Source organism: Candidatus Zixiibacteriota bacterium, from assembly GCA_018820315.1.
Lineage (GTDB): Bacteria > Zixibacteria > MSB-5A5 > JAABVY01 > JAHJOQ01 > JAHJOQ01.
The window spans coordinates 1-57,671 of sequence record JAHJOQ010000110.1 but is presented as its reverse complement, the minus strand read 5'-3'; the positions used below and the strand labels follow the sequence as shown (position 1 = coordinate 57,671).

General features: G+C 50.0%; 50 protein-coding genes (1 of these 50 running past the window's edge). 19 read left to right on the top strand and 31 right to left on the bottom strand.

What is annotated here, in order from left to right; all coding sequences use genetic code 11:
- From KKH67_11020 to KKH67_10995, 6 genes are all read left to right on the top strand, one after another.
- Positions 1–188, top strand: the final stretch of a protein-coding gene (locus tag KKH67_11020; GenBank protein ID MBU1319709.1) for an RNA methyltransferase. Its footprint begins 634 nt before the window's first position; only the last 188 of its 822 coding nucleotides appear in the window; its start codon lies beyond the left edge, outside the window; its stop codon occupies positions 186–188.
- A 14-nt stretch (positions 189–202) separates the two neighbouring features.
- Entirely contained in the window at positions 203–1,282 is a 1,080-nt protein-coding gene (locus KKH67_11015; protein MBU1319708.1) for a hypothetical protein, read from the top strand.
- Positions 1,283–1,500: 218 nt separating this feature from the next.
- Positions 1,501–3,930: a signal peptide peptidase SppA gene (gene sppA, locus KKH67_11010; GenBank protein ID MBU1319707.1), complete on the top strand. Its 2,430-nt coding sequence runs from the start codon at positions 1,501–1,503 to the stop codon at positions 3,928–3,930.
- A gap of 183 nt (positions 3,931–4,113) precedes the next feature.
- Complete coding sequence (locus KKH67_11005) at positions 4,114–5,460, top strand: insulinase family protein (protein ID MBU1319706.1); 1,347 nt, start codon at positions 4,114–4,116, stop codon at positions 5,458–5,460.
- A gap of 18 nt (positions 5,461–5,478) precedes the next feature.
- Positions 5,479–6,870: an insulinase family protein gene (locus KKH67_11000; protein ID MBU1319705.1), complete on the top strand. Its 1,392-nt coding sequence runs from the start codon at positions 5,479–5,481 to the stop codon at positions 6,868–6,870.
- A gap of 171 nt (positions 6,871–7,041) precedes the next feature.
- A complete protein-coding gene (locus KKH67_10995; GenBank protein MBU1319704.1) occupies positions 7,042–7,455 on the top strand; it encodes a hypothetical protein in 414 nt (137 codons plus the stop codon).
- A 15-nt stretch (positions 7,456–7,470) separates the two neighbouring features.
- On the opposite strand, the gene KKH67_10990 is transcribed toward KKH67_10995, so the two are convergent.
- Together KKH67_10990 and KKH67_10985 are read right to left on the bottom strand one after the other, a co-directional pair.
- Entirely contained in the window at positions 7,471–7,938 is a 468-nt protein-coding gene (locus KKH67_10990; GenBank protein ID MBU1319703.1) for a small multi-drug export protein, read from the bottom strand.
- A gap of 22 nt (positions 7,939–7,960) precedes the next feature.
- Entirely contained in the window at positions 7,961–9,259 is a 1,299-nt protein-coding gene (locus tag KKH67_10985; GenBank protein MBU1319702.1) for a hemolysin family protein, read from the bottom strand.
- Positions 9,260–9,430: 171 nt separating this feature from the next.
- On the opposite strand from KKH67_10985, the gene KKH67_10980 reads away from it, so the two are divergent.
- Together KKH67_10980 and KKH67_10975 are read left to right on the top strand one after the other, a co-directional pair.
- A complete protein-coding gene (locus KKH67_10980) occupies positions 9,431–10,525 on the top strand; it encodes a Na/Pi symporter (GenBank protein ID MBU1319701.1) in 1,095 nt (364 codons plus the stop codon).
- 4 nt (positions 10,526–10,529) lie between these two features.
- A complete protein-coding gene (locus tag KKH67_10975) occupies positions 10,530–11,204 on the top strand; it encodes a hypothetical protein (protein ID MBU1319700.1) in 675 nt (224 codons plus the stop codon).
- Positions 11,205–11,227: 23 nt separating this feature from the next.
- Here KKH67_10975 and KKH67_10970 read toward each other — a convergent pair whose 3' ends face one another.
- From KKH67_10970 to KKH67_10855, 24 genes are all read right to left on the bottom strand, one after another.
- A complete protein-coding gene (locus KKH67_10970; protein MBU1319699.1) occupies positions 11,228–12,196 on the bottom strand; it encodes a TerC family protein in 969 nt (322 codons plus the stop codon).
- Between the two features lie 76 nt (positions 12,197–12,272).
- Positions 12,273–13,370, bottom strand: a complete 1,098-nt coding sequence (locus KKH67_10965) for a hypothetical protein (GenBank protein MBU1319698.1) — start codon at positions 13,368–13,370, stop codon at positions 12,273–12,275.
- Positions 13,364–14,860 (bottom strand): hypothetical protein, encoded by a 1,497-nt coding sequence (locus KKH67_10960; protein MBU1319697.1) that lies wholly within the window; start codon positions 14,858–14,860, stop codon positions 13,364–13,366. Before KKH67_10960 ends, KKH67_10965 begins: the two co-directional genes overlap by 7 nt.
- A 200-nt stretch (positions 14,861–15,060) precedes the next feature.
- A complete protein-coding gene (locus tag KKH67_10955) occupies positions 15,061–15,966 on the bottom strand; it encodes a PTS sugar transporter subunit IIA (protein ID MBU1319696.1) in 906 nt (301 codons plus the stop codon).
- Positions 15,966–16,610 carry a DUF502 domain-containing protein gene (locus tag KKH67_10950; protein ID MBU1319695.1) on the bottom strand — a complete coding sequence of 215 codons (645 nt, stop codon included), beginning with the start codon at positions 16,608–16,610 and terminating at the stop codon, positions 15,966–15,968. Before KKH67_10950 ends, KKH67_10955 begins: the two co-directional genes overlap by 1 nt.
- Positions 16,611–16,663: 53 nt before the next feature.
- Positions 16,664–18,154: an NADH-quinone oxidoreductase subunit N gene (locus KKH67_10945; protein MBU1319694.1), complete on the bottom strand. Its 1,491-nt coding sequence runs from the start codon at positions 18,152–18,154 to the stop codon at positions 16,664–16,666.
- Positions 18,155–19,648 carry an NADH-quinone oxidoreductase subunit M gene (locus KKH67_10940; GenBank protein MBU1319693.1) on the bottom strand — a complete coding sequence of 498 codons (1,494 nt, stop codon included), beginning with the start codon at positions 19,646–19,648 and terminating at the stop codon, positions 18,155–18,157.
- A 22-nt stretch (positions 19,649–19,670) separates the two neighbouring features.
- Entirely contained in the window at positions 19,671–21,596 is a 1,926-nt protein-coding gene (nuoL, locus tag KKH67_10935; GenBank protein MBU1319692.1) for an NADH-quinone oxidoreductase subunit L, read from the bottom strand.
- Between the two features lie 4 nt (positions 21,597–21,600).
- Entirely contained in the window at positions 21,601–21,912 is a 312-nt protein-coding gene (nuoK, locus tag KKH67_10930) for an NADH-quinone oxidoreductase subunit NuoK (protein ID MBU1319691.1), read from the bottom strand.
- Complete coding sequence (locus tag KKH67_10925; protein ID MBU1319690.1) at positions 21,913–22,434, bottom strand: NADH-quinone oxidoreductase subunit J; 522 nt, start codon at positions 22,432–22,434, stop codon at positions 21,913–21,915.
- Positions 22,435–22,436: 2 nt separating this feature from the next.
- Positions 22,437–22,973, bottom strand: a complete 537-nt coding sequence (locus KKH67_10920; GenBank protein MBU1319689.1) for an NADH-quinone oxidoreductase subunit I — start codon at positions 22,971–22,973, stop codon at positions 22,437–22,439.
- Between the two features lie 4 nt (positions 22,974–22,977).
- Entirely contained in the window at positions 22,978–24,015 is a 1,038-nt protein-coding gene (gene nuoH / locus KKH67_10915) for an NADH-quinone oxidoreductase subunit NuoH (GenBank protein ID MBU1319688.1), read from the bottom strand.
- On the bottom strand, positions 24,015–25,163 hold the full coding sequence (locus KKH67_10910; protein ID MBU1319687.1) for an NADH-quinone oxidoreductase subunit D: 1,149 nt from the start codon (positions 25,161–25,163) through the stop codon (positions 24,015–24,017). Before KKH67_10910 ends, nuoH begins: the two co-directional genes overlap by 1 nt.
- Before the next feature lie 28 nt (positions 25,164–25,191).
- On the bottom strand, positions 25,192–25,662 hold the full coding sequence (locus tag KKH67_10905; GenBank protein ID MBU1319686.1) for an NADH-quinone oxidoreductase subunit C: 471 nt from the start codon (positions 25,660–25,662) through the stop codon (positions 25,192–25,194).
- Positions 25,646–26,170, bottom strand: a complete 525-nt coding sequence (locus KKH67_10900) for an NADH-quinone oxidoreductase subunit B (GenBank protein ID MBU1319685.1) — start codon at positions 26,168–26,170, stop codon at positions 25,646–25,648. Before KKH67_10900 ends, KKH67_10905 begins: the two co-directional genes overlap by 17 nt.
- Entirely contained in the window at positions 26,161–26,520 is a 360-nt protein-coding gene (locus KKH67_10895; GenBank protein ID MBU1319684.1) for an NADH-quinone oxidoreductase subunit A, read from the bottom strand. Before KKH67_10895 ends, KKH67_10900 begins: the two co-directional genes overlap by 10 nt.
- A 454-nt stretch (positions 26,521–26,974) precedes the next feature.
- Positions 26,975–27,628: a hypothetical protein gene (locus KKH67_10890; protein MBU1319683.1), complete on the bottom strand. Its 654-nt coding sequence runs from the start codon at positions 27,626–27,628 to the stop codon at positions 26,975–26,977.
- A gap of 138 nt (positions 27,629–27,766) precedes the next feature.
- Entirely contained in the window at positions 27,767–29,008 is a 1,242-nt protein-coding gene (locus tag KKH67_10885) for an asparagine synthetase B (protein MBU1319682.1), read from the bottom strand.
- Positions 29,009–29,283: 275 nt separating this feature from the next.
- On the bottom strand, positions 29,284–30,285 hold the full coding sequence (gene tsaD / locus KKH67_10880; GenBank protein MBU1319681.1) for a tRNA (adenosine(37)-N6)-threonylcarbamoyltransferase complex transferase subunit TsaD: 1,002 nt from the start codon (positions 30,283–30,285) through the stop codon (positions 29,284–29,286).
- Complete coding sequence (locus tag KKH67_10875) at positions 30,282–31,205, bottom strand: hypothetical protein (protein ID MBU1319680.1); 924 nt, start codon at positions 31,203–31,205, stop codon at positions 30,282–30,284. Before KKH67_10875 ends, tsaD begins: the two co-directional genes overlap by 4 nt.
- A 122-nt stretch (positions 31,206–31,327) precedes the next feature.
- Positions 31,328–32,839, bottom strand: coding sequence for a hypothetical protein (locus KKH67_10870; GenBank protein ID MBU1319679.1), 1,512 nt, complete (start codon positions 32,837–32,839; stop codon positions 31,328–31,330).
- Positions 32,840–32,842: 3 nt separating this feature from the next.
- Positions 32,843–34,027, bottom strand: coding sequence for an amidohydrolase (locus KKH67_10865; protein ID MBU1319678.1), 1,185 nt, complete (start codon positions 34,025–34,027; stop codon positions 32,843–32,845).
- Positions 34,028–34,135: 108 nt separating this feature from the next.
- On the bottom strand, positions 34,136–34,858 hold the full coding sequence (locus KKH67_10860) for an endonuclease V (GenBank protein ID MBU1319677.1): 723 nt from the start codon (positions 34,856–34,858) through the stop codon (positions 34,136–34,138).
- A gap of 743 nt (positions 34,859–35,601) precedes the next feature.
- Positions 35,602–36,273 carry a class I SAM-dependent methyltransferase gene (locus tag KKH67_10855; GenBank protein ID MBU1319676.1) on the bottom strand — a complete coding sequence of 224 codons (672 nt, stop codon included), beginning with the start codon at positions 36,271–36,273 and terminating at the stop codon, positions 35,602–35,604.
- A 352-nt stretch (positions 36,274–36,625) separates the two neighbouring features.
- On the opposite strand from KKH67_10855, the gene KKH67_10850 reads away from it, so the two are divergent.
- From KKH67_10850 to KKH67_10825, 6 genes are all read left to right on the top strand, one after another.
- Entirely contained in the window at positions 36,626–37,057 is a 432-nt protein-coding gene (locus KKH67_10850) for a peptidylprolyl isomerase (GenBank protein ID MBU1319675.1), read from the top strand.
- A 57-nt stretch (positions 37,058–37,114) separates the two neighbouring features.
- Positions 37,115–37,408 (top strand): hypothetical protein, encoded by a 294-nt coding sequence (locus KKH67_10845; protein ID MBU1319674.1) that lies wholly within the window; start codon positions 37,115–37,117, stop codon positions 37,406–37,408.
- A 76-nt stretch (positions 37,409–37,484) separates the two neighbouring features.
- On the top strand, positions 37,485–38,039 hold the full coding sequence (locus KKH67_10840) for a GNAT family N-acetyltransferase (protein ID MBU1319673.1): 555 nt from the start codon (positions 37,485–37,487) through the stop codon (positions 38,037–38,039).
- 93 nt (positions 38,040–38,132) lie between these two features.
- Entirely contained in the window at positions 38,133–38,342 is a 210-nt protein-coding gene (locus KKH67_10835) for a zinc ribbon domain-containing protein (GenBank protein ID MBU1319672.1), read from the top strand.
- Positions 38,343–38,352: 10 nt separating this feature from the next.
- Complete coding sequence (locus tag KKH67_10830) at positions 38,353–39,021, top strand: class I SAM-dependent methyltransferase (protein MBU1319671.1); 669 nt, start codon at positions 38,353–38,355, stop codon at positions 39,019–39,021.
- A 119-nt stretch (positions 39,022–39,140) separates the two neighbouring features.
- A complete protein-coding gene (locus KKH67_10825) occupies positions 39,141–40,085 on the top strand; it encodes a ribose-phosphate diphosphokinase (GenBank protein MBU1319670.1) in 945 nt (314 codons plus the stop codon).
- A 48-nt stretch (positions 40,086–40,133) separates the two neighbouring features.
- Here the strand turns inward: KKH67_10825 and KKH67_10820 are convergent, their stop codons facing one another.
- The 4 genes from KKH67_10820 to KKH67_10805 all read right to left on the bottom strand — a co-directional run bounded on the left by KKH67_10820 (position 40,134) and on the right by KKH67_10805 (position 43,751).
- Positions 40,134–40,904: a hypothetical protein gene (locus KKH67_10820; protein MBU1319669.1), complete on the bottom strand. Its 771-nt coding sequence runs from the start codon at positions 40,902–40,904 to the stop codon at positions 40,134–40,136.
- A gap of 21 nt (positions 40,905–40,925) precedes the next feature.
- The gene (locus KKH67_10815) at positions 40,926–41,792 is read right to left on the bottom strand and encodes a DUF488 domain-containing protein (protein MBU1319668.1); all 867 of its coding nucleotides are present in this window, start codon (positions 41,790–41,792) and stop codon (positions 40,926–40,928) included.
- A gap of 247 nt (positions 41,793–42,039) precedes the next feature.
- A complete protein-coding gene (locus KKH67_10810) occupies positions 42,040–42,825 on the bottom strand; it encodes an ABC transporter permease (protein MBU1319667.1) in 786 nt (261 codons plus the stop codon).
- Positions 42,822–43,751 carry an ABC transporter ATP-binding protein gene (locus KKH67_10805; GenBank protein ID MBU1319666.1) on the bottom strand — a complete coding sequence of 310 codons (930 nt, stop codon included), beginning with the start codon at positions 43,749–43,751 and terminating at the stop codon, positions 42,822–42,824. Before KKH67_10805 ends, KKH67_10810 begins: the two co-directional genes overlap by 4 nt.
- Before the next feature lie 310 nt (positions 43,752–44,061).
- Here KKH67_10805 and KKH67_10800 point away from each other — a divergent pair, with 310 nt between their 5' ends.
- Positions 44,062–44,811 carry an HAD family hydrolase gene (locus KKH67_10800; protein MBU1319665.1) on the top strand — a complete coding sequence of 250 codons (750 nt, stop codon included), beginning with the start codon at positions 44,062–44,064 and terminating at the stop codon, positions 44,809–44,811.
- A 41-nt stretch (positions 44,812–44,852) separates the two neighbouring features.
- Here the strand turns inward: KKH67_10800 and KKH67_10795 are convergent, their stop codons facing one another.
- Entirely contained in the window at positions 44,853–45,392 is a 540-nt protein-coding gene (locus tag KKH67_10795) for a YbhB/YbcL family Raf kinase inhibitor-like protein (GenBank protein ID MBU1319664.1), read from the bottom strand.
- A 510-nt stretch (positions 45,393–45,902) separates the two neighbouring features.
- Between KKH67_10795 and KKH67_10790 the strand changes: the two genes are divergently transcribed.
- The 4 genes from KKH67_10790 (at position 45,903) to KKH67_10775 (ending at position 57,536) form a co-directional block, all read left to right on the top strand.
- Complete coding sequence (locus KKH67_10790; protein ID MBU1319663.1) at positions 45,903–51,356, top strand: hypothetical protein; 5,454 nt, start codon at positions 45,903–45,905, stop codon at positions 51,354–51,356.
- A 29-nt stretch (positions 51,357–51,385) separates the two neighbouring features.
- A complete protein-coding gene (gene pbpC / locus KKH67_10785; GenBank protein MBU1319662.1) occupies positions 51,386–53,695 on the top strand; it encodes a penicillin-binding protein 1C in 2,310 nt (769 codons plus the stop codon).
- 225 nt (positions 53,696–53,920) lie between these two features.
- Positions 53,921–56,065 (top strand): agmatine deiminase family protein, encoded by a 2,145-nt coding sequence (locus KKH67_10780; protein ID MBU1319661.1) that lies wholly within the window; start codon positions 53,921–53,923, stop codon positions 56,063–56,065.
- A 304-nt stretch (positions 56,066–56,369) separates the two neighbouring features.
- Complete coding sequence (locus KKH67_10775; protein ID MBU1319660.1) at positions 56,370–57,536, top strand: Fic family protein; 1,167 nt, start codon at positions 56,370–56,372, stop codon at positions 57,534–57,536.
- Positions 57,537–57,671: the final 135 nt, after the last annotated feature.

Sequence of the window (57,671 nt, the reverse complement as noted above, 5' to 3'; positions counted from 1 at the left end):
AGGCTCACGGTATCTCGGCTGGCGTTATTTCATTGTGCGACAAGGTGATCCGAATTCCGATCGGAGATGGCTGCGAATCGCTCAGTGCCCCTGTTGCAGCGGGAATTGCCATGTATGAAATCTCACAGGCTTTTCAATCTGCAAAACAGACGAAACCTGGGGCTGGGGAAACCGTAGTCAGGAAGTGAGCGAGAGGGATATTATGCCAATTCAGACCTGTAAACATGCGACATACTTGCCAATCTTGATTCTCCTGTTGTCGTTTTCAGGCACCTCGGCTCAGACTGTCAAGATTACGAATGTGACCGGCAATATTTATGAGTCAGAAACGATTACTGAACAATTGGATTTTGACGGAATCACCAGATTGGCGTTCACAGCCTCGTCGGGATTTACGGGCACAATCTCTATGAAGACTTCAGCTACCGAAACAAGGCTTGTCTACTCAGAACATTTCAAGGCGAGATCACTCGATGAGGCGGAGAACTTCGCAAAGTACATAAAGCTGGTGTCCGACAAGTCTAATGGAGTTCTCGTGCTTCGTGCCGACGCTGAGCGGGGAGCGCCCTGGCAGGGCACCGACCAGAGCGCCAGGCTCGAAATCGAGCTTGTGCTTCCAGAGAGTCTTGGAATCGACTTGCAGGCGGAGTATTTTGACATAAATATCCAGGGTCCATTCACGATTGTTGAAGTTTTGAATGACTACGGGAGAATCAGGGTATCAAACGTTACACAGATGCTCAAGATTCTTACTGAAAACAGCCGTGTAAACCTCGACAATATTCAGGGCGCCATCGACGTAACCACGTCTAACAACATGATCCGTGCTCAGAAAATAGACACAAAGGATGGAATGGCGCTTTTCAGGAATGAATACGGGGTGATAGAGATTTCTCGCCTGACTGGTGTTGTGGAATGTGTGACGTCCTATTCGGCAATTGACCTTCGAGGTATCAAGCTCACGAGCGGCAGATCTCGCTTTGTTACGACTTACGGATCTATTGACGCTGAGATTATCGAGCTTAAGGACGCCGAGCTATATGTTACCGATGATTTCTCAAATGTGGAGCTGATATTGCCGGAAGATGTCGAGGCGGAATTCGATTTGAATGTCGAACGGGGGGGAAGGATACACATGACAGGCATAACAGTCACATCGGAGGAGATGGGGCGGCACCGCCTTGTAGCTCACACAGACAATCCTGAATCTAAAGTAAATGTCGATATTAGTGGGATCGGTACGGTCAGCATTCAGGGCAAGAAATTCTATGGAGTGCCGTAGACAGATCGCCGAGCGACACAGGATATATCACACCTGCCTATTCGGTTGTAGCTTCCTACACTCAGACCCCGTCCTTTAGTCTTCACAAAGACTTGTTGCCGGATTCCATTTGAACGATTATGATAGCAATCGTAACGGGACTCGCGATGCCGGGTTGGCTCGATCCGATCAGCGCGAATGCCCTCTGATATAAGTGAATAGTCAGCCAGGGAGTGGCCATGTACGTGAAGAGAGTTGTCGCAGGAATACTGATCATACTGACTGCAATTGCAGCTAATGCGAATGCGGTGCGGTATCCATCCATTAGTTACCCGCACGGTGCAAGATCAGTCGCATCTGTCGATGGTACCGATGCAGTCTTTTATAATCCTGCTGTCATGAAATCGAACCCCTATCTCGAGATGCAGTTTTATCACTCGTTTGATGATTCGACATTCGACGGTGACAATGGACTCGTTTTTTCTCGCGGCGGATTAGGGCTGGGTTACTACAGCCTCAAGCGCAGTGGCGAGCCCTCGGTCAGTTCCTGGACGATTGCGCTGGCCTCGCGCTATAACAAACGGCTGCTGGTCGGATCGAGCTACACATTTTACAAGACCGATCGACAGGGATTCCACAACGACCATTTCTGGAAAATCGGCATGGTTTATCGCCCAAACAGGAAGCTCTCGTTGGCCGCTGTTGCTAACAATCTGAACCGTATGGAGTTCGAGGGTGATAAGACGAGCGTGGAGTACACCGTAGGTGGCGGACTGAGGCCTTTCGGCGAGAAGATCACGCTATCGGGTGATTACCTGTTCTATGGCGGCGAGAAATTCAAACATGGCAGGTTTACGGCATTCGCCGACATCAAGCTCAAAGATGGCATGTGGGTAAGTGGGCATGCCGACGAGAATAAGTTCTTTGGAATCGGATTGTCTCTTGCTTTCGGTCGATCCGTCGTAGAGTCTTATGCATACTTCGACGATGAACCGGAATTTGGATCAGGCGTGGTCTCGTACGGTTACAGTTATAACACCCGTGGCTATGCTCTGCTACACCCAAATCGTTACACGGTTCTCAAACTTTCCGGATCTTATCCTGAGGAACGTCAGACAAGCTTTCTCTGGAAAAAGGAGCGGCGGACATTCTCCGATCTGATCCTTGGACTGGATCGCATCCGCGATGATGCACACATCACAGGCATCGCATTGTATTTAGACCATCCGAAGTTCGGCTTTGCCCAACTTGAGGAACTACGGGTGAAGATCATGCAGATTAAGGCGCGGGGAAAAGAGGTCGTCTGTTTTCTTGCACCATTATCCGGGACAGGATCATACTATCTTGCATCAGCGTGCGATAAGATCGCCATGCAGAGGCTCGATCAGCTCGAAATGATGGGCCTGCGGGCTGAAGTAACATTCTACAAGGGCACTTTGGACAAGCTCGGTATCGATGCACAGCTTGAGCATATCGGTGATTATAAGACAGCCTCCGACTTGGTGACCCGCGACAGCATGTCGGTTTGTCACCGGGAGGCAGTTGATGCTCTCCTCGATGATATCTGGGATCAGGTGATGTGCGGAATCGCAGAATCGCGAGCGATTTCGTCTGACAGCCTAATGTTGCTGATCGATAATGCGCCGATTACATCTGTCGATGCTCTTGAGGCTGGGCTCGTCGATACTCTCATCTATCCGGACGAATTCGAGGACTGGGCCGGAGCTCAGTTGAGTGGTGCATCGCCGGTAACGTTCAAGCAGTACATTGATATCGGGACTTATGATGCTCGATGGGGTGAGCTTCCATGCGTTGCAATCATTCCAGCCGAGGGATCAATCACAGACGGAGTCAGCGGTAACAGCTTGTTCACCGGCAAGTCTCTTGGATCTGAGACGCTGAATCAGGCAATTCGCAGGGCACGTACGAATGAGTCTGTCAAAGCGGTTGTCCTCAGGGTGAATAGTCCCGGGGGGCAGGTGCTTGGTTCAGAGTCTATTTGGCGTGAACTGAAACTGACTCAGGAACAGAAACCGGTCATTGTCTCGATGAGCAATGTTGCGGCATCCGGGGGGTATCATATCTCATCCGCCTCGGACTACATACTGGCGCAGAATTCGACAGTCACCGGATCGATCGGCGTGATTTACGGAAAACTCGACCTGTCGAGGCTTCGCGAGAATCTTGGTTTCTCGACCTATATCGTCAAGAGGGGAGATAACGCCGATTTTTTTTCGATGGCGCACGGTTTCACCGATGAGCAGCGCCTGAAGCTCCACAAGCAGATCAGGCTTGTTTACGATGATTTCGTCAATACCGTGGCGGAAAATCGGGGTATGACGTACGACGAAGTTGACGAGGTTGCTCAGGGACGTATATGGAGCGGAAATCGCGCGTTTGATCGCAATCTCATTGACGGCATTGGCGGGATTTCCGATGCGATAGACACAGCCTGCCAGCTGGCACGTATCAAGCGCCGGGATGTTGTTGTGGAGATTGTCCCGACCAGGCAGCACTCAGCGATTCCGAGCTTGCAGCCCCTGGCGACTGTGGCAGGTCTTATCAGATTAGTCACACATCCGGAAGTCGCAGAAATACCTGATGACTTCGCTGCCGGATTGGGAAACGGGTATTATTTCAGGAGTCCCTACGAGATAAGAATCAAATAACCTTGCAACATGTGCGGTTTCCGGCAGGGGAAGTTTGTCCAGCAGGAACGCGATAATCTGCAAAGCTTGCGAAACCAGCGCACTTTCAATTCTGTTGTTAAACCGGTTGCCAAAATCGATCTGGAAAGAGTATATTAGCCCGATTGGAATGAGAGTATCTGTCAATATGGAAGGAGGAAGGAAGTGAAACTAACACTTATTGCGCTGTTGACAGCGTTCTGTCTGATGTCGGTACCGGCCATCGCTGCAGGTCCAGCCGAGTGGCCGATTACTGAAGCGGAGTTGGATAACGGCCTGAAGGTGATCATTCTCGAAGATCATTCGACGCCGGCTGTAACCAGTCAGATCTGGTATCATGTCGGCTCGAAGAACGAACGGCCGGGAATCACCGGAATCTCGCACCTGTTTGAACACATGATGTTTAAAGGTTCGAAGAACATACCGCCAGAGGAACACGCCAGAATAGTCCAGAAGAACGGTGGTACATCGAACGCATACACCTATTTCGATCAGACCGTCTATCACGAGACACTCGGTAATGAAAAGCTTGATCTGGCGCTATCTCTGGAAGCCGAACGGATGCAGAATCTCACCATCGATGACAAGAATCTTGCTTCGGAGAGGCAGGTCATCATAGAAGAGCGGGGCTGGCGCATCGACAACAATCCATTCATGCCGATTGTCGAGCAGTTGTTTGCGACTTCATACAATGCGCATCCTTATGGCTGGCACGTAATCGGCTGGATGAGTGACCTCGAATCGATAACGCTGGATGATTGCCGGAATTATTTCGATACGTACTATGTTCCCAATAACGCAACCCTTGTGATTGCAGGCGATGTCAATCCGAAGGATGCCATGCAGCTTGTCGAGAAGCATTTCGGTGCAATTCCGCGCGGTGCTGAGCCCCCCCGTCCTCATACGGTGGAGCCGGTGCAGATGGGCGAGAGGAGAGTGGAATTCCACAAGCAGGCACAGCTTCCGGTCTTCATAGCCGGATACCACACTCCGGAGATGCTTAACGAAGATACTTACGCGCTTGACGTGCTCTCCAGAGTATTCTCTGGCGGGCAGAGTTCACGCGCTTATAAACGTCTTGTCTATGACGAACAAATCTGCCTCTTCGCAGGTGGTCAGTTCGAGACAAGAGAAGACCCTGCATTATTCTACGTGTTCGCATTCATGAATCCGGGAGCGACGACTGAGACTGCGGAGGCTGCTCTCTATGATGAATTGGAGAAGATCAAGAATGAACCGCTTACCGATCACGAATTGCAGAAAGCGAAAAACCAGATCGAAGCGGAATTGGTCGGGCAGATGGAGTCCATCGATGACAAAGCTCAGATGCTCGGGCAGTATCAGACCCTCACCGGCGACTATCGCAATATGTTTGGAGAAATGGACAAGTACATGGCTGTGACCGCCGATGACGTGATGCGAGTTGCCAAGAAGTACTTCGATTCCAGGAATCGTACCGTAGTTACGCTGGTGCCGGAGCAGTCTGACGCCGGCATGGGCTTTGGATTGTAAGGCAGGGAGTGAAACGTAATGAGAAATCGATCAATCACAGTTGTTGCATTGATAGCGACGGCAGCCTTTATTCTTGCCACGTCAGCCGTGGCAAGCGATGTGAAACTGCCGAAGATGAACCGGAAAACACTTGATAACGGTCTCGAGGTTATCGCACTGGAGCATCACGAGCAGCCGGTTGTCTCGATACGGCTCGTCATACGAGGCGGTCAGAGTTTTGATACCGCCGACAAAGCGGGACTCGCGAACTTCACGGCGTCTCTCCTGAGACAGGGAACGACAACACGCGATGCCAACCAGATATCGGAAGAGATAGACTTCGTAGGCGGATCGCTGGCTGCGGGTGCCGGACTTGATGAAACCAACGCCAATTGCGAAGTGCTCTCGAAGCATCTTGCGGTCGGATTCGACCTTCTTTCCGATATGGTCATCAATCCGACATTCGCCGACGATGAAGTCGAGCGCATTCGCAACCAGACGATTTCTGCGATCATGCGCTCCAAAGATGATCCCAACAGCATTGCAGCTGAGATGTTCAACAAACAAATCTTTGGGGATCATCCGTATGCTCTTCCCGCTATGGGCACCGAAGAAAGCATGTCGATGCTGACCAGAGACGATGTGGTCGCATTTCATCAGAAATACTACGTACCGAACAACTCATTTCTGATCGTTGTCGGAGACATCAAGCCGGATGAAGTTTTCGAGATGGCTTCAGTTAAGTTTGGCCCGTGGCAGAAGGGCACAGTGCCGGAGATGAATTTCCCGGCCCCTCCGACGATCAGCGGATACAAGATTGTCTTGATAGACAAGCCGGATGCCACTCAGTCGAACATCATGTTCGGCCATCTTGGGATCAATCGATCCAACCCGGACATATTCGCTGTCAGAGTGATGAATTACATAGTCGGCGGTGGCGGTTTTGTTTCGCGCCTGATGAAGGACATTCGAGCGGAACAGGGGCTGACTTACGATATCAATTCGCAGTTTTCGTATCAGCGCGATATCGGCGATTTTGCAGTGACGACATTCACCGGCAATGAGAACACCGCCAGCGCGATCAATTCGACTATTGAACTGTTGAAGAAAGTAGGGGCGGAGGGACTGACCGACGAGGAAATCGACGACTGCCATTCGTTCTACTCCGGATACTTCCCGCTGGTATTCGAGACTCCGGCACAGATCGCTCAACAGATTCAGACCGCTGAGCTTTATGGGCTCGGTGTTGAATACCTGACATCATACGTGTCAAAGATTAACGGTGTCGATGTCGCTGCAGCGAATAAGGCGGCGAAGGACTATATCGATCACGACAACATGATATTCGTAGTTGTCGGCAAGGCAGCGGATATCAAGGCTGGTCTCGAGGAGCTCGGCCCGGTGACGATGTACAAGATATCTGAATTGTAAACACTCTTCGAAGATATAGATGGTGAGAAAGGCCCTTGCGGGCCTTTCTCTTTTGTTGTTCGCTTAGATATTTCTGGTGCTCTCAAGGGCTGCGACTCGGTGCGGACATTGGGATATCCCACCTGTACCAGACTCTTGCGCGATTCGTTTTAGGACGCTATTATCGGAAGCATGGAACGGATTCTGACAGCGACGCGGATTCTGCATTGCGGAATTCGATATGGGAGAGCCGGAATCGAGGCATTCGCCGGGCATGAAATTGAGCCGCTTATTGCAGAGGTGTTCGGAGAACTTCACAAAAATAACTTGCCGGAAGAGGAGTTTCTACTCGCAGTCAAGAAGATGTTCGACCGCAAGGACTGCACGTTGCCTTCTGAATTCGAGATACCTGTCAATCCTCGAATCGAACATATTCTCTCAGAGATAAGGGCTGATGAATTCTACAGAGCCGATCCGAGGATCGAGCAGATCAGCGATTTCAGACAAGAGTCTGTACTGAGTGATTTCGTGTACTGCCTGACGCAGCTATTTCACGCGGATTCTGAACGGTACCGCAGGATAGCAGCTACGATCGAATCCGGATGAATTCAAAGAGGCGTACTATTTTGTGAAGATGCGCAGGATGCCGACTCCGGTCAATGTAGCGACACTGACTATAACTCCCGCAATCACTACCCCGAGCGCTAAATACCAGAAGGCTTTGCGTTTGTTCAGTTCGAGCAACCAGGCTGCGAGCGTGCCGGTATAGGCTCCTGTCACAGGCAGTGGTATCGCGACGAAGAGCATTACTCCCCAGTAGCCGTACTTGCCGACCTTCGTCTCGGCTTTGCGAAGTGTCCTGATGACCATTTTGTCGAAGAGCCACTTGTATGGACCGATCTTATATAATTGATGGTGCAGAGTATCGAGGAAGATGAAAAGAGCTGGGATTACCAGAATATTCGAGGCGACACAGACCAGGTAGGCGACCGGCAGGCTGATGTCGTTTGCGACGGCATAAGGAATGCCGCCTCTCAGCTCGGCAATCGGCAGCAACGAAAGCACAACGGAGTAAAGCAAAGGGTTCATATCTGCTCTTTGATGCTGCTAATCATGATTCGATTATCTCGATTCTGAGCTTGTCTATTTGGTGGCCGGTTTTTTCTGTAACAGTGATCCGAATATTGCCATATTCGATTTTCTGATTCAGGGCAGGGATATCGCCAAGGTGATTGTAGATGAATCCACCCATAGTGTCCGCGCCATCTTCCGGCAGCCTGGTGTCGAGAAGTTTGTTGAGGTCTCCGACACTCATTCGTGACGATATGATGACTGATCCATCGGCCTGAAACTTGTAATCCGGTTCCTCGGCATCGTATTCATCCCATATCTCGCCTACGATCTCTTCCATGATATCTTCGAGAGTGACAACACCCGCTGTTCCACCGAACTCGTCGAGGACAATAGCCATGTGCATCTGCTTGCGCTGGAAGTCCTTGAGCAGCTCTGTCAATCCTTTTGAATCGGGTACGAAGAAAGGTGTGCGCATGATGTCCTGGAGGATGATAAGTCCGGAATGGAGCAGTATATTTATGATATCTCGCGTATAGATCATTCCGATGACATTATCTATCGAATCTCTGAACACTGGATAGCGCGAGAACCCCTCCTCAGAGATGTACCGAAGAGCCTTGCTCGCATCCCAGTCGACATTAATCGCCGAAATATCCATCCGGGGAGTCATGACCTTGTGTACTGTGCTTTCTGTAAACTCAAATACAGACTCAATGAGGTCATGCTCAGTTTGGCTGAATTCTCCCGACTCTCGCCCCTCGGAAATGATATGGACAATTTCATCTTCCGTGATGACGGACTGCAGTGGTCCGGAATCCTGGCGAATGATCTTAAGGACAAGCCTGCTTGACAGTGTGAGAATTTTAACCGGCACATATGCGAGCATCATGAAGATCGATATTGTTCGCGCAACCGCTAATGAGATTCTCTCAGCGTGTTTAAGCCCGAGACGTTTTGGGACCAGCTCTCCGAATACCAGGGTCAGAAAACCGATTCCGAGAACTACAACCGTTATTGCGATGGATCCGGCCGATTCTCTGATAATTCCTATCGAACTATCGGCAAGCACCACATTGAGTCGTTTGACAAGAGTAGCTCCACCTACGACGGATGCCAGAGTGCCCACGAGCGTTATCCCGACCTGGATGGCGGCCACAAGGCGATTTGGTTTCGCATGCAGTCGTTCGACCAATTCAGCCTTTTTGTTGCCTTTCTTAATGAACTGAGAAATCTTGCTTCGACGAGCAGATATCAGGGCATATTCCGAGGCGGCAAAGAAGCCGTTAGCGAGAATCAGAATGACAATCGCGATAAGTTCCAGCCAGTGAGAATCCATCGTGATACGAATATAGATAAATACAGTTCACGCCGCAAGGCTCATCATCCGGCGGAATTCAGTAAGGCATCTCAATCCGTAGTCGATCTCCAACATTCCCTGACATAAATCTGACAGAACGCTAATATTTTCTTTCGGTGTGCCATCCAAATCCGTATATTAGCGAGCGAGATGCGATTAGGAGGGGATCAGCGGCTTTCAGGTCTTGTGGCGGCAATCAAGATTGTCGTCCTTCTTTATGTATTTCTTCTATCAATCGCACTCCTCGGAACTTCATTCAAAGCATTCGGAAGTGGATTCGCAAAGCAATTGGTGGAGTCTACCTCCAACCCGTTCCTGGGGTTGATGATAGGTGTCATTGTCACGAGTCTTGTCCAGAGTTCATCAGTGACGACTTCTTTGATTGTGGGGCTGGTCGGCGGCGGGGCACTCAGTCTGCAGTCGGCAATCCCAATGGTGATGGGCGCCAATATCGGTACAACTGTCACGAATATGCTGGTCTCGTTGGGTCAGATTGGACGGAAGGACGACTTCAGACGAGCATTTTCGGCTGCCGTCGTGCATGATACGTTCAACGTGATAACCGTCGCCATACTGTTTCCCATTCAGATTAAGTTCAATCTCCTGGGTAGGTCGGCTGAATTTCTCTCCAGGATGTTCGTTGGAGTCAGTGGGGCCAAATTCTCCAGCCCCATCAAAATAGTGGTCAAACCAGCGGCGGATTTGATTGATGCAGTGGTTGGTGGGAACCCGTGGATGCTAATCATAATTGCCGGAATACTTCTCTTTGTCTCCCTGAACTATCTTGTCAAGACCCTGAAGTCGGTAGTAGTATCAAGAGTCCAGGTTTTCTTTGACAGGGTGATTTTCAAGAACGCCGCCATCAGCCTGGTCTTTGGCCTCGTAGTCACAGTGATGGTCCAATCCAGTTCGATCACAACTTCTCTGGTCGTTCCGCTGGCTGGTGCCGGATTACTAAATCTATGGCAAGTCTTGCCATATACGCTGGGTGCCAATGTTGGCACGACCGTTACAGCAATCCTTGCATCGATGGCGACCGGAGAAGCCAGCGCTGTGACTGTTGCTTTCGCTCATTTACTCTTTAATGTCTTCGGAATCATCATAATATGGCCGTTTAGGATCGTACCAATAAGGGTAGCAGAGTATGCGGCCACGCTTGCGGTGAAGAATCGGATGTTTCCTATTGCATTCGTAGTCGTATTCTTTTATGCTATTCCGCTTGGAATCGTATTACTAACGAGGTAAGAACATGCTTAGAGAAATATTGAATCTATTCAACAGGGAGAGTCTGCTTGATCAGGCATACTCTGATGTCATCACGATGTTGAAGGAAGACGAAGAGATGTTTGCCGAGGCAATTCGGTCACTCCGTCGGTTAGATACCGCCGAGTTGCGCTTCGATTTTCGCGAAAAAGACAGAAAGATCAACAAATTCGAGCGCGAGGTCAGAAAGAAAGTCCTCACTCATTTGTCTGTGCAGCAAGGTTTCGATGTGTCGGCGGCTCTGGTGATTACCAGCATCGTCATCGACGTAGAGCGAATCGGTGATTACTGCAAGAATTTCGCGGATTTGGCGAAGATGCACCCGAAGCGGCTCAGTTTCGGGAAGAATGAGACGGAAGTGGTCGATATTGAGCAGGCGATTGAAAGGCGTTTCACCAATACGATCAGGTCTCTGGAGGACTTCGACGTCAAATTGGCCAAAACTGTACTTGATGGTCACACGGATATAACGAAATTCTGCGACGTGATGGCAACAAAGCTGGTCACTGGTAAAGTCGAAGATCTCAATCCCGGAGATTACGCTGCTGCCGCACTCTATATCCGTTACTTGAAGAGAATCGCTGCCCACCTGTCGAATATCGCATCGTCAGTTGTCAATCCATTCCACAGAATAGGGTACAAGCCGAAGGAAGAGGAATAGAATTGCTGTAGAAATGGGCAATTTCAGGCTGTTCTTGATGTCTGCTCAGGATGTTTGTCTCCGGTCTCGCCATTCTTCTTTGGGAAAATTAGCGACAGTATTATCGAGGCTGCAAGCAATAGTGCCACCGTTCCCAGTGCGATGCTATTGGGGATAGGATAGATCGTCGAAAGAAGCATCTTAATACCTACAAGAGACAGGATGGCTGCAAGCGCATACCTCAGATAGTAGAATAGCTTCATGAGACCTGCCATGGCGAAATAGAGCGCGCGCAGCCCGAGAATAGCGAATACGTTGGACGTGTAGACAATGAATGGATCGAGCGTGATTGCGAATATAGCAGGGATCGAGTCGACAGCGAAAACAATATCGGTCGTCTCAATGACCACGAGCACAACCAATAGTGGAGTGCCGAGCGTTCGTTTGTTTCTTCTGACGAAGAATTTTCCCCCTTCATATTTTGCTGTTATCGGCAGAAGCTTGCGAACGAGTCTGAGGATAGGATTTCTCTCCGGCTCAACTTTGGTGTCGCCGCCGAATCCCATCCTGATACCTGTGAAGACCAGAAAAGCCCCGAAAACGTAGATAAGCCAATGGAATTTGGCGATCAGGATCGTGCCGACTGCTATGAAGAGTCCTCTGAAGATCAGCGCACCGAGAATTCCCCAGATGAGTACTTTGTACTGGTACTTGGTGGGCACCTGAAAATACGTAAATATCAGCAGGAAAACGAAAATGTTGTCTATACTAAGCGTCCTCTCAATCACATAACCGGTGAAGAACTGGAGAGATACCTCAGTCCCGCGCCAGAAATAGACTCCAACATTGAATACCAGGGCTACCACGATCCAGATTACGCTCCAGAGCAAAGCTTCCTTGATCGATATTTCGTGATCCTTGCGATGGAAGAATCCGAGATCGATGGCGAGCATCAGCAGGACGAGGATGTTGAACCCTATCCAGAGGAAATACTTGTTTGCCAGAAGCTCCATCATGATTGTTCAGACCGGCATACGCCGATAACGCCCAAGCTCGCCCGCCTATGCAGGACGCAGGCGCAGTACTTTGTTATGTCTTGGAATCTTTAACAACGAAAATAGCAGCGGATTCGGTTGTATAAGTTTTACCTTCCCAATGAAACTCTAGTTCAAAACCCATATCCTGTTCAATCTTGTCTAAATACGAACTTACGCTATCCGCTATTAACTGTCTTGCTCGTTTCAGCTTCCAAGATTCAAAGAAATCACCTTTGTCAACTAAAACTAAGAACAACCGATTAGATGCATCAAAACGTCGCACCCCTTGATTTTCGTACAACCATCTTACTAAGTGCTCCGGCTTTTCCATACATTCTTTCAAGAGAGTTTCTCTGTTTTTCTGCAATGAGGCTATTAGCTCGGATGCGCTATCACTAGGACTGTCGTCCAACTTTCTCCACAGATCAGGAACCAGAACCGAATCCGCTACTTCCTTATCAAAAGCAATCTTCAATCTCCTTGCCATGGATTTCAGTAAAGTAAGTTCCGGCTTTAATCCTTGTTCTTTCCGGGAATCTCGCACATAACCCTCAGGTAAATAGGTTACTTTTAAGTCGAACGGTTTGTCATTGACAAAAAAGTCAATTTTTTTGACTAGACCTACTGCTGGTATTACTTTTTCATGCTCTTTGAAAACATCCTCTATGACGATTGAGCTCCAGTGATTGTACCATGAAGCTAAGACATAAGCCCGCATGCTGTTATGCAAGTCATTCTCTATGGCAAAATTCAGAATATCAAAGGAAGTGATTCTCTTCACATAGTTATCTACTATTGTTTTTTCCAGGCTGTTCTGGTGCAATCCGCCCCACTGAAATGACTGAACCTTGTAAAGCTCACTCACCAATTGACTCTCATGTTGTCGCCTTACTTCTCTCTCCTTCTCATACAAGTTAGCTATTACATTGTCTATTGATGATGTCTCGACATCCGACTCATATAGTGTCTTCAACCACACTTTAGATTTGGTATCTCCTACATCAATATTGGAACTTTCTATAAGGTACTGCATCTGGTCTTTTCTGGAAAGAGAACGCAATTTTAGAAATCGCATGCCCTCACTTGTTGAAGAAAGCTCGCGAATCTGATCATCCTTGAACATCTGATTAGCGGTATCGAAATCTAACATGGTCGGCTAGCCTTTTTGGGGTAATCAGTTGACCATTCATTCATTATGTTGAATATTCCCATGATATTTTTCCGGCGTTCTTTGCTAATGTCTTTGCCGTATAAGAGTACGTAATCCGTTTTCAATCCACCCTTCCTGTTATCTTGCACTACCGATCCAGCAGAATATTCCATGGGATAGCAACCAAGATATTCGAGATCAGCGGCTTCTTCCAACTCATGAAGACTATCCCAGTGATCATCAGATCTTGCATTGAACATAACAGCCAGTAAGCCATCATCTCTGAGAATGCGGGAACATTGCCCAAAGATCAATGATAATTTCTTATTATAGGCATCTATATCCTTGCCGCGTCCTTTTGCATTTGAGACTACAAGCTCGCCATCATATTTTGAATCCAACCCTAATATGCTGTTCCACATTTCGCTCAATTCCAAATAAGGAATTCTGTCGCCGTGCGGAGGATCGGTCAGTATTACCCTAACTGATTTGGACGGTATGTCCTTCAAGAGATCCTCAGAGTCACCCACGCATACATAGACATCACAGCGATCATTCTGAAACCTATCTAAATTCAATGCAATTGAGTTCTGTCTCAATGCTCCGATATCCCTAATGGCCTTTAGTAATTTTCTCGCTTTATTCTCGAAGCAATTCCATGCATTAATTTCAAAATGTTGTTCAGGTCTCCAGTAACCTATTACCCAGCTACCCACCTCTATCTTTTCGCTCTCCTTTCCAGTGGTCTTGCCTCGTTTAGAAACTGCAAAGACCATTTCCGACATCTGACCAAGTGACGATGACAGAATAAGCGACAATGCTCTCTTCATCCGTTTGTCATATTTCTCTATCTCACTCCTAACTAAGTCGATAGCCCTTAACGCTCGCGGGTTGAAGAGGTCCCTAATGTCAAGTTCTTTCTTAGTATTAATGCGCGAATTATCAAATAACCTTAGGTCTCTGATATATTCAGGATTGTATATATCTTTATGTTCCAGTCCAATGATCTCATCTTCGCTTACATCAAGCTCAACTCGATTTTTCCCGACTTTCTTCCAGACCTTTGTGATGCGGTTGTTCTCCCACAGAATGTGTGTGGCGATATTATTGGCAGACAAGAGATACATCTCATCGATGATCGGCCTAACTTCCTTCTCGATAGAAGTAATTGCATTATTCAGATCTTTATAGCTAGGCAGATCCAAATAGAGCTTTGTTAACTCTATGCTTATTGGATTGATGTCAAAGCCAATGAAACGCCTTTCTAGGTCAGTGCATTCCTTTGCGATTAGGCCAGACCCGAGAAACGGGTCTAGGACAATCTCATCAACATCAGTCAGATTCTCAATCAGAAATCGCCATGCTTCGGTGGGCTTCTTCCCCCAATACTTGTGGAATCCCGAAAGCCCTTTGTAGCCATCCGGCGGGACATGCATCCATTTTCTTGAGTTATCTTTAAAATCTAGTTCTGTTTGCGTATTAGCGGTCATTGAAAAAGTATCCCAGTGAAGTGACTAAGCGACATACCTGTCGCATATGCTGTGGCCTCTTATCCATATTGCCAGTTAATATACCCATTCCTGCGACCACTTCAACCAAAATCGGGCTTTGATGCATCATGCGCAAGAGCTAGACTCCAACCTGCATCTGAGTGATTTGATCTCAGGGAATACGTCGATTGTGGTGCGGGCTAGCCTCGGATGATCTTAGCCACCATGTCGGAGATGACAACCAAGCCCACGATTTTCTGGTCTCGAACGACCGGGACGCGATACAGGTCCTTGAACAGCATCATGGCAGCGACCTCGGTGACAGAAGCGTCTTCTTCGACCGCATAGACATTCGAGGTCATCAGTTCGCCGACCGTGATCTTGTCCTCCTGTTTGAGGAGGTTTTCGAACGGTTCTGCCTCATAGGTGAGGGCGAGATTGGTGATCAGCGACCGGTAGTCGGGCATGGCTGCTCGAATCAGATCACGGTTGGTGATCTCCCCGATCACATGACCTTCATAATCTACGACAGGCAGACCCGATATGCGGTGTTTGAAGAGCAGGTTTGCCACTTCCTTGAGAGTTCTATCCGGTGTGACAGTGACTGGCTCCTCACCCATTACATCCTTAACCACAAGTTCCTTTTTCAGCTCAATTCCGGATGACGCGATGAGGTCGATGACGTTCTGCGGCGATTTAGCTTGAAGCAGTGCTGCTCTATTTTCCGGATCCCTTGCCAGAGTAGCGAGAGCCGAAAGTGTCTGTAGATAGAATTTTGAGATGTTACGCGGCGTGAGCATTAGACAGATGATCTTGAGCGGCTCGCCATCAATTGTCTCATCTTCGAGACCATTCTTCGAAATTCCCATGGATACGTACATCCGATCGACTTCGGCGGTACGTGCATGTGGAAATGAGAATCCTCGACCGTACGATGTGTTTTCGATTTCCTCTCTCTCGAAGATCGAGTTAAGAACAGATTCACGATCGATGCCATCATACTTGGCGAGGACAAGGTCAAACAGTTCTACGATTGCTTCTGTTTTTGAGGATGCTTTAAGGTCGACTCTGACCAATTCAGGCTCAAGTAGTCTGGAGAGCTTCATCAGTCGCTAGCCTCCCGCTCATTAGGTTCGAGGGCAGGTAGCCAGGACTTGGGGCAGGCGACGCCGCCGGAAACCAGGAACTTGATGGCTTCCTCGACGGGCATATCAATCGGATGAATGTCGTCCTTTGGGATCATCGCCATAAAACCGGTGAAGGGCGTGGGTGTCGATGCAACGAAAACCGCGCGATACTCGCCCTCGATTCCTCCACTAGTTAGATCGACATCGTTCGCCAAAAATCCAATTACCCAAACGTCTTTTCGAGGGTACTCTACCAATGCAACCCTCTTGAAAGATGATTGGGACTTAGGTGTGATAGTCTCAAGGAGCTGCTTCGCAGGGATGTAGACCGTCCTGACCAGAGGTACTTTCTCGACCAGACGCTCCCACGTCCGAATGAGTCTGCCACCGATGACACTGTGTGCGATGAATCCTGCCAGCAGAATGAGCAGAAGCGTGACTACAATTCCGAGCCCGGGAACTTCGTATCCGAGATACCTTGTAAAGAACGGACTCAGCAATCCGTCCAGCTTGGCAAGAAGGAAGCTGAGTACCTGATAACTAATGACTAGCGGTACAATTACCAGTAGGCCGGAAATGAACCGGTTCCTGATCAACCCTGTTATAGATCTTCTAAAAGACATATAGGTCTTCGCTTTAATACGAAAATCGCGTCAGCGTGTCAAGGAATTTGCGATCAACCGCCAAATACCGCTACAGCCTTTTCGGCGAGCGAAACGAACGGCTGCGGATAGATGCCGATCGCTATCGTGCCGATGAAAGTCAGGGCTATCGTCGCGGCAAGCATAGGAGCCACCCTCACCTTGACCGCAGATTCGGCAGCTTCTTCAAAATACATCTGCTTGATTATGTAGGCATAGTAGAACAGCGCAATGACGGAGGTGAGCACACCGATGAAGACCAGCCAGAGATATCCGCCCGCTGCAATAGCGGATGCGAACACGTAATACTTGGCCATAAATCCGACCAGGGGAGGAATCCCTGCCAGCGACAATAGGAATACCGACATCGCCGCAGCAAGCAGCGGTGATCTCTTTGCCAACCCGGCATAGTCCTTGATCTGGTCTGAATCATGCTGGTGAGAGAAGGCGATTGCGACCGCAAATGCTCCCATATTCGCAAACATGTAACCGAACATATAGAAAGAGAGGGATGATATGCCGAGTTCCCATGGACGGTCACCTCCGGTGCCGAAGAACCGAGACATAGCCACCAGCCCAATCAAGATATACCCTGCCTGAGCGATGGAAGAATATGCGAGCATTCTCTTTATGTTTGTCTGCAAGACTGCGGTTATGTTACCCACAATCATCGCCAACGCGGCAAGCACTGCAATCACTAACCCCCAGTCCTCCATCAGTGCATCGATCCTGAATGCGCCGATCAGTATCCTGATCATTGCTGCAAGGCCTGCTGCCTTCGAGGCAACCGACAGATAGGATGTTATCGGAGTAGGAGCACCCTCGTAGACATCCGGAGCCCACATATGAAACGGAACGACAGCAAGTTTGAACGCGAGTCCGGCGATCATGATGACCATGCCGAGAACGTGCACATCCCACGCCACCTTTATGATTCCCTGATTGAGTTTGGCAGCCATCAGAGCCCGCATTGCACCGAGATCGGTGGTGCCGGTAGCGCCGTAGATCATGCTCATTCCGTACAGAAGAATGGCCGAAGAGATGGCGCCGAGAATCAGGTACTTCAATCCGGCTTCTGATGACTCAATTCTGGTCTTGCGGTAAGCAGCCAGAATGAACAGCGTGATAGTAGTCAATTCCAGCGCAACGTAGAGAGAGATCATTTCACCGGCAGACGCGATGAACATCATGCCTACGGTCGACATCAGTATCAGGCCGTAATATTCGCCTCGGTGATATTTCAGTTTTTCAGAGAACTGTCCGGAGCTGGCGACTGCTATCATTGTCGATGCAAGGAAGATGATATTGAAGAAGAAGGTGAACCCATCAGAGATGAAAGTCCGTCCAAATGTTCTTCCGGGCGGCGTCATGCACGCGATGACTATTGTGATCGCAAGCCCTGCCAGTGCGACATACGCCAGAATGTCCTTTCTTCCCTTAAGGAAAAAGAGATCCAGAACGAAGAGCAAAATCGCCCAACAGAAGAGGAATAGCTCCGGCATCAACAATGAGAAATCAGGCAGCATCTATCTCCCCACCAGCATTACAATGTTTTCCAGCGTCGCTGCCATCAGATTGGCGAGCGGTTTCGGATATATACCGATTGCAAGAGTCAGTATGATAAGCGGCGTTACGGTGAATATCTCTCTGGCATTCATCTCAGTAAGGTGTTCCCACTTCACATTGAACTGCCCGAGGAACATGCGCTGAACCATCCTGAGTATGTATCCTGCTGTCAGTACTACGCCGATCACCGCAATGCCCGTGAGTACCGGATATTTAGCGAATCCGCCGATAAACACCAGGAATTCCGATACGAAACCGGAGAGTCCCGGAAGTCCGAGTGATGCCATCGCGAAGAATGTCATTATAGAACCGTAAACCGGCATTTTCGTCCAGAGCCCGCCGAAAGCTGCGATCTCGCGAGTGTGAGCGCGATCGTAGAGAGCGCCGACCAGAAGGAACAGCGCGCCTGTGATCAGACCGTGCGAGAACATTTGGAACACGCAGCCCGAAAGACCGATGATGAACGGCTTACCGTCGACTGAGATGAAGAAGACCGACATTCCGAGCAGGCAGTAGCCCATGTGAGACACGGATGAATATGCCACGAGCTTCTTCAGGTCCGTCTGAGCCATTGATACAAGTGCACCATATATGATGCCGATCACGCCGAGAACTGCCAGCATGAGTGAGAAGTAGTTGGTTCCGAACGGGAGCATCGGGTACGAAATCCTCAGAATACCGTAGGTTCCCATCTTAAGCAACACACCGGCCAGAATCACCGACACAGCCGTCGGAGCTTCGACATGCGCGTCAGGTAACCACGTGTGGAATGGGAAGACCGGCACCTTGATAGCGAATGCGATGAAGAAGAATGCCCAGATCATGATCTGAAGGTCGTGCCCCAGACTTGGTCCTACTCTAATTAGCTCCATGATGGACAGAGTGTGTGGCGCAGTATTGAAATACAGAAGCAGTATTCCGACAAGCATGAAAATCGAGCCAAACAGCGTATACAGGAAGAACTTGATTGCCGCGTATATCTTTCTCGGCCCACCCCAGATTCCGATCAGGAAGTACATCGGAACCAGCATAATCTCCCAGAAAACGTAGAACAGGAAGAAATCGAGAGCTGCGAAAACTCCCATCATTCCCACTTCAAGAAGCAGAAAGAATGCGAAGTACTCTTTCACACGATTCGCGATTCCGAATGATGCGACGATTGAGATGAAGCTCAGAAGTGCGGTCAAGAACAGCATCGGAACCGACAACCCATCGGCACCGAGATGGTAGTTGACGCTCAGCGATGGAATCCATGAATGCAGTTCGATGAACTGCAGCTTCGACGTCGTCCAGTCGTAGTTTGCAAGCATCAGAAATGAGAGCAGGAGCGGGATGAACGAGAAAAACGCCGAAGTGTACCGAATAACCTGCATCTGCGACTGTTTAAGGAAGAGGACGACGATCATTCCTAGCAGCGGAATAAATATCATCAAACTGAGAATCGGTATATCCATCGAGAACTCCTTCTATATCTAACTAAAGTACATTCAGCATTATGATCAGGGCTACCACCAGCCCTGCAAATATTACGATTGCATAATTCTGCACTCTGCCGGTCTGAGCCTGTCTTATCGCAGAACCGATACCCCAGATCGTGTATCCGGAGCCGTTGACCAGCCCGTCGACAACATATTTGTCGAAAATGTTGTGCGCTGTTGACAATAGCAGAGTAAACTTAGCCGTCAGGTTCACTAATCCATCAATGACTGCGTTGTCAAATGACCATAAGAACCTGCAGAATGCGAGGATCGGCTTGATGATGACCGCGTTATATATTTCATCAAAGTAATATTTGTTCAAGAGAAGATTGTAGATCGGTTTGAATCGCTCGGCCATCTTATCAGCCGATATGACTTTCTTGCCGTACATAAGATATCCGAACACAATTCCGGAACCTGCAACGAGAGTCGAAATAATCATCAGCAGATAGTCCGCATGACCATGATGTGGGTGGTGATGATAAACAAAACTTCCGAATCCCTTGGGCAGCCACGGCATTCCGACCCAGCCGGCAAATATCGCGAGGAAAGCCAGAATCATCAGCGGATACGTCATCGACTTCGGCGATTCATGCGCATGATCGTAGTGCTCCTGCACTCGCGGCTTGCCGAAGAAGGTCATGAAACAGAGCCGTGTCATGTAGAATGCGGTCATAAACGCCACTGCAAGCGCGACTACCATGAATATCGGGTAACCGTGCGCGGACGCAAGGATCTCATCCTTCGACCAGAAACCTGACAACGGAAAGATTCCTGCGAGCGATAGCGATCCGATGATGAACGTCACCGACGTGATCTTCATCTTGTTGGAAAGCCCGCCCATCTCACGAATGTCCTGCGTGTGCGCAGCGTGAATGACGCTACCTGCACCGAGGAAGAGAAGAGCCTTGAAGAACGCGTGAGTCATCAAGTGGAAAATCCCTGCGGTCATCGACCCAAGGCCGATCGCCATGATCATGTATCCGAGTTGTGACACTGTCGAATAAGCCAGGACTCTCTTGATATCGTTCTGCACAAGTCCAATAGTAGCCGCCATGAATGCGGTGATTGCACCGATTGTCGCGACGACCATCGCAGCCGATTCCGATGCTGCAAAAATCGTGATGCATCGCGCCACGAGGTAGACACCGGCCGCGACCATTGTCGCTGCGTGGATCAATGCCGACACGGGTGTCGGACCTTCCATAGCATCCGGCAGCCATACATGGAGCGGGAATTGCGCCGATTTGCCAATGGCTCCGCAGAAGATGAATATTCCGGCGGCGGCTAATATGCCGGCGGGAATATGGCCATTCTCTACAAGTTCAAATACTTCGCCATAGTTTAGCGTTCCGGCATAGGTCACCAACATCAGTATTCCGACAATGAACCCAAGATCGCCAATACGCGTCGTTATAAACGCTTTCTTCCCGGCATCGGCTGCCGATTTCTTTTCGTAGAAGAACCCGATGAGCAAGTATGATGTCAAGCCGACCAGTTCCCAGAAGATGAATATCATCGCGAAGTTGTTTGCGAGAACAAGACCAAGCATCGAAAATGTGAACAGCGACAGGAATGAAAAATATCGCGAGAATCTGGGATCGCCGTGCATGTAACCGAGTGAATATATCTGAACGAGAGATGAAACAGTACAGACGACGATCAGCATAACCGATGTTAGCGGGTCGATCAGTATTCCGATTTCGAGATTGAAATTCGAAAGAACGATCCACTTGAACGACATCTCGAACGGCTCTGGATTCGCCAGCACCTTGGTCAGAATCGCAATCGAGTGCGCTAGTCCGATCAGAATTGCGCCGATTGAAATACCGGACGACAGTTTCTCATTCCATCGCGTGAAGAAGATGATCAGTACGAATGAGAGCACCGGAAGTACCGGTATTATCCACGAATACTCAAGCATATTGTTACCATTTCATCAGATTGATGCGATCGACGAAAATCTCCTTGAAATTCCTGTATATAACGAGCACAATCGCCAGGCCGACAGTGGCCTCGGCGGCGGCGATAGCGATTACGAACACTGTGAATACCTGGCCGGTTATAGCAACCGGGCTGACAAACTTGGCGAATGCGACGAAGTTAATATTGACCGCATTGAACATCAGCTCAATTGACATCAGCACACCGATGGCGTTGCGACGGGTCAGCGCGCCATAAATTCCGATCGAGAACAGGACTGCGCCGAGCGCCAGAAAGTGTATTAAACCGACCTGCATCTATTCACCATCCTTTTTCGCAAGCACAACCGCTCCGATCAAGGCGACCAGCAGCACCACTGATACGAGCTCGAACGGCAGCACGAAGTCTCTCAGAAGCAGCTGTCCAATAGTATGCGTTGTACTTCCTTCGATTTCCGGGTGGCTTGCCAGCGGGAAACCGCCCGGTACAGATAGAGTCTTAAGTATCGAACCGACGGCAATCAGAAGGAAACAGAATGCCACGAGAGCGCTCAGAGGCCTCTGCTCATTCTGTTGACTGATGCTATAATTGGTCATTTGTGTAGTAAGCATAACTGCGAAAATCATCAAGACAGCTATTCCGCCGGCATAGATCAGCACCTGAACACCGGCGAGGAACTCCGCCTCACAAAGAATGAATATTCCGGCGACAGCAAAGAGGCACAGCACCAGGAATAGGGCAGAGTGAAAAATATTCCGTAGACTCACCACGAGTATGGCCGACATGATTGTCACGAAGGCGATTACCCAGAACACCAATGACGCAGTTTCAGATAGCATGACTACTCTTCTGCCTCCGGTTCGGCTTCTCCTGCTTTGTCAGCCTCTCCACCCTCAGTTACCTTCGCAGCCGGTTTCTTCTTTGGCCTGGGCGTATACGGCACGTCTCTTCCGAGTTCCTGCAGCCTGTTTATATCGTAAATCAGTTCGCTTTGATTGTAAACAGAGAACTCATACATTGTCGCCATTTTGATCGCCGCGAAATTGCATGCCTCTTCGCAGAGACCACAGAAACAACAAATGGTATTGTCTACCGTGAAGCTTCTGGCGTACCACTTTTTCTGCTCATTCTTCTCGCGCTCGATGGTAATCGCGCCCGTAGGACAAGCTTTCTCACAGAGCAAGCATCCTGTGCAGTTGAGTTCGCCAGTCTCCTTGTCGGAGAGAAGGACCACTATACCGCGCGATCGCTCCGGCATCTCCCAACGCTCTTTGGGGTACTGAAGCGTTACAGCCGGCTTTGGCAACCGCCTGGCGGTCACGCCAAGGCCTAAGAGCAAATTGTAGACACCATCTATGAGACTTCTAAAGTTACCCATATTCCTATCCGAAAAGCGTCTCCCACAGGTAGTGGCCGATTCCAGTCAGAATCAAGTTCAGGAATGCCAGCGGCAGAAGCCACTTCCACGCGAATTCCATAAGATGATCGACTCTCAGTCGCGGGTAAGTCCATCTGAACCACATCAAGACAAAGACGATAACCAGCGTCTTGCCGAGGAACCATAGCCATGACGGCAGAATCGGACCGTTCCAGCCTCCGAGGAACAGCGTCGTTGCTATAGCCGCAACGGTGAACATATTCAAAAACTCCGCCAGGAAGAACATGGCGAATTTCATTCCGGAATATTCGACATTAAACCCGGCTACCAATTCCTGCTCCGCTTCCGGCAGATCAAATGGAGTGCGATTGACTTCGGCAGTCGCAGCAATGATATAGATCACAAATCCAAGCGGCTGCCTCCAGATGAACCAGTTCAGCACACCATCCTGCGCCGTCACGATTTTTTGCATCGAAAGCGACTCTGCAAGAACGATCACACCGAGGATGGCGACGGTCAGCGGGACTTCATAAGAAATCACCTGCGCCGCGGAGCGCATGCCGCCCAGCAGTGCCCATTTATTGTTCGATCCCCATCCTGCCATCAGTAGACTGATGACTGTGAAGGTCGTAATCGCGATGATGTAGAGAATACCGATATTGAGATCGGCCGGGATCAATCCTTCGCCCCACGGAATCGTGACATACGCCATGAAGCAGGCTACAAACGTGATGACCGGCGCCCAGAAAAAGACTCCTCGATCTGCACCTGAAGGCGTGATATCTTCTTTTTGGAGCAGTTTAAGACCATCGGCGAGCGTCTGCAGCGCGCCGTGGTACCCTACACGCATCGGTCCAAGACGATCCTGTATGTGCGCGGAGACTTTTCGCTCCCACCACACAAGGAACAGCGCCATCAGTGAGAGAATGCCGAGGAGAGCTGCTGCGACCATGACATTGGAAACGATTAAGAATGGTGTTCCCGAAAGCCCGATCTCGCGGAGTAAGTCGCCGACCCAACTGAAAATGCCGCAAAGCTCCATTAGCGATCAACCTCCGGCATAATGGCATCAAACGATGCAAATATTGCGACCAGATCAGCGATCTTGAGCCCTTTGACAATCTCCGGCAGAACCATAATGTGATTATAGGATGACCCACGGAGTCGCAGTCGTGTAGGCTTTGCCGTGCCATCGCTGACGATGTAAGCACCCATTTCACCACGAGCCGCTTCGATTCGAGTGTAGCACTCACCGGCAGGCGGTTTGAATGATGGCTTCACCTTTGCGCGGAATTCGCCTTCCGGCAGGCCTTCAATGGCTTGCTTTACGATCAGCGCAGACTGTCTCATCTCATTGATGCGCACGATATATCTATCCCAGGTGTCGCCGACTGTACCGGTTGGGATTTCGAAATCAAATTTGTGGTAGTAGCCGTACGGATCGTCTTTTCGAAGATCCCACTTCAGTCCGCTGCCGCGCAGCACCGGCCCCGATACGGCATAATTGAGCGCCATATCGACCGGAAGAATACCGATATTCTTGGTGCGCGTAAGGAAGATCGGGTTATTCGTCAGAAGAGCCTCGTAATCGTCCACGAGCGGCATGAAATATCCGACAAACTCTTTACATTTCTTCTCGAATCCGACGGGAAGGTCTCTCGATACTCCACCGACGCGAATGTAGTTGTAGAGCAATCTCTGCCCGCATGTCATCTCGAAGAGATCCATTATCAGCTCGCGTTCGCGCAGACAATATAGGAATGGCGTGATTGCACCCAGATCAAGACCGAATGTCCCAAGCCACACCAGATGCGACGCGATTCTGTTCAATTCCACCATGATGACCCGTATATACTCGGCGCGCTCGGGCACTTCCATCTGCGAGATACGCTCGACACCGAGACAGAAAACCCAGTTGCAGGCCATCGACGTGAGATATTCGAATCTGTCGGTGAGTGGAATTATCTGAGCATAAGTGCGGTTTTCAGAGATCTTCTCAATCGCGCGATGGAGGTAGCCGACGTGCGGCTGGCAGTCTTTGACCACCTCGCCGTCCATTGTAAGTAGCAAGCGGCATACGCCGTGAGTCGATGGGTGCTGCGGACCCATATTGACCATGAACTCTTCAGTCGCAAAACCTGAGTCAGTGGATTTACTGATTAATTGGTCTGATCTAATCTCTTCGTCCATACCTAATCAAAGATGCCCTATCTAAAGATTACTCAGGTTTTACAATGAAATCTCTGCCGGTCCACCCCTTGCGCATTGGAGGCCCCTGATCCCAATCTTCTGGCAGCAGCAGCGGGCGCATGTCGGGATGATTCAACACTTCTATACCGTAAAGCTCACGAATCTCCCGCTCGTACCAATCAGTAGCGCGATAGATGTCGCAGATCGAGTGGATCTCGGCGTTCTCGGTCGGGAGTTGAACCTTCACAGTCAGTTTTGCTTTTGTAACAGTCGAAAATATGTGATAGACTACTTCAAGATGCTCGCCGGCATCGACTCCCGAAAGAGAGGATAGATAGTCGAACCTGAGTTTGTCATCACTTTTCAGATGTCGGAAGAAGTCCCGCACTGCAGATGCTCCCACGAGGACGGCAGCCTGCTCCGGAGCAAGCTCAAGCGCGATGACTTTACCGGGAAAGGCCGCAATCAGTGATTTGACCATATCACTCTGGTCGGACATCTCTGCTCCAGTCGGCCATCTTTTCCTTCTTAACCTTTTCCATCAGTTTCAGGCAGCCTTCCATCAGCGATTCAGGCCTCGGAGGGCACCCTGGGATGTATACATCAACCGGAATTATCAAATCAACGCCCTTCAGAACTGAATATGAGTCGTAATAGAAGGGACCACCACGAGTTGCGCATCCGCCCATAGCGATCACGTACTTCGGCGATGACATCTGGTCGTAGAGCAGCTTCACACGTGGCGCCATCTTGTGTGTCACAGTACCCGCGACGAACATGAGGTCCGATTGCCTCGGCGATGCGCGGAATATCATTCCAAGCCTGTCGAAATCATAGCGCGATGCTCCCGCGCACATCATTTCTATAGCGCAGCAGGCGAGCCCGAACAGCATATACCAGAGCGATGATGCCCGGCTCCAATCGAGAACCTGCTCGAGTTTCGTTGTAATGATTCCCCCTCCGGGGACCTGCTCAAAATATACCGGCAGCTTGGATGCTACACCCATTTCAATACCTCCTTCTTCCAGGCATACACGAGACCGAAGATCAGAATAAAAAGGAATATCAGCATCTCGATCAATGCGAAGAGTCCGAGCTGCTTGTATACGACCGCCCACGGGATCAGAAAGACGACTTCAACATCGAAAATCACAAAAAGCAGTGCAAAAATATAGTAGCGGACGTTGTACTGTACCCATGACGGCCCGATGGTCGGCTCGCCGCATTCATATGCCTGCAATTGACTTGGGGTGGGTCGCTGCGGTCGAAAGATCCTGGCAATGATAAATGTCATCAGGACAAAGCCGACGGAGACTAAGAGGAATATTCCGACTGTTCCGTAGTTCTCGAGTTGCATATCACAAGCCTTCAGCCGTCATACGATTTTTGTGACAAACTTCACAATTAAATTCTCAACAGCCTCCGCATCAATATCGCGTACATAAAATAAACAAATGCGGCCTTGTCAAGTATATTCTGCAAATCATTGTGCCACAATCTTTCTTCCTATACTTTGATCTCAGATTCAGGAAAATTCCCATCGGAATAGAGTGCTTCCGGATGATCTCCATGCTTCTCAGATGTACCAATTCTCGCGGCAATCGTAGGATCGCAGTTCCTGCGTGCACTGGGGATCGAGGGTGAGCTATTTTGAGCAACTCTTGAATTCTGGAGATCATCGGGAATTCAGAACGCGACTCGCACTCTCAGTATCTGATTCAAGATCACTGTCGTATCAAGTATCGAATTGATTCATCCGAGAGTTGGACTGTTTGCAGGTATTTGGCTTAGTTATACGAACCGGAGTGGCGCTACTCGTATTTCTTAGCAATAAACTTCAGTATCTTTTCTGCTCTCTTGTCCCCGATTCCGTCTACAGAAACCAGATCTTCTTTCGTTGCGTTAAACAGTTGCTTCAGCGATTTGAACTGCTTGAGCATGGCCATTGCAATGGCGGTGCCTATGTCAGGCAGATGCTCGACGACAGAAAGCTGTGCCTCTTTGTCCTCTGAGAACTTCTGTTTCTTTTTTTCTTCAATCGGATTGAACGTGAGTCCATGGTCCGCCTGTCTCGATATCATATAGATATACTCCGCCGAATCCTTTGGATCCTGCGTGAATATGATGGGAACATGATTGAGAATCGTTACATACGAGATCGCAGATCGAATCTTAGTCGCGTTCACCAGCTTGCTCTTATATAGATCGCAGCCTTCTATGATATAGAGCGGATTTGAGAATTCTCTCTTGAAGTCAATCAGTTGTCTGAATATCGACTTGTCTTCGATTGACTGAATAAACGCATCAGCATCTTTTCGCTCGACCGCAGTAGTCCCTGATATCAGGAAGTCGCCCATCTTCAGATTAGCAAAACGAATCTGTAATCCCAGATTTTGAAGATGCTTAGCGACCGGACCATCTTTCTCGTGGCTAGATGCTATTAATGCTAGGTTTGGCCCAAACAAAATGAAACTCCTTAATGTCTGATTTTAAGCTTTTTGCTGAATCCAACCTCACTTGGGAGCCAGCCCCACTAAAGGCGAACTCAATATATGTCATATCAACAATCTTGTCAGTAATAAAATACCTTTATCAGGCTAAGTTCAAGTCTTCCTTTCTTTCTGTCTCGCCGCAGGAAAGAGAATGTTATTAAGAATCAAACGGTACCCGGGTGAGTTTTTGTACAAACTCAGATCGGTAGGCGGATCACCTATCATGTGCTGGTAGTCTTCCGGATCGTGACCGGAAAGAAATGTAAACGTACCTTTCCCAAAGTTGCCATGCACATATCGGGCTTCGTCCTTTCCTTCTACCTCCGCAAGCACTGTAACAAATTTTTTCAGAAGCGACTTTCGCATAGCCGTCGACTGCCCCATGAATCCATTCATTGTGCCTACATGGCACTGCACGAGCATGGTCGGAACCGGATCGAGTTTTGCGGAGAAATCGAACAACGAGAAGTAATCGGCGTTAGCACCCGGGATGTATGCCCGCCTCTCAGGGTAAGTGTCGATGTCCGAATGGCGGTACTCCAGTGCGTTGAGCGACGGAGTGAAATTCTCGAAACAGAGACATTGATCGTAATCGAGCTTCTCTTTACAGTTAGGATCATAAGGGTCGCCATCGTATTCCTGCGGCACAATGTCGGTATTCCAGGCAGCGAGTCCCATGTCGAGAGTCTCGGGAGCTGAGCACATTGCGAAAAGGAACCCGCCACGAGAGATGTAATCTCTGATCGTCCGGGCTACGGCCAGCTTCAAGTCGGGCACCTTTGAGAAGCCGAGCTTGCGAGCGGTCATTTCGTTGACTGCGACCTCCTGCTGATACCACGTTGCAGAGTGATACATCGCATAAAATTTGCCATATTGTCCCGTGAAATCCTCGTGATGCAGATGCAGCCAATCGTATTCGACCAGCTTGCCGGCGAGCACATCCTCATCCCAGACGGTTTCGTATGGAATCTCGGCGTATGTGAGTGCAAGAGTCACTGCGTCGTCCCACGGTTCTTTGTTCGGCGGAGTATAGACCGCAACGTTCGGAACTTTTTCAAGCTCCACAATTTCCATATTCTCCGAGTCGATAATTGCCTCAATCTGGCTGACCTGATCTTGTGATACTACTTCATAATCCACACCACGAAGCAGACAGATGTTTTCGATATTGCCGCGTGCATCGGCGAGAAACGAGCCAGCTCGGAAGTTCAGCAACCATTCGACTTTCATGCCCTGCTGCAGACACCAATAAGCTACGCCGTATGCCTTCAGATGATCGGTCTGAGAGTCATCCATTGGGATGAGAATCTTGTCGGCCCTCGCGTTTCCCGCAAGAAAGACCATTGCAATCATGAGTCCAATCAGAGTTCGCCTGATCATATCAATTCTTCCAAGAAGTTCCTGATGAGATCGCTGCGGATTTTGGCAACTGAAATCTAACAAGAAAGAGCACGCCCAATAAACTACAGACCAAGCATTTGTCAAGAGATTAGTTGCTCTAATCTTCTGCAGTTCCCCATCGCTGTTTAGCGAAAACCTGGTCTTGGCTGTTGGCGTCTACTGTATTAACAATCGACGGATAATGAAAGTTCCAAGTTTGAATCGGAAGACTTAGCGCCGCACTGCGTTTAAACGAGCGGCAATTGTGCGGAAGCATCAAGTGTGAGATCCGATGATTCTCCCCGCTGCAGCCTTATCAATCCAGCTGCTGCGATCATCGCTCCGTTGTCGGTGCATAGCTCCAACGACGGGTAGTAGAGCTTGAATCCACGTTGTTTCGCTGCGTCGCCGAAAAACTCTCTCAATCGCCTGTTTGCAGCCACACCGCCGCCGATAACCAGTTTGTCGAGCTTGAGATCATCGAGCGCTCGAAGGCATCTCGTAGCCAGCATATCGACTACAGCTTCCTGAAACGACGCACAGATGTGATTCAGATTCTCGGCGATGAATTCGGTCGTCTTATCGCGCACAAAGAGAACTACTGCTGTCTTGAGTCCCGAAAACGAGAACGCCAGCGGATCTTTTCTGACAGTGGCTCTGGGGAACTTGTGAAACTTCGGATTCCCGCTACGCGCCAGTTCGTCGATCTTGCGCCCGCCTGGATACCCAAGCCCGAGAAGCTTTGCGACCTTATCATACGCCTCACCTGCGGCATCATCTCGCGTCTGCCCAAGGATTTCGTACTCACAGTAATCCTTAACGTGAATCAGCAGCGTGTGTCCGCCGGAGATAATCAGAGAGATGAAGGGTGGCTTGAGATCATCATGCTCGAGGAAACTAGAGCAGAGATGTCCTTCAAGATGGTTGATACCGATGATCTTCTTCTTAGTAGCATACGCCACACCCTTAGCAAAGTTGACCCCCACGAGCAGTGATCCGATCAACCCGGGACCGCAGGTAACCGCGATCGCATCGATATCGTCGATTGCCAAGCCCGCCGACTTCAGACATTCTCTGTAGATCGGATAGATTTTCTTTATTTGCTGACGTGACGCGACTTCCGGGACTATCCCGCCATATTTCTCATGCTCAAGCTGGGAGTAAATAGCATTGGAGAAGATTCGGAAGCGTTCATCGATGAGAGCGCACGAAGTCTCGTCGCAGGAAGTCTCGATGCCGAGAACGATCATTCCCTAGGAACCTCGACACGAATCTCCTTCGGCTTAACGTCTATAAGATGCAGTCCATTCGGAAAGGTGATGATCGGAGAGACAAATGTACTACCTGGCGGCACTCCTGCAACATCTATGGATGCCGCGAATTGCCCGGCAGAAAGTGAATCGAGAACCGCGGGCAGCGCCATGACGGTCACGGAAACAGATGTGGGTACTATGGTGTATGTGGAGTCGGGCACTTTGTTTCTGACACCGATCGGTATGTCGGAGAATGTTCGCTCCATAAGCTGAATGATATTCTGCTCGATCAGGACTGACGAATCTGAAAGAGTCAGATATGACGAATCGGGGAAGGTCAGTCTGACATGATCGCGGAACGGCTCCTTTATGTCGGTGAATGTAAGCTCCTCGGTCTTGACATTCTGCATCTTTCGGACCACGCGCTTCGGTCCACTCACGAGCACTGTGTCCGGTGTGACTTTGAGTTCCCCATCTTTCTGATAGCCGAGAGCCGAAGTTACTTCGACATTAGGGCTTACACTGACCCACTGCTCAAGCCGTTCCTCGATTCTGAGCCTGACTTTCTTCGGGGAAATGACTTCGATTATCTCTGTGGCTCCCTTGTTGTCGCATATAAGTCCCTCGGGAGTTATGTCGATGACGTACAACCCTTCACCGTATCCTGCGGCAGTGATTTTTGCGTCATCAGCGTCGATCAAGAACCGGATCAGTTGTTTGCCCGTTCCGCGAATCATCACGTCGCAATTCTTGTCAACATTGGATACAAGCATCATCCCTTCCGGAATGTCGATGATCTCCAGCGGAAGTTCCACCCTGTGGTCGTACGTCATATTCGTGACAACATGCACCCAGAGAAGAAATGCGAGCACGACCGCGAGTACTTTGACACCGAAATGTTTAAGGATTGGGTCCACCGAAAATCCCCGTACTGATTATGAGGTTGCTCACCACGCATTGTTCGGGCGTAGTCAAATTAGACATCATATAGTGATTTGTCAAACAAAGATTAGCGTACATAAGCAGCGCCGTGTCTGAATCAGTCTTCACGGACCCGAAGCGGGTTATTCCAGTAGAATCTGGTCGCCCCCCTGGGTGTGGCAAACCAGATATGGTCATTCTCAAGTACCATGTCGTTCACATAATTATCGATCAAGCCGTCGTAAGTGGCATAGTCCTTCCAGGTTTTGCGAACCCTGTCATATTTGAGTACACCGTTGTCGGTGCCTATCCAAAGGATGTCACCGGCCAGTGCGATTCTGTGTGGCATTTGTTCATTGAGGTCCGTTCTGGTCAGGAAAGACTCGATTTCAGTCAGGTTGCTGTCAAGATGGACAACGCCGTCGATGCCGGCAAACCAGATCTCTCCATTCGTACCCTCAATGATCTGCCACACCGCCCCTCCGAGGTGACCGCTGGGGATGTTGAACCTTCCCCACTTGAAGGTTCTTCCGTCAAGGCGGTGAAGTCCGTACTCGGTGCCGATCCAGAAGTCCCCGCCGATATGTGCCATTGCCAGAATTTTGCCAAATCCATCGGCGGACGATGTGAGCGGGAAAATCGAATCTTGTGGAGTTAGGAGTACATCGATAGTTCCGTTGCCACCCACGAACAAAAGGCTATCCTCTGCGAAAAGAGAGTATACAGCGTTCGACCTTAACCCGAGAGCTGAAGTGAAACTGCGGAATTTCCCGCTCTTTCGGTAATATTTCACGAGTCCGTAATCGGTACCGAAGTATACTGCCTGACCATTGCCGGTGATAGCATTCACTTCATCCGACGATATCCAGCCATTGAAGCGAGCTTCAAAGTACTGCCATGTGTCATTCTGCCTGTCCCACATTGTGATGGCATTCTCGCTCGCCAATCCCTGCTTTCCTCCAAACCAGACTTTGCTGCCGTCCAGATAGATGACGTTAACATCCTCCTGGAAAACTCCAAATGGGATCATTGTCACAAGATTGTTCGCAAGATTGATGTCGGCAACCCCGTGACCGTATGTTGCAACCCAAACATGATCCCATCGATCTTCCGCGGCATCGAGTATCTGGTAGTCTCTCAAATCAGGATCGGTGAGGTATACGTTGTCTGAAGAATAGGAGAGATGATACCCGAGATCGAAATGGTACGCCTCGAAGCTGAGCCGTCTCATTCCACTGCCGTCATCGAGCTCAGCAGGAAAATCGTACTCGCTTGTCCACTCTTGAAAAGTAGGGCTATAACTATAAACACCGAGCGAAGTTTCTGCGTAGATTACATCGTCGTCCCGATTGACAGCCAGCCGCCATATTTCATCCGAGGGGAGTCCGCTGGAAGCGGTCATAGGATCTCTCCACTTCTCTTCGAGGCTGTTGTAACGAATGATGCCGTGTGTTGTGCCGAAGTAGATATCGTCCCATCCCTTTGCGACGGATGTCACGTACCTTGTCTGTGTATATGTAACCCAGTCTTCCGGGAAATAGCCTTTGCGGTTCTGAGCGGTGACAGTCGCACATATTGCGCCTATCAATAGAGCGGCGGTAAGAATGGATGTGCGTACAGTCAATCTCACAGTTCAGCTTTCAAGAAAGTCATATATGGCCTTGGAACAAACTGCCATGCCTATCCCAATAGCATCTTCGTCGATATTGAACCGGTTGTGATGCCACGGATAGATCGCATCGGTCTTGCTGTTTCTGACACCAAGCCGCATCATGGCGCCCGGTATGTGCTCAAGAAATCGCGCAAAATCTTCCGATGCCATCAGGGGAGAAGCGATCTCAACGACTGATCGCTTGCCATACAGCTCTTGCGCGGCATTGCGATAATATCGATTTACGGATTCGTCGTTGATCAGAGGCGGATAGCTTGTGAAATAGTCTATTTCGAAGCCGGCGTTCGATGCTTTCGTTACATGTTTGCAGGTATTTTCGATCAGTTTCTTCATCCGGGCCATCGTCTTATTTGACAGAGACCTCATAGTCCCACTGAGAGTGACTTCACCGGCGATCACATTGCGCGCACTCCCCCCGCTTATCTTACCGAATGTCAGCACAACCGGTTCCAGGGGATCGGTCCGGCGGGATACTATGTTCTGAAGCTGCGTAACAACATTTGCCGCAACTACAATAGCGTCAATACATTTATCAGGACGAGCGGCATGTCCACCCTTGCCTTTGACTGTCAGGTCGAAATCGACCACTCCGGCCATCATGACACCGTCGCGGATTCCGATCTTGCCGACCGGTATGTCAGGGTCAACGTGGAGCCCGAAGATCGCATCCACATCCGGCGATCTGAGTACTCCTTCTTCGATCATGGCAATCGCGCCTCCCGGCGGCGTCTCCTCTGCCGGTTGAAATATGAATTTGACCGAACCTTTGAGGTCAGATCTGATATCGGAGAGGATGTATGCTGTACCGACTGCGATGCTCATGTGCGCATCATGGCCACAGGCGTGCATCTTGCCTTTGGTCTTCGACCTGTACGGCAAGCCAGTCTCTTCATTCACCGGCAACGCATCCATATCGGCACGAAGCGCTGCGACTTTGCCGTTTGGGTCACCCTTGAGGAGCGCTGTGAATCCGGTTGACGCCACCTTTCTTGTTATCAGTAGTCCAAGAGGGGCGAGGTGATCCTGAAGTAACTTCGAGGTTTCTCGCTCTTCAAATGCAGTCTCAGGGTGTTGATGGAGTTGACGGCGCAATTTCCGCGCAAACGGGAAGTACTTGTCAGCGAGACGATCTATTGTCGAGACCATGCTGCATACCTGATAGCAATTCAAGACTATCTGGAAACGATCGGGCGATGCTGCTCTCCAAGTCGTGGACCCTGATCAGTAGGACATGTGCCTCCGTCGGAGAAGAGCCTAGCCGAATTGACGCATCTGATTTGATCCGGAACCCCTGAGGCGATTGTCATAATTACGTCGCATCTTGTTGGCCAGTATATGCGCAACTCTCATCGGTTCCGGCAGTCTATAGCCGCGAGTAGTCGAAGCTATAATTTCGACAGCTGAGTCCAAATCTATCTTATGGCCAATCGAGACAAACAATGGCTTCACACCCATTCGAGTTCGGATAACCGTTCCTACCTGCTCTCGATTGTACATCAGGGGGGATGTAGCATTCACAGAATCCTCCGGCTCTTCGAATTCACCTACAAGCCGTTTCTTTGCACATCCAATAGTCGCTATGTCAAGCATCAGTCCCAGATGAGAAGCCATGCCGATTCCCTTCTCGTGTGCGATTCCGTTCGCGTCGAAAATTATTAGATCGGGCGTTGTCTGGAGTCTCTGCAGAGCCTTAATAATAACGGGACCCTCTCTGAATGCAGCAAAGCCGGCTTGATGCGGAAAACTCGCCATTGTCTGAGCCCGTGCTCTGTCTACAGTCACAAGCTCAGGGAATCGCATGACCACTACGGTCGCGAATACGGAATCGTCTTTCTTGGAGTATGCCGTATCAGCACCGGCGATCAATTGGAACTCTTTCTTCGAACCCTTCACTTCAATGAAGTGCTTCAGATTATCCTGAATCCGCGACGCCTCTCTGATGTCGGATGTCCAAGGGTGTAGGCGCGTAAACTTCATCTCAATCCTCTTTTGCTCCAGTTGTTATCATGTCGGGTTGGCCCATTCGCACCCCGACCACTCACAGTTGACTTCGACGCAGTTGCTGCGGCAACACGATAATAAGAAATTTCACATTCGAACACAAGCTCAAAAATGAGCCCTCAAAAAATGAGCCCTCTATGTCTAAGATGTCCACATTTCGCCCTTTGTATTAAGTCTTAAAGAAATCCCCTGCACATGACGAAATGGTATCGATTGCTGTCCGCTAATTCTAACGAGTGCTGATCGAATTTGTTCCAGGAGATTCCGAGACCTCCCATGCATGGCGATGCACACTTAGATTGATCATGAAGAAGCATGCTGTGTGCGAATAAACAACCCCGACTTGCGCCGGGGTTGCCGTTTCGTGCTTGCGTAGAAATGATCAGAATGGAAAACGCGGAATCCAATTGATCAATCCTGCACATCCATTATGACGATTCAGGTTGGGGTTTGTTGCATCGGAACATCCGCGTCGCTCAGAGATTCTGAGCTAGTAGTCTGCACCGCCTTACTTCTGGCATCCGCCCCTGATCTACAGCAATATCACCGCTCATTTGGAGACAGAAAGGACTTAACGCAGCATCACACGCAGAGTAAATAGACCGTTTTGGTCGACAACATATATGCCTAATGCTCGCGAATTAGTGACAGTCTACTCTTCGCAGAGTCTGAGAGGGATTGCGCCCCCAGCTCAGTTACGATCGGTGGCGTATTTGATGCTATCCAACTACGATTTCACAGAACAAGCTTGAATTGTCGACCTCTTCGATGCGGAGGTTCGCGCAGATTCGCGCTGAAAGTGATCTGAAGTCCTGTCGGGTGAAAGTAGTCGCCTGGAAGCCATCCTTGCAGACGATAACTCCGTTGCCTGCAGCATCCTGATCAATGTCACCGAGGAGACCGGCCGCGGACTGAAGCTTGAACCACTCCAGACGATCATCCCATATCTTGTCGGAGTAGCTCGACAGCAACACTCTCCCACCGCGCTTCGTAACTCTCATGCACTCCGCGAGCAATCTCTCAGGCTCAATCTTGAACGCTGATATCCCATTCTGGATGCAGACCACGACATCGAATGACCTGTCGCGAAATCCGAGAGCGACAGCATCCATCTGTGCGAGATGGACAGTTGGGTTGAGCGGCATTTCTCTCGCTAGCAGTAAACTCGACTGTGCTTTGTCTATGCCGACAACGCTGTTGCAGCAATCAGCCAAATCATTGAGCACTCTGCCATATCCACAGCCCAGATCGAGGACTTTATCGGTAGGTCTGATCTTCTCTTTCACGTAGCCGATCTCGGCATCGAGATACCTGACAATTCGCGGTGTGGCAATTTCGTAGACTCGTCTGAGCCGATCAGCCGACAGCCTGTCGGAATAATAGTCTGCCATCTGGACTTCAACCCTGAATGTGAATCAGTCTGACACTGAATATACATAGAAACTCATCGATTCGGCAAGGATATGCTGTGATCCATGAACGTGTGTGCCGTCATTCCGCACCCTGATTATCGACGGCATTAATTGTTTGCATTTTGCCGGATTTTTGCGTTCTATTGCCAAACAGGTCTCCGCTGAGGGAGAGCCGAACAACAAGCATGCAGTTCTGTGTGGAGTGCAGGTTGTGCGATAGTCAGAGTTGTCTAATCCGTCATCGCTTGACTTCATTCCGGGCGATCTATAGGCCCCCGAGCTGTCAAGACTGAATCGGGATTGTGACAAAGACTGATGATTGGAGGATGAGATGAGTCAGGCAAAAGCTGGCGACAAAGTCAGGGTGCACTACACGGGCAAACTGGAAGACGGTTCCATATTTGATAGTTCCAGAGATCGCACTCCCCTGGAGTTTGTGGTTGGAAGTGGCAGCGTGATTCCCGGATTTGACGATGGTGTCAAGGGCATGGAGATTGGCAGCACTAAGACTGTTACAATTCCGGAGAAGGACGCCTATGGCTCGCGGCGTACCGAACTCGTTACGGTTGTTCAGAAGAGCGAATTTCCGGATACGATCGCACCGGAAATTGGAAAGAAACTTCAGGTAGGCCAGCCGGACGGACGAGTGCTGAATGTTGCCATAACAGGGATCGATGGTGAGGCAGTGACTCTGGACGCCAACCATCCTCTCGCAGGGAAGACGCTGATATTCGAAATAGAGTTGGTTGAGATTGCGGCCTGAGCAACCTTGCAGGAGTTCTCGCTGAACTCCGCCGGCCGCAGAGAGGTAGTTTATAGCATGGCTAACGGAGCGAGTGGCGGAGCAGCCGCTGCTGCGGCTGCCGCAGCAATTGCACGGGCGATCAAGGCATCTGGCGCGATTGTCAGTGTCGATCCTTCCGATTTCAAGATTATCTTATCGAAGTCTGAAAGCCCTCTCGTCGTGACAGCTACCGGCGGCGTGTTCAAAAAGAACTATCAGTACTTGACTGCGTACAAGGGCCTGATATTTTTCACGAAATCGGCGGAACCACTCAGACTCGACGGCAGGATCGAAATAATAGCATCGAAGAAGATCTGGATTCCCGGTTAGATCTGCCTGGTCAGGGCTGGGTGTCCACGAGCTTATGGACGAGACTCAATTCCCCATTTTGACAGGATAGGACCCAGTGAAAGTTCAACCTATTATCAAAACCGAGCGGCTGATCCTAAGGTCGTTTACGCTGGCTGATGCACCGATAGTGCAGAAACTCGCAGGGGATCGTGAAATCGCCGATACAACCATGAACATCCCCCATCCTTACATTGACGGTGCTGCGGAGGAATGGATCGGCATGCATGCCGAGCGATTCCAGACTGGCAAAGTAGTCACTTATGCGATCGTACTGAAAAAATCCAGTCAATTGATCGGCGCGATAAGCCTGCTTGTGCTTCGGACATTTGACCGTGCGGAGATGGGATACTGGGTCGGCAAGGATTTCTGGAATCACGGTTACTGCACCGAGGCGGCGGCGGCTCTCTTGAAATTCGGATTTGGCAGTCTTAGACTAAATCGTATCTTTGCTGAACACTTCACAAGAAATCCTGCCTCCGGGGCGGTCATGGAGAAAATCGGCATGTCTTTCGAGGGATGCCTCAGACAGCATATGAAGAAGTGGGGCAAGTACGAAGATATGAACGTCTATTCCATCCTCAGAGAAGAATTTGATCAGGGTGACGAATGATCGCACCGTGATGTGAATATTGTGACGTATCGGCTGTAATGCTGTTTGTGACACGTTGTATGACTCAGAGCAAATGAAACCGGAGGTGAGTAGATGCAGCAACTAAACTATACATGTCCGAAGTGTTCCAACACTCAGTATCAGGTCGGTGAGATGCGCGCTGCCGGCGGGTTCTGGTCGAAAATTTTCGACGTTCAGGGTAAGCGGTTTTCGACTGTCACCTGCTCCAGATGCAAGTACACAGAGATTTTCTTGGCCGAGACCAGCATGCTCGGCAATATATTCGACTTCTTCACAAATTGATGGCGGTCTGATGGTGTTTGATGATAGCGAACTGCGCGAATACTACAACAGGCGCGCGCAGGAATTCGATTCAATCTATCACCGCGATGATCCGGTCAGACAGGCGGAGCAGGCGCAAATCGCTGATGAAATCAGGGAGTCGTTTGCTGATCGTCGAGTGCTCGAGGTAGCCAGTGGAACCGGGTTCTGGACAGCATATCTCGCAGAAGTTGCCAGACAAGTAATCGCAATTGACTCTTCGACCGAGATGATCGAGATAGCTCGACAAAGGAAGTTCGTCAGGGAGGTTGTCGAATATCGTAAGTTGGACGCATATCAACTTGACCTGTTGGACGAGACCTTCGATGGCGGAGTGGTTAATTTCTGGATATCGCATGTTCCGAAGTCAGGACTCCTTGAGTTTCTGAAGGGTTTCCACAGCAAGCTAGAACCGGGCTCCTCCGTGCTGGCGGTCGACAGCGTCTACATACCGGAGTTTAGTGGCGAGTTGGTCCGCAAAGAAAACAAACCAGATACTTACGTAAATCGTCGGCTGAGCGATGATTCCAGGCATCTGGTGCTGAAGAATTACTATAATGCTGATGACCTCGAGGATATCTTCTCACCCTGGGCCGATGATCTAAATATCAGAATCGGCGATTGCTTCTGGATTGCACAGTATCGCACAAAGCATGTTTAAGACATCACCTGTCTGCTGTTTTGCGTATGACCAGGAGAGACTGTTAGCAACTGCCATCCGTGATTGTAGTTGACATAGATTGCTGCTGCGGTTGTTTGTGATTCCAGGAGGAGATAGCCGTGAATCCTGATAACATTATCGTATTTGCCGGAAGTGCAAGCAGGCAGCTAACCGGTCGTATCTGCAAACATCTGAAGATCAAGCCCGGCGACAACGAGACTCTGATATTCTCAGAAGGCAATATCTTTGTCAGAGTCAACGAAAATGTCCGTGGCCGCCGAGTATACCTCGTTCAATCGACTGCGTTTCCAGCCAACGATAATTTCATGGAGCTTCTCTTCTGGATTGATGCCCTCAAACGCGCGAGCGCCGAGTCGGTGACGGCGATAATTCCGTATTTCAGCTACGGCAAGGGGGACAAGAAGGACGAGCCGAGAGTCTCGATCAGGGCGAGAGTCTGCGCCGATGCAATCGAGGCCGCAGGTGCAGATCGAGTCGTTACGATGGATCTCCATGCTCCTCAGATACAGGGCTTTTTTCGCATCCCCGTGGACAATCTCTATGCGCTCCCCGCCCTCTGCGACCGAATCAAGAAAGAAAAGCTAAAAGACATCATCATCGTCTCACCAGATACCGGCTTCGCGAAGCAAGCTCGCAAATACTCGTCTGCTCTGGGAACCTCAGTCGCGATTGCCGACAAAGAGCGCGTGGCGCATGACGAGAAAGCCACGGTGCTCGAAATCATCGGACATGTCGAGGGCAAGACTGCACTCATCGTCGACGACTTCGCTATTTCCGGCGGCACGCTTGCAGGTGTGGCTCATGAATTGGTCGCACGCGGTGCGAAAGATGTCTATGCAATGGTTGCACATGGAGTGTTCGGAAAAGACTCGATGAAACGCATCGATGCCAGCCCAATCAAGAAATTCTTTGTCACCGATACAGTCGAGAATCAGCAGGTCAAGTTGTCGAAGAAGATCGAGATCGTATCGGTGGCGTCGCTCTTCGCCAAAGCAATCGAGAGCATCCACAACCGCGAAAGCATCAGCGCCATGTTCCCGTAGTAGGAAATGCACGGCTCTATGTCGAATTTTCCATCACATGTGACAGTGCTATTTGATATGCTTTGGCCAAAACACACCTAGCAGAATCCATGTGTCGTGTTTGAGAACGGTTCCTGTATAGAAGTATGTGTCTCTATCCGGCGCGCACATCTGATCGAGTAGCTTCTGTTTGACTTTGTCGACGGCAATGGATTCGCTTTCATATTTGTCCCTCATCGCGCGGTATAGCTGCCCGACTTCCCAGTCCTCGATCATCATCTTATGTCCCCTGCATGTGGGAGACTCACAGTCGTATACATAAGAGAACTTGTACGGGACTTTCTCAAGTGGTTTGCGATCTGGACCAAAAAGATCCTGCTGCTGAAAGAGCGTCTTCCATTTCTCTGGCCACTCTCCGGCAACATTCTCAACAACTAAGTCTCTTACTTTTCTAGGCTTGATTATTCCCAACGATCTCACCTTTTGGGAGTCTGTCTGTAGGTCACACATTGTGGAAACACCTCTCGCCAAGACATAACGTCTTCGCTCAGCCCATGAGCCCCCGGCTGGGAGAGGCTGGCCCAAAACTGTTATGCGCGTACCGTGAGTCTGTCTGAATGATTCTGGTCTAGGGTCTTTTGCGTTCTTCTCAATTTCGATCTCAATCCATTGATACTTCCTGTACCATTCTGCATAAGGTTTATATCGGTAGTCAATCGGGTACAAACGAATGAAGCGCCCGTCTTCAAGCACTCCTCCCGTGCAAACAAGCTCCATGTAGGATTCTGAAGGTAACGGATACGTCTTAACTGTGACTAAAACCTTGGTTCGTTCCCCCACTTTGGTTCCCCTTTCTACGGCCTATAGATGTTTCACCTCCAAGCCGACATCATTTGCGATTGCTTTAGCCAGTCTTCCCCGATGGCAGAAATGGACGTTCTTCTCAAAGCAGACAAGCACAGATGGTATAGACTCCATAATGTGAGCGGCTCTGGCGCGCGGTTCACTAGCTTCCGGCAAAATCGACCGTTCGTATTTGTTGAGAAGTCTTTTATAGTCCTCGTATGTGCTCAGCGTGGATCGCATCGAAGACGGAATTCCCAGCTCCGGAATATGTTCGTAGCGGATGTCGAGTTTCTGACAAAGTCGTTGCATGTCCTTCTTCGAGAATCCGTACTTGCGCGAAACCGGATTGTGTCGCACATCAATGAGCACCTCTATTCCCACACGCATGAGTTTCTGAAAGAAGTGGTCGACAGATTCACCTTCGTACCCTGCGGTATACACAGCCAGCTTACCCTTTATTCTACCTGTGGTCGGAGCTCCGCGCAACCTGCTTCGCGAGGCAAACCAAGGGTACTCAGAATAAACATACTCGATGAGAGGTTTCTCCCCAAGCTTCGCGTAACGTTCGACAGTCCGACCTACTTCCGTACGTGTACTTTGTGGAAGGGAATCAAAGAGCAAACGCGCGTCTGACCTTAAGTTGTCGCTGATAGCAAGCGAGTTATCATCCAAATAGCCCATTTGCTTGAGATCAGCAATGTCTCTGTAAAGTGTGAAGGAAAACGGTCCCTGCTGGTAAGGCACGTGATCGTAAAAGGAGCTATCGTCGGCCAGGGCTGACTCCTGTCTCATTAGAAATGTGAGCTTTGTCAGTTGAAGCTTCGATAGAGACCTTGGGGCCAGTAACAGAACTCCCAGTATGATTTTCTGACGTTTCAGCATTGCACGATTTGCCCTTCAGGTCACAGACGTTTGTAGACTGCTCAAGACACAGTCAACAGACATTGATACGGTTTTCAACAAAAACATGTTTGACTGTGCCGGATTATCAGCCGGAATCTCAACATGCACAATACGTGGCATAGCATTCTCTGATGGACAGAGTGATTATCACTTCGAAAGAAACCCAGCCAGCAGATTTTGTCAATCATATCCTACAGAAAGTGAGTCGAAGTAGGATAATCCGATTCTAATAATCTTTCCGCTTAAATATGTAGACTGCGAGATAGAATATCACAGCAGCGAAGATCAGGGAGCTCCAGAGAGGCAGCCAGTCGGGGGAGTTGCCGGAGGTGAGGTCGCCGGTCATGTCGATAATCTGACCGGTCTTTGGGATGATATAGTAAAATGCATCAACGATATATCTTACAACATCGGAATCGACTAATTGACCGATACCTTCGTGCCAGTCCAGCACCGACTGCGCGATCCAGACGAAAAACGCAGCCATAATCGTCATTCCGGTCGAGCCGGTCACGATTCCTGCGAATGTTGTCACACTCAGCCATATCACAAATCCAAGGAGGTTCATTGCTATCACATATACTATCCGGGCATCGTAGATACCAAACAGCAGACAGGCAAAGACATAGTTGATCGCCACACTCACCACCATCACAGCGCCGTAGACCAACCATATTCCGAGGGCTTTGCTCATTAGCAGCGATGCGCGCGAGATTGGTTTCGACAAATAATAGTCAGCTCTCCCTCTGATCAACATGCCCGGAATCTGCCCGGCAGTAATCATCACCGACAGGAATACCAGGAAACTCATGAACTTGTTGAAACCGCCGAGAAATATATTGCCGAGTGAACTGTTGACATCACTCATGTCTAATTCAGCACCCTGCCAGGCGATGTCGACTTGGCTCGCCGCAAGTGTCGAGAGCAAGCCGATAACCGTCAACGCCGCGAAGACATAGATCACTCTACGGCTCAGCAATTCCACTATGCAGTCGTGCACTATCCCTCTCACGTCGCCTCCCCCTTCTCGTCGCCTATCGTTTCGAGGAACGACTGCTCGAGCGTGACCTTGATCGGCACCACAGATTTGATTTCGATCTTGCGCACACGAAGTTCATCTATGACGCTGTTTATCAGCCGTTCGTCTTCCAGTTCGACAGTCATTGAGATATCTGTAAAGGATAGTATCCTGCCGACATCTGGAGATATCTGGATTTCGGGACCACTCAGATTCGCCTCGATCTTATATTGGCAGCTACGTCTCGTCAATTCGTCGACTGTGCTGACCTTAAGCACATGCCCTTTCGACAGTATCGCCACACCATCCGCCACAGACTCCACCTCCGAAAGGAGGTGGCTGTTTAGTACAATCGATTTCCCTTCACTCCGAATCTTCTCGAGCACTCGCCGAATTTCGATTTTGCCGACGGGATCGACGCCGTCGGTCGGCTCGTCGAGCAGCAGAGTATCGGGATCGGAGATCAGCGCCTGTGCCAGCCCGATTCTCTGCAGCATTCCTTTCGAATACTTCGGAATCCTCGTCTCCGCCCATTTCGACATGCCAACGAGTTCGAGCAGATCGTCGGCGCGCGATTTTGTATTTGCTGCAGAAAGCCCATGAAGCCGCGCCGTGAATCTCATCAGCCCAAGTCCGGTCAGATGATCCGGAAAGCGGTGGTTCTCGGGAAGGTAGCCGACTTTTCGACGCGACTCGGGATTCGACGGTGGATAGCCGCCAATTTCCACAGTACCGGATGTAGCACGCACAATGCTCAGCAGGACTTTGAAAAGAGTCGTTTTTCCGGCACCGTTTGGTCCCAGCAGAGCAAAGATTTCTCCATGTTTGACAGAGAGGCTGACTTTATCGAGCGCGACTATATCTTTTCCGCGCGCCCCGCCGTAGATTTTTGTAAGGTCATGTACTTCGATTATGCTCATTGTCCTGACACTCTGCATGCCTCGGTTAGAGGCATACGCGTATATGAAGGGATAGTTGCGCGCAGAGTCAACATCAAATTAGCGCTTCCACAAGTTGTCTCAGACCCATGATCTTGTCATCGCGAGGAGCGGAACGACGTGGCGATCTCTGCGCATCTGAGTAGAGCCGCAGGAGAACACCGCAGGCAGGAATCTTTCCTGCACGAATCGTCGACCCAATGCTACGCAGAACTGTCAGGATGGGAATCCTGACAGCGCATCGATCGGGAATTCTGTTGCAGCAACAGGCATCAGACACTATTATCGAGATATGAAGATCAAGGGTGCATTCTTCGACCTGTATGGAACCCTGCTCATGTATGGCGATATGTCCGCAGCGTGGAATGACTGGCTATCGGAATTCCATCGATGCCTGCATGGCTGCGGACTCGGTATGTCCCGTGATGAATTCGCATTGTCTTGCGACGGGTTTTTCAGCAAACCAGAACCGACTGACAATGGCGACGGTCTAACTGTTCTTGAACGTCGCATTATGGCGCATTGTGATGAACTCTCGCTCACACCATCGCGCGATCAGCTCTCAGAGACTGCATTCGGTGTTGCAGTGGCATGGCAGAAATACGTTTCGCTCGATCCTGAAACACCGATAGTCCTTAATCATCTGAAATCGCGTGTGCCGGTCGCATTGATCTCCAACTTTGATCACCCGCCAAATGTTCGCGCGACATTGTCGGAACTCAGTCTGACTCAGTATTTCGATTCGATAGTGATTTCTGCCGATGTCGGTTTCAAGAAACCCGATCCAAGGATATTTTCGGTTGCTCTGAAAGAGACTGGATTGCGAAGCGACGAAGTGATCTATGTGGGGGATACATCGGAGGATGTCGATGGTGCGGTTGCCGCTGGTATGAAGCCGATACTGATTCAACGCAGAGATGAGTCTTCGAAGGGCGATCGATTCGATTTCAAGTCTGCTGATCAAGAAAAGGCACAGGATTCAATCGTGATTGATGGCGTCAGGGTGATTGGCCAGTTGTCGGAGTTGTTGCAAATCATCTGACGGCAGATTCGGCAGGTATCAACGAAACCTGCGCTGCCACTCTATTTCCGTGCGTATTTTCCCATCAACTGACCCTCTGCCAGGATGTGTCCCTTCATGGCAGACTCGACCGTCTCCTTCGTCACTTCACCCGATATGTCTATCATCGTATCGAGCGCGTACAGCTTGAAGAAATACCGGTGAGTGCTGCTCGGTGGACAAGGCCCCCCATACCCGAACTGCCCGAAATCTGTCACGCCATGTCTGGCACCGTTATCAAGCACCTCCGAGGTTGGCATATCTTCAGGCAATTCCGTTGTCTCCGGCGGAAGATTGTAAAGCACCCAATGTACCCAGGTCCCTCTCGGGGCATCCGGATCATCGCAGATCAGCGCTATTGATTTGGTTTCTTCCGGAACTGCAGTCCATTTCAGCGGTGGAGAGATATCTGCACCGTCGCATGTGTATTGCGTCGGGATCAGCTCGCCTTCCTGAAATGCACTGCTTGTGGCAGTGATATCCATATCGATTCCTCCTGCTGCATCAGACGATGTTTCAGGCAGAGTCTGTTCTTTCTCCTTGCATCCGAGAAAAACCAGCATTGACAGGAAAAGAAGGCATGTGATTATTCGGCTCATAGACTTTCCCTCCATCAATTACATCTGCAAGGAGCACTTATTCGGATATAATCGCATCAACCTCGATTTCAACCAGCAAACCGGGAGCGGCAAGCCTGCTCACCTCAATTATGGTTGCGGCGGGTCGGATCTCCTGGAAGCTGCTACTGGTTGCGCCCGATCGATAGCACATAATTCATATAACCAAACTCAATCCTACGGTCAAGACGAAAAGTCGGAAGTGGCCACTGTGTCACATCTGACACGTAAGCCGTTGACATTCCCGAGCTGACAACGCGTAACTCCCTGCGATTTAGCAGAGTGGAGTCTGGCATGGATAGTGCTGATAGTGGATTATGAGATGGCCGCATTGCTCTGTGAATGCTGTTTCGAAGACTTCCACGAAAGTAGGGAATGAGTCGGTTGACTGTGATGATGAATATATGTAACTTGAGGAATAGAAAGTCCATGAATATCGCAAAGGAGAGGTAACTAATGAATGCACTCAATCAGAAGTCGAATGACACTCAGGCTGGACGAAGCCGGGGGAGATTTGTTCACTACAGCATGATCGGCCTGCAGTTGTTAATCATATGTGTCGGGAATCTTTTGATCTCTTGCGGGGACTCCGGTCGGGAGACCGTGCGAGTTGAATCATTTTCTCCCGAAGGGGAGACTCCACGCACGACTAACATAACAGTTCTTTTCGGCCATGAGATTGTTCCCGATTCTGCGGTTGCATTCCCACCTGCGGATGACGTACTCGAATTCGATCCGGCTATTCCGGGCAAGGTCCAGTGGATCGCCGGGGACAAGCTCAGATTCTATCCCGACATCATACTCGCACCATCGACAGAATACAGAGCATCTCTGTCGCAGAAAGTCGCATCGGCATACGGAGTCACACTGAAAGGTGATCGAGAATTCAGCTTCAAGACTGCCCGGTTTCGCGTCAACAGTGCATCTCTTATGTTTGAGTATACTCCCGAGTCGGGAAAGAGCGCTAATCTTGTATCATCGATCGAGTTCAACTACGATGTGGACCCGCATGAAGCGGCAAAGAGCATCTCCATAAAATACAAAGGCGGCGGGAATATCCCGTACAATATCATCACTGCATCTCAATCGAGCATAATCTCTCTGCGAGCCGAAGACGTGCAGCGGCTCGACAGCGATCGGGAGATTCAACTCGTAGTTAGAGAGGGATTACAGTGCATCGGAGGCAATCTCGGGTTGGCGGATGACTATATCACTCCTGCGATCCTTCCCAGCCAAGGCAATCTCGTCGTGGAGAGTCTCAAGCCCGTTCATGGCGCGCCTGAACAGCGATCACTAAGGTTGAATTTCAATATCCCGATTGATGTCGCCACTGCTTCGCGATTCATTTCGTGCGAACCATCCATCGACTATAAGCTGACTGCGGAACACCATCATATTGATCTGAAGGGAGATTTCGAGGATTCGAAATCGTATGTAGTGACCATACGCAAAGGTCTGCGTGCTGTTGACGGTTCCACACTCGAACGCGAGTTCTCCAGTTCGGTCAGTTTTCACAAGGAGCAAATACCGCCGCAGGTCGATTTTGTCGGCAAGGGATGCTACCTCACGCTCGGCGGCAACCTGAATGTCGGGTTGTCGACAATCAACGTTGATTCTGCGACGATCGAAGTAGACAAGATTTTCGCCAACAATCTTGTCTATCTCTTAAATTCGACTGGTCTTGAGACAAGACAAGATTACTACGGCGGGGGTTACAATCTGAATGCAGTCGGAAAGCGTATCCACTCCTCAGACGTGCAGGTAGCTCGCGTGGAAAATGAAGAGGTGATCACACCCATTAACGTGAGAGAATACCTCGATGCCGACCCCAAAGGCATCTTCAAGCTGACCGCAAGAATCGCAGAGAGGCGATGGCAGAAGGTGTCGAAGTGGGTGATCGCGACAGATATAGGAATCACTGCCAAAAGAGCCGGTGATGATCTTTGGGTCTGGGTGAATTCGCTCTCAACACTCGATCCGGTGACCGGAGCCGATATTGTTCTTTTCAGCCAGAATAATCAGGAATTGATGCGCGTTCAGTCGGATAGGGATGGATTGGTGGTGTTCAAGGCTATGATGGCTACCGAGTCCGAATACATCCCGTTTCTGATCACGGCCGCATTCAATGATGACCTTTCGTTCCTGAAACTCCCCGGAAGCGCCATCTCGACGTCGGATTTCGATGTCGGAGGTCTAGCGCAGATACAGTCAGGCTATGAAGCATTCGTCTATAACGAGAGAGGTATCTATCGCCCGGGAGAGATTGCACATGTTGCGGCAATAGTGCGCTCCGTAGGGGCAGCATGTCCGCAGCCGTTCCCGGTAATTCTCAGTGTCAAGGGACCGGACGGTCGCATACTCAGCGAACAACGAGCAATTCTTAACGAGCAGGCGGCAGCGGAGTTTTCCGTGCCGATTCCCGACTACTCAAAGACAGGTCGATATGATGCGATGTTGCTCCTCGGGACCGACAACGAAATCGGCCGAACCTCATTCAATGTCGAAGAGTTCATGCCGGACAGGATGAAAGTGAAGATCAAATCTGATTCTGATACATATATGGCCGGATCGACTGCCGATATCACTGTCGAAGCAATGACATTGTTCGGACCTCCGGCCGGAGGACGGCGTGTCAGCGGCGACATCGAAATCGAACAATTCCGGTTTCAGCCGCCTGATTGGAGCAAATTCACGTTCGCAGATGCAGAGAAATCATTTTCCTCCACCAAAATCAAACTCGATGACGAGACGCTCGACGAGAATGGGCAATTTACGTACAGTGTCGACATTCCGGCCGGAATGGACCCGCAGTCATCACTGCGCGGAGTCATTTCGACAACAGTGCTCGAGCCGGGAGGGCGCGGAGTTTCCGCTTATCGCGGTGTCATAATACATCCTCACGTGACCTATGTCGGTATCAGGAGAACCGAGGAGGGCTATGCTCAACCGAACGCTCAGACTCAGCACGAATTCGCAATATTGGATACTGAGGGCAATCTGGTCGAAGGTCGGAAGGCGGAAGTCAGGTTCTACAGGGTTTACTGGCAGTCGGTGCTGAAGCGCGTCAGTTCACGGGGCGGATATAGATATGAATCCGAGAGAGTTAAAAACCTAATCGAGAGCTTCACAGTCGAGTCTGGCGATGGAACTGGTTCGTTCTCGGTAACGCCGGGTGATTACGGAAGGTATCTCGTTGTCGTGCGCGATATCGAGTCGGGTGCATCGGCATCGCTGTACTTCTATGCTTCCGGCTGGGGATATGCCCCGTGGGCGATGGATAATCCTGATCGAATCGAGATTGATCTGGATAAGGAGACATACCTGCCGGGTGATAAGGCTCAAGTGCAGATACGTGCACCATTTGCCGGTAAGCTCCTCGTTACTGTAGAAAAAGACCGTCTGTTGAGCCAGCGGGTGATTACGCTCGAAGAGAACACAGCGACAATCACCGTACCCGTCGAGGAGGACTTCCTGCCGAATGTCTATGTCTCCGCTCATCTGATCAGATCAACAAAATCACTCGACAGAGATACTCCGGTGCGGGCATTTGGAGTGGTGCCACTTGTGGTCAATACCGAAAGCAGATGGCTGACTGTCGAACTTGATGTTCCTCATGAGATCAGACCCAAAACCACTCTACCCGTAGAGTTCCGTGTAACGGGTCAGAGCGGCCAAACGCCCTATATCACAATCGCCGCTGTCGATGAGGGTATCTGCCAGTTGACCGATTTTCAGACTCCCGATCCTCAGGCATTCTTTTACGGCAAGAAACGCCTGATGATCGACACTTATGATATCTACGGTATGATATTGCCCGAAATAGAGTCGTCTCTTTCGGCTACTTCCGGTGATGTCGAAGCTGCCAGAAAACGGCACCTTACGCCGATCTCTGTGACCAGAGTCAAGCCGGTTGCATTTTGGTCAGGGCTGGTCAAGATTGATAATCGAGGTTTCGGCAAAGTCTCATTCGATATCCCGCAGTTCAACGGGACGCTCAGATTGATGGCTGTTGCAGCCGCAGGCAACAAATTCGGAAATGCCGAGCGAGAAATGTTTGTGCGGGAGCCGATTGTGCTCACGCCGACATTCCCGCGCTTCATAGGCTCAGGAGACAGTTTCAATGTGCCCGTGAGCGTCTATAACGGAACCGGAGAGAAAGCTACGTTCGAAATCAAGATCGATGTCGACGGACCTGTTGTGTGTCTGGGCGAGCAAAGTCAGTCAGTGACTATCGCTAATGACTCCGAAGGATTCGTGCTTTTTGCAATGAAGGCTGAAGAAAAGACCGGGAAGGTTTCATTTGGGATCGAAGCGAGTGGCGGAGGCGAGAGAAGCAGCTATTCGGTGGATGTACCACTGCGTCCGCCAGTTCCATTTACGACTTTGTCAGGAGCAGGTTCGCTGTCTGAAGGCAAGCCGGTCGAATTTACATTCCCGGTTGATTGGGTTCCGGGAACTACCGACTTCTCTCTGAGTATTGCCGCATTTCCGGCGGTCAGGTTCACTCGAAGTCTGCAGTATCTGCTGCAGTATCCGCACGGATGCGTTGAGCAGACTACTTCCAGGCTGTTCCCGCTCCTCTATTTCGAGGATATCGCAAAACTGGCGGAGCCGGATCTTTTCAAGGTCAACAGTGCCACCTATTTCCTTGAGGAAGGCATCGCCAGGCTGGAGAATATGCAGCAGTCATCCGGCGCATTTTCCTACTGGCCGCAGGGGGGGTATCTAAACAACTGGAGTTCGATTTACGCCTCGCACTTTCTAGTGGAGGCTCGCCGCGCAGGCTACACTGTCTCTGGTCGAACATACAATCGTATGATCAGCGCTCTGAAGAGATCGGCGAAGGACTACAGCATGTCAGAGAGGTACAGCTTCCAGACTGTAGCGTATGCTTGCTATGTGCTTGCTCTGGCAGGTGAACCGAATCGCAATACGATGCACTTCATCAAGGATAATGCGCTTGACATGCTCTCTGAGTATTCGAGATACCAGCTTGCCGGCGCGTTTGCACTGTCGGGCGATAGAAACAGCGCTGTGTCGCTTCTTCCAAAGACAGCAACTCTTCCAACCGATGATTCGAATCGCGAAACCGGCGACAACTTCAATTCGCCGATTCGGGCTCAGGCGATCATGCTTGATGTGCTCGCAGAGGTTGATGCGAACAGTCCCTTGATTGCGAGATTGGTTGCTAACCTGACTGAGGCAGCATCTAAGAACGGCCGGTGGCATTCAACCCAGGACAATGCGTTCGCATTTCTCGCGCTTGGGAAGATCATGAGTAAACAGACCGAGGCACACTACACCGGAACCATCATAGTCGACGGGAAGAAACTCGGTGATTTTGGCGTAGAGAATGTCCGGTTCGATTCCAAAGAGTGGGCGGGGAAGGAAGTCTCAATCCGAATTACAGGCGAGGGGACTTGCTATTATTTCTGGAGGGCTGACGGTCTTCCATCGACGCTTCACATTGACGAATACGACAATGATTTGATTGTCAGGAGAAGGTACCTCGATGAGAATGGCAATGAGATGGCATACGATAGATTCAGACAAGGCGATATGATTGTCGCTGAGATAACAGTGCTCGCGCCGACAGAGCCACTCAGCAATGTTGCGATAGTTGATCTACTTCCGGCGGGATTCGAAATCGAAAATCCGCGACTGCAATCGCGCAGAGGCATACGATGGATCGGCGATAAGGCATATAATCCGATGTATATGGACATTCGCGATGACAGGCTGATCATATACGGAGATTTCCGTCACAATCGCAAAGAGGTATTCTATTACGGTTTGCGGGCCGTCACTCAGGGAGAATTCATTCTGCCCCCGGTTAGAGCAGAGGCGATGTATGCACCAATGAAGGCGTCGGTGGCATCGAGCGGAAAGATCAAAGTGGTTGAGCATTGAGAGTGGCGGTTTTGAAAATGACAGCTAACGTGAGAAATAGAATAATGGCGAGGATCGCAGCAGTTGTGCTGATACCGGTCTTCGTGTGTCTGATACTCAACTGGATATTCCCGCTGCCGACTGATAAGCTCTACCCGCAGGCATCGACAGTTGTGCTCGATCGCAACGGCGAGGTCATGCGAGTGTTTCTTGCTCCCGATGGCATGTGGAGGATACCGGTAGGATTGCAGGAGATGTCCCCGACCCTTACCGAAGCTGCGCTCACCTACGAAGACAAGCATTTCTACTGGCATCCCGGCGTCAATCCGGCATCGATAATTCGTGCGGCATATGTCGATCTGCGAGCCGGGAGATTCGTGCAGGGAGGATCGACTATCACGATGCAGGTTGCCCGGATGATCGAACCGAAAGAGCGGACGATTGCCGGCAAGGTGATCGAGGTCTTACGCTCGTTTCAGCTTGAGTTGCACTATTCCAAAGATGAAATCCTTGCCTGCTATCTCAATCTCGCGCCGTACGGTGGCAATATTGTAGGCGTCGGTGCGGCATCGATGGCCTATTTCAACAAATTGCCGAATCAGCTCAGTCTTGGAGAGGCAGCAATTCTCGCTGCAATCCCGAATTCACCCAATAATCTGCGCCCGGACCTGAATCCGGAGAATGCTGCGATCGCACGAAAGAAAGTCCTCGGCATACTCGGATCACAGAAGCTGATCACTGAAACCCGGCTCGCGGAAGCTCTTTCGGAAGATATCCCCGACAGGCGCTACCAAATGCCATTTGAGATTCCGCATCTATCTAACATGCTTGTCGCCAGCTATCCACAAATGGACCGCATCGAAAGCACGATTGATGGAAAGATTCAGAATCTGGCGGAGCGCGTTCTGAGCATGAATCTCGAACCATTGGAAGCAGTCGGCATAACGAATGGATCGGTAGTCATCATTGACAATCATACAAGCGATGTGCTAGCGCTCGTCGGCTCCGGAGATTTTACCGATGATGAGGCGCAGGGGCAAGTGAACGGCGCAACTGCACTCAGATCACCCGGTTCTGCCCTGAAGCCTTTCGTCTATGCGCTGGGGCTCGACCGCGGACTGATTTCCCCAAGGGGGCTTCTCTACGATGTGCCGATCAACTATGCCGGATACTCGCCCGAGAACTACGATGGAGTTTACAACGGTTGCGTCACGGTCACCGATGCGCTCGTTAGATCGCTCAATGTGCCTGCAGTCAGACTCACAGCGGATCTCAGACATGATGGTATCTACGAGTTTCTTCGAGCGGCGGGAGTCACATCGTTGACCAGGGAGCGAGAATACTATGGACTGTCGATAACTCTCGGCGGGTGCGAGGTGTCTCTGCTGGAGCTGACGAATCTTTATTCAGGCATGGCGCGCGGCGGGAAATTTGCCCGATATCGATTTCTTAGATCAGAGACGCCGGTTGCAGGCGAGAGACTGATAAGCTCTGAAGCGAGCTTCATAATCTCTGAGATTTTATCACAATTGAGACGTCCCGAGCTGCCATCAGTCTGGGATTGGTCTGTCGACATGCCGAAGGTCGCCTGGAAAACCGGCACTTCGTATGGGCGACGGGACGCTTGGAGTATCGGATACACACCGCGTTTCACTGTCGGAGTTTGGGTCGGCAATTTCGACGGCAAAGGTGTACCGGAGTTAGTCGGCGCAGAATCCGCCGCACCGATTCTCTTTTCGATATTCACTGCACTTCACGAATACGATGATGGTGGCTGGTTTGTCGAGCCGAGAGGTGTCGAACGTCGACAGGTCTGTTCGGTCAGCGGGATGCCGATGTCGGAGAATTGCGTGAGTGCCTGCACGGAGATGTATATCCCCGGAGTGTCGCCTTTTCGCAAATGCAATATTCACGAGAAGATACTGGTCGACAAGAAAGAGAATGTCCGTCTTTGCTCTCACTGCCGCGCTGATCGCGATTGTGAAGAGCGGATTGTCGAGCAATGGCCTGCGGATGTTGCTATCTGGCTTGAGCGCACTGGCCACGCTGTCGAGAAGATTCCGGAGCATTATCCACAGTGCCCGGTGGTTGTCGCAGGTGATGCACCGATCATTCTCTCGCCGATGGCGGAGGCAGAGTACAAGATTCGTACCGGCGTCGATCTTAGTTACCAGAATATCCTTCTCGATGCTTCGGTATCCAACCGTACACGCAAGATATTCTGGTTTGTCGATCGTGAACTAGTCTACTCAGGTACTCCGATGCAGAGAGTTTTTATAAATCCGGAACCGGGCAAACACAGCGTGGTCTGCACAGACGACGAAGGCCGGTCGAGCGAGATTAAGTTCGTAGTGCGATAACCCGTAGAGCAGGTTTCCCCGGAACCTGCCTTTCTTAGTCAGGGAGGCAGGTCAGTTTCAACCTACCGTATGCAACTCAATCCAAGACTTTGAAAGTCCACAAAACAGGATATATCTTGCCAAATATGCTGTTTGGATTATATTGAAATTTGAAGCAGATATAGAGTTACTTCGACTTCATAACTTCACAAAGAGCACACTTTGTTCTAACATCTTGGTGGTATCATGAGCACACTCTACAGATTCCTAACAGCTTTTATCATCATTTCCGTCATAGTCACTTCGGTGGCAATTGCCGAGGAGCAGCAGGAAGATTTTCTTCCGATTGGATTCACAGAGGAGGAAATGACTCGGCTGCATGAAATCGGTATCAATCATCAGATTACAGCCCCGCCCGTGGGAAAACTTCGTAATTGCGCCGAATGGGAACGGTCGGAAGGTGTTATCATCCGATGGCCGCTTGGAATCACAGTGTCACTTGTGGCAGCACTCTCCGAAACAGCGGTTGTCTGGACAATCGTGTCGAGCGACTATTACAAGAATCAGGCGATCAGTTCGTATACGTCAGGCGGCGTGAATATGGATAGCGTCGACTTCATCATGGCCCCGACGAATTCTATCTGGACCCGTGACTATGGCCCATGGTTCATCTTCCGTGATCAGACGATGGAGATTGTCGATCACCAATACAACAGGCCGAGACCCCTCGATGATGTGATTCCACAAATAATCGGGTCGGATTGGGGCATGGCAGTTTACGGCATGGACCTCAAACACACAGGCGGAAATCATATGTCCGATGGGTTGGGCATGTCTATGTCATCCCGTCTTGTATGGGACGAAAACACCGGTAAGACACACCGTGAGATTGACTCGATCATGCTCGCTTATCTCGGCAATCAATACACCGTAATGGAGTACGTTCAATCCGGAGGGATTCATCACATAGACTGCTGGGCGAAATTCCTCAATCCTACCACGATTCTTGTCGAGGACATGCCCACCGGTGATCCAAGCCATGTTCTGCTCGATGCCAGAGCGCAGTGGCTCTCCGAGCAGATGAGCCCATGGGGGGAACCGTACACCATCGTCAGAGTCTACTGCCCCTATCCGTCGGCATACACAAATTCGCTGATCTTGAACAATAAGGTCTTCGTGCCGATCATCAATTCGCCGACGTATGATAACGCCGCACTGCAGGTTTATGCGGACGCGATGCCGGGATATGAAATCCTCGGTTTCTCCGGTTCTTTTTATGATGATGACGCTATTCATTGCCGCACAATGGCTGTGCCTGACAGGCACGTACTTTTTATTGATCATGTCCCGTTGCATGATATCGGCGACACCGGTGCGAACAGGCTGGTGACCGTCCACATTGAAGCCTGCTCCGGTTACGATCTTATCGAAGACTCTCTCAAGATCTACTACAGCGTGAACGGTGGGCCGTATACATACGCGCCGCTGACGGCAGCCATCGAACCATATTCCTATACCGGATACATCCCGGCGCAGGGTCCGGGCTCTGTGGTGGATTATTTCATAAAGGCCGCCGATTTGTCCGGCAGGGTCGAAACCCACCCATTCATAGGCGAGCCATGGGCACACAGCTATGCGATCACAGGGGCGAATCAGCCGCCGCTTCTCGCCGAAATCGGCCCGAGGGAGGTCATGGAGGGCGAGAACCTGAATTTCACCATATCTGCAAGCGACCCGGACGGCACAACTCCATCGCTGGATGCCGAGGATGTTCCTCTCAACGCGGTGTTCGAGGATAACGGCAACGGCACTGGTTCGTTCGATTTCAGTCCTGACTACGATCAGGCGGGCGATTACAACGTAAGGTTCATCGCTTCGGATGGCTCACTTGCTGACACAGAACTCGTCACGATCACGGTAGCAGACTACAATTTCCCGCCATCGATCATCGAGCCCGATACGTTGCTCTGCCTTGCGCTCGGCCAATTCGGATACTATCCGGAGATAAGCGATCCTGATGACACGGAGCATACAATCACATACAGCCTATATCCGGGCTGGATGTCGGTATCAAACGACTCCATCGTCGGCCAGGCTCCGGATTATGCTGATACATCTTCGTTTAGAGTGAATGTGTCGGATGGTGTATCATCAGACAGCGCAGATGTCAGCTTGGTTGTCTACGTCTGTGGCGATGCAGATGGCAGCGGAAGTCCTGACATCGATGATGTGGTGTTTTTGATTGCGTACATATTCTCCGGCGGCCCGGCACCAAATCCTCTCGCACAGGGTGACGCTGATTGCTCGGGCGCGATAGATATCGATGACGCTGTTTATCTGGTAACGTACATATTCAGCGGCGGCCCTGTGCCGTGCGCGTCATGTATGTAAGTAGAATCTGCGGCGGACTTCTGAATTGACTGTGGAGGAGGCGGGTTCGCAAGGATCTCGACTTAGGACTTAAGGCGTTATTAAATAATGCGTTAAGTGTCACTGGCCAATCTGCAGAAATCCCATTATTTAAAAAATACCCGTATTTTTAATTAAGAGAAATTCGTAATAAAATATCTTTACTTGGCTTTTTCTATTGCTTATTTAAAAATAAAGTCAAATTTTAAATAAAGAAACGCCAAAGTAAAATGTTTTAAATAGCTTTGGCACGAAGAACCTTGAGTAGACGTAGGAACCCAAAATAGTGAGAAGAGGAATCACAGGAAGATATGTAACAACATCAGTTGTTGGTGGAGAAACCTGTAAGGCATTCATTCCCGACCCGCTGCCGCCGAATCCGCCATTAGTCATAGATGATAACATGGATGAAAAAATCTATCGAGCACTCGTGGCGCTTGGTAGATTAGATGCCGTTTCAACGCTTCTCCCAGATACATCACTCTTTCTATATATGTACGTAAGGAAGGAGGCGGTGCTGTCTTCTCAAATAGAAGGGACCCAGTCTTCTCTTTCTGATCTGCTACTCTTTGAAGATGAGGAGGTGCCGGGTGTCCCCATGGTTGACACTCAGGAAGTATCAAACTACGTGGCAGCGATCAACCACGGACTCGCCAGATTAAGAGATGGATTTCCATTATCTCTCAGACTGCTACGCGAAATTCATGAGATTCTACTGAGCAAGGGCCGAGGTGAGGACAAAGATCCGGGACAGTTCAGGCGCACCCAGAATTGGATTGGGGGTACGAGACCGGGCAATGCAGTATTTGTGCCTCCTCCTCCCGAGAATATCATTGGCTGTATGGGTGATCTTGAGAAGTTTCTTCACAATAAGCCAATGAAAACCACTGCTTTACTTAAGGCAGCTCTCGTCCATCCCCAGTTTGAGACAATTCATCCATTTCTTGATGGGAATGGCAGATTGGGAAGGCTTCTGATAACCCTGCTTTTTTGTGAAGATGGGACTCTCAAGGAGCCCATGCTTTATCTGAGTCTATTCTTCAAGACAAACAGGGAGAGATACTACGAGCTGCTTCAGAAAACTCGTATGCACGGAGACTGGGAAGAGTGGGTGGAGTTCTTCATCACGGGCGTCCGCGAGACTGCAACCCAAGCGGTCGAGACAGCCAATTCGCTCAATAGGCTGTTTGAAGAAGACAAGAAGGAGATTGGAACATTGGGACAATCCGCGAATTCTGCATATCGTGTGCACGACATGCTTCAGCAAAGGCCGATTGCCTCCATTCCGAGAGTTGCCAAGATGTCTGGGCTGAGTATTCCGACCGTGGGTACTGCTCTGCGAAGACTCGAATCGCTGGGGATTGCTCAAGAGATCACTGGTAATAGGCGAAACAAGCTATTTACGTACAAAAAGTACTTGAAGATCCTAAACGAGGGGACGGAGCCACTCTAACAGTGCCTTAATCATTATCTGTGAACGCTTTCAGGTAGTGCAGGTGAACGATTGTCTCGAGATATTGTCAAGAGTTGTGGATGATTGTTTTGATAGTATCCTCAAGTTCTCCAGTTATGCAGCTTCCTTTATTTC

Excerpts from the sequence above, each read along its gene's own strand:
- KKH67_11015 (MBU1319708.1), top strand. The coding sequence starts at position 203 with ATGCCAATTCAGACCTGTAAACATGCGACATACTTGCCAATCTTGATT.
- sppA (MBU1319707.1), top strand. The coding sequence starts at position 1,501 with ATGTACGTGAAGAGAGTTGTCGCAGGAATACTGATCATACTGACTGCA.
- KKH67_11000 (MBU1319705.1), top strand. The coding sequence starts at position 5,479 with ATGAGAAATCGATCAATCACAGTTGTTGCATTGATAGCGACGGCAGCC.
- KKH67_10995 (MBU1319704.1), top strand. The coding sequence starts at position 7,042 with ATGGAACGGATTCTGACAGCGACGCGGATTCTGCATTGCGGAATTCGA.
- KKH67_10990 (MBU1319703.1), bottom strand. The coding sequence starts at position 7,938 with ATGAACCCTTTGCTTTACTCCGTTGTGCTTTCGTTGCTGCCGATTGCC.
- KKH67_10985 (MBU1319702.1), bottom strand. The coding sequence starts at position 9,259 with ATGGATTCTCACTGGCTGGAACTTATCGCGATTGTCATTCTGATTCTC.
- KKH67_10980 (MBU1319701.1), top strand. The coding sequence starts at position 9,431 with ATGCGATTAGGAGGGGATCAGCGGCTTTCAGGTCTTGTGGCGGCAATC.
- KKH67_10975 (MBU1319700.1), top strand. The coding sequence starts at position 10,530 with ATGCTTAGAGAAATATTGAATCTATTCAACAGGGAGAGTCTGCTTGAT.
- KKH67_10970 (MBU1319699.1), bottom strand. The coding sequence starts at position 12,196 with ATGGAGCTTCTGGCAAACAAGTATTTCCTCTGGATAGGGTTCAACATC.
- KKH67_10965 (MBU1319698.1), bottom strand. The coding sequence starts at position 13,370 with ATGTTAGATTTCGATACCGCTAATCAGATGTTCAAGGATGATCAGATT.
- KKH67_10960 (MBU1319697.1), bottom strand. The coding sequence starts at position 14,860 with ATGACCGCTAATACGCAAACAGAACTAGATTTTAAAGATAACTCAAGA.
- KKH67_10955 (MBU1319696.1), bottom strand. The coding sequence starts at position 15,966 with ATGAAGCTCTCCAGACTACTTGAGCCTGAATTGGTCAGAGTCGACCTT.
- KKH67_10950 (MBU1319695.1), bottom strand. The coding sequence starts at position 16,610 with ATGTCTTTTAGAAGATCTATAACAGGGTTGATCAGGAACCGGTTCATT.
- KKH67_10945 (MBU1319694.1), bottom strand. The coding sequence starts at position 18,154 with ATGCTGCCTGATTTCTCATTGTTGATGCCGGAGCTATTCCTCTTCTGT.
- KKH67_10940 (MBU1319693.1), bottom strand. The coding sequence starts at position 19,648 with ATGGATATACCGATTCTCAGTTTGATGATATTTATTCCGCTGCTAGGA.
- nuoL (MBU1319692.1), bottom strand. The coding sequence starts at position 21,596 with ATGCTTGAGTATTCGTGGATAATACCGGTACTTCCGGTGCTCTCATTC.
- nuoK (MBU1319691.1), bottom strand. The coding sequence starts at position 21,912 with ATGCAGGTCGGTTTAATACACTTTCTGGCGCTCGGCGCAGTCCTGTTC.
- KKH67_10925 (MBU1319690.1), bottom strand. The coding sequence starts at position 22,434 with ATGCTATCTGAAACTGCGTCATTGGTGTTCTGGGTAATCGCCTTCGTG.
- KKH67_10920 (MBU1319689.1), bottom strand. The coding sequence starts at position 22,973 with ATGGGTAACTTTAGAAGTCTCATAGATGGTGTCTACAATTTGCTCTTA.
- nuoH (MBU1319688.1), bottom strand. The coding sequence starts at position 24,015 with ATGGAGCTTTGCGGCATTTTCAGTTGGGTCGGCGACTTACTCCGCGAG.
- KKH67_10910 (MBU1319687.1), bottom strand. The coding sequence starts at position 25,163 with ATGGACGAAGAGATTAGATCAGACCAATTAATCAGTAAATCCACTGAC.
- KKH67_10905 (MBU1319686.1), bottom strand. The coding sequence starts at position 25,662 with ATGTCCGACCAGAGTGATATGGTCAAATCACTGATTGCGGCCTTTCCC.
- KKH67_10900 (MBU1319685.1), bottom strand. The coding sequence starts at position 26,170 with ATGGGTGTAGCATCCAAGCTGCCGGTATATTTTGAGCAGGTCCCCGGA.
- KKH67_10895 (MBU1319684.1), bottom strand. The coding sequence starts at position 26,520 with ATGCAACTCGAGAACTACGGAACAGTCGGAATATTCCTCTTAGTCTCC.
- KKH67_10885 (MBU1319682.1), bottom strand. The coding sequence starts at position 29,008 with ATGATTGCAATGGTCTTTCTTGCGGGAAACGCGAGGGCCGACAAGATT.
- tsaD (MBU1319681.1), bottom strand. The coding sequence starts at position 30,285 with ATGATCGTTCTCGGCATCGAGACTTCCTGCGACGAGACTTCGTGCGCT.
- KKH67_10865 (MBU1319678.1), bottom strand. The coding sequence starts at position 34,027 with ATGGTCTCGACAATAGATCGTCTCGCTGACAAGTACTTCCCGTTTGCG.
- KKH67_10860 (MBU1319677.1), bottom strand. The coding sequence starts at position 34,858 with ATGAAGTTTACGCGCCTACACCCTTGGACATCCGACATCAGAGAGGCG.
- KKH67_10855 (MBU1319676.1), bottom strand. The coding sequence starts at position 36,273 with ATGGCAGACTATTATTCCGACAGGCTGTCGGCTGATCGGCTCAGACGA.
- KKH67_10850 (MBU1319675.1), top strand. The coding sequence starts at position 36,626 with ATGAGTCAGGCAAAAGCTGGCGACAAAGTCAGGGTGCACTACACGGGC.
- KKH67_10845 (MBU1319674.1), top strand. The coding sequence starts at position 37,115 with ATGGCTAACGGAGCGAGTGGCGGAGCAGCCGCTGCTGCGGCTGCCGCA.
- KKH67_10835 (MBU1319672.1), top strand. The coding sequence starts at position 38,133 with ATGCAGCAACTAAACTATACATGTCCGAAGTGTTCCAACACTCAGTAT.
- KKH67_10830 (MBU1319671.1), top strand. The coding sequence starts at position 38,353 with ATGGTGTTTGATGATAGCGAACTGCGCGAATACTACAACAGGCGCGCG.
- KKH67_10815 (MBU1319668.1), bottom strand. The coding sequence starts at position 41,792 with ATGCTGAAACGTCAGAAAATCATACTGGGAGTTCTGTTACTGGCCCCA.
- KKH67_10805 (MBU1319666.1), bottom strand. The coding sequence starts at position 43,751 with ATGAGCATAATCGAAGTACATGACCTTACAAAAATCTACGGCGGGGCG.
- KKH67_10800 (MBU1319665.1), top strand. The coding sequence starts at position 44,062 with ATGAAGATCAAGGGTGCATTCTTCGACCTGTATGGAACCCTGCTCATG.
- KKH67_10795 (MBU1319664.1), bottom strand. The coding sequence starts at position 45,392 with ATGCTGGTTTTTCTCGGATGCAAGGAGAAAGAACAGACTCTGCCTGAA.
- KKH67_10790 (MBU1319663.1), top strand. The coding sequence starts at position 45,903 with ATGAATGCACTCAATCAGAAGTCGAATGACACTCAGGCTGGACGAAGC.
- KKH67_10780 (MBU1319661.1), top strand. The coding sequence starts at position 53,921 with ATGAGCACACTCTACAGATTCCTAACAGCTTTTATCATCATTTCCGTC.